At 59.4% G+C, this 51,843-nt stretch carries 43 protein-coding genes, 1 tRNA gene and 1 pseudogene (1 of these 45 cut by a window edge); 31 read left to right on the top strand and 14 right to left on the bottom strand.

Annotation, left to right across the window (positions count from 1 at the left end; translation table 11 throughout):
• Positions 1–1,282: the 5' portion of a carboxyl transferase domain-containing protein gene (locus B7Y43_RS09215; RefSeq protein WP_374131348.1), read on the bottom strand. It extends 329 nt beyond the left edge of the window; 1,282 of the gene's 1,611 nt are visible here — the first part of the coding sequence; its start codon is at positions 1,280–1,282; its stop codon lies off the left edge, out of view.
• Positions 1,279–2,424: an isovaleryl-CoA dehydrogenase gene (locus B7Y43_RS09220; RefSeq protein ID WP_374131389.1), complete on the bottom strand. Its 1,146-nt coding sequence runs from the start codon at positions 2,422–2,424 to the stop codon at positions 1,279–1,281. The genes B7Y43_RS09215 and B7Y43_RS09220 overlap by 4 nt, the downstream gene beginning before the upstream one ends.
• 87 nt (positions 2,425–2,511) lie before the next feature.
• On the opposite strand from B7Y43_RS09220, the gene B7Y43_RS09225 reads away from it, so the two are divergent.
• On the top strand, positions 2,512–3,402 hold the full coding sequence (locus B7Y43_RS09225) for a LysR family transcriptional regulator (RefSeq protein WP_374131349.1): 891 nt from the start codon (positions 2,512–2,514) through the stop codon (positions 3,400–3,402).
• 99 nt (positions 3,403–3,501) lie between these two features.
• Positions 3,502–4,512, top strand: coding sequence for a helix-turn-helix domain-containing protein (locus tag B7Y43_RS09230; RefSeq protein ID WP_374131350.1), 1,011 nt, complete (start codon positions 3,502–3,504; stop codon positions 4,510–4,512).
• Between the two features lie 210 nt (positions 4,513–4,722).
• Here B7Y43_RS09230 and B7Y43_RS09235 read toward each other — a convergent pair whose 3' ends face one another.
• From B7Y43_RS09235 to B7Y43_RS09250, 4 genes are all read right to left on the bottom strand, one after another.
• The gene (locus tag B7Y43_RS09235) at positions 4,723–5,256 is read right to left on the bottom strand and encodes an NADPH-dependent FMN reductase (RefSeq protein ID WP_374131351.1); all 534 of its coding nucleotides are present in this window, start codon (positions 5,254–5,256) and stop codon (positions 4,723–4,725) included.
• Between the two features lie 108 nt (positions 5,257–5,364).
• Entirely contained in the window at positions 5,365–6,843 is a 1,479-nt protein-coding gene (locus B7Y43_RS09240; protein ID WP_374131352.1) for an aldehyde dehydrogenase, read from the bottom strand.
• On the bottom strand, positions 6,840–7,769 hold the full coding sequence (locus B7Y43_RS09245; RefSeq protein ID WP_374131353.1) for an alpha/beta hydrolase: 930 nt from the start codon (positions 7,767–7,769) through the stop codon (positions 6,840–6,842). The genes B7Y43_RS09240 and B7Y43_RS09245 overlap by 4 nt, the downstream gene beginning before the upstream one ends.
• A 127-nt stretch (positions 7,770–7,896) precedes the next feature.
• Positions 7,897–8,328, bottom strand: coding sequence for a DUF3237 domain-containing protein (locus tag B7Y43_RS09250; protein ID WP_374131354.1), 432 nt, complete (start codon positions 8,326–8,328; stop codon positions 7,897–7,899).
• 180 nt (positions 8,329–8,508) lie between these two features.
• Between B7Y43_RS09250 and B7Y43_RS09255 the strand changes: the two genes are divergently transcribed.
• The 26 genes and pseudogenes from B7Y43_RS09255 to B7Y43_RS09380 all read left to right on the top strand — a co-directional run bounded on the left by B7Y43_RS09255 (position 8,509) and on the right by B7Y43_RS09380 (position 38,517).
• Positions 8,509–10,836, top strand: a complete 2,328-nt coding sequence (locus tag B7Y43_RS09255; RefSeq protein ID WP_374131355.1) for a TonB-dependent receptor — start codon at positions 8,509–8,511, stop codon at positions 10,834–10,836.
• 125 nt (positions 10,837–10,961) lie between these two features.
• On the top strand, positions 10,962–12,227 hold the full coding sequence (locus B7Y43_RS09260; protein WP_374131356.1) for a CaiB/BaiF CoA transferase family protein: 1,266 nt from the start codon (positions 10,962–10,964) through the stop codon (positions 12,225–12,227).
• An 11-nt stretch (positions 12,228–12,238) separates the two neighbouring features.
• The gene (locus B7Y43_RS09265) at positions 12,239–12,919 is read left to right on the top strand and encodes an enoyl-CoA hydratase/isomerase family protein (protein WP_374131357.1); all 681 of its coding nucleotides are present in this window, start codon (positions 12,239–12,241) and stop codon (positions 12,917–12,919) included.
• A gap of 20 nt (positions 12,920–12,939) precedes the next feature.
• The gene (locus B7Y43_RS09270; protein ID WP_374131358.1) at positions 12,940–14,130 is read left to right on the top strand and encodes an LLM class flavin-dependent oxidoreductase; all 1,191 of its coding nucleotides are present in this window, start codon (positions 12,940–12,942) and stop codon (positions 14,128–14,130) included.
• Between the two features lie 289 nt (positions 14,131–14,419).
• Entirely contained in the window at positions 14,420–15,109 is a 690-nt protein-coding gene (locus B7Y43_RS09275; protein ID WP_374131359.1) for a GntR family transcriptional regulator, read from the top strand.
• 72 nt (positions 15,110–15,181) lie between these two features.
• A complete protein-coding gene (gene lldD, locus B7Y43_RS09280) occupies positions 15,182–16,351 on the top strand; it encodes an FMN-dependent L-lactate dehydrogenase LldD (RefSeq protein ID WP_374131360.1) in 1,170 nt (389 codons plus the stop codon).
• Positions 16,352–16,358: 7 nt separating this feature from the next.
• Positions 16,359–16,839, top strand: a pseudogene (locus B7Y43_RS09285) (transposase); the annotation flags it as partial.
• A 434-nt stretch (positions 16,840–17,273) separates the two neighbouring features.
• On the top strand, positions 17,274–18,023 hold the full coding sequence (locus B7Y43_RS09290) for a PEP-utilizing enzyme (RefSeq protein ID WP_374131361.1): 750 nt from the start codon (positions 17,274–17,276) through the stop codon (positions 18,021–18,023).
• Between the two features lie 48 nt (positions 18,024–18,071).
• Positions 18,072–19,658 carry a hypothetical protein gene (locus B7Y43_RS09295; protein ID WP_374131362.1) on the top strand — a complete coding sequence of 529 codons (1,587 nt, stop codon included), beginning with the start codon at positions 18,072–18,074 and terminating at the stop codon, positions 19,656–19,658.
• Positions 19,655–20,260 (top strand): hypothetical protein, encoded by a 606-nt coding sequence (locus tag B7Y43_RS09300; RefSeq protein WP_374131363.1) that lies wholly within the window; start codon positions 19,655–19,657, stop codon positions 20,258–20,260. Before B7Y43_RS09295 ends, B7Y43_RS09300 begins: the two co-directional genes overlap by 4 nt.
• Before the next feature lie 10 nt (positions 20,261–20,270).
• Positions 20,271–22,058, top strand: coding sequence for a pyruvate, phosphate dikinase (locus tag B7Y43_RS09305; protein WP_374131364.1), 1,788 nt, complete (start codon positions 20,271–20,273; stop codon positions 22,056–22,058).
• Between the two features lie 63 nt (positions 22,059–22,121).
• A complete protein-coding gene (gene accB / locus B7Y43_RS09310) occupies positions 22,122–22,619 on the top strand; it encodes an acetyl-CoA carboxylase biotin carboxyl carrier protein (protein WP_374131365.1) in 498 nt (165 codons plus the stop codon).
• On the top strand, positions 22,616–23,986 hold the full coding sequence (locus B7Y43_RS09315; RefSeq protein ID WP_374131366.1) for an acetyl/propionyl/methylcrotonyl-CoA carboxylase subunit alpha: 1,371 nt from the start codon (positions 22,616–22,618) through the stop codon (positions 23,984–23,986). The genes accB and B7Y43_RS09315 overlap by 4 nt, the downstream gene beginning before the upstream one ends.
• Positions 23,987–23,989: 3 nt before the next feature.
• Positions 23,990–25,453, top strand: a complete 1,464-nt coding sequence (locus tag B7Y43_RS09320; protein WP_374131367.1) for a pyruvate carboxylase — start codon at positions 23,990–23,992, stop codon at positions 25,451–25,453.
• A 52-nt stretch (positions 25,454–25,505) separates the two neighbouring features.
• Complete coding sequence (gene surE, locus B7Y43_RS09325) at positions 25,506–26,312, top strand: 5'/3'-nucleotidase SurE (protein ID WP_374131368.1); 807 nt, start codon at positions 25,506–25,508, stop codon at positions 26,310–26,312.
• Positions 26,313–26,396: 84 nt separating this feature from the next.
• Complete coding sequence (gene bioB / locus B7Y43_RS09330; RefSeq protein WP_374131369.1) at positions 26,397–27,407, top strand: biotin synthase BioB; 1,011 nt, start codon at positions 26,397–26,399, stop codon at positions 27,405–27,407.
• An 11-nt stretch (positions 27,408–27,418) separates the two neighbouring features.
• Complete coding sequence (locus B7Y43_RS09335) at positions 27,419–28,213, top strand: SDR family NAD(P)-dependent oxidoreductase (RefSeq protein ID WP_374131370.1); 795 nt, start codon at positions 27,419–27,421, stop codon at positions 28,211–28,213.
• A 414-nt stretch (positions 28,214–28,627) separates the two neighbouring features.
• On the top strand, positions 28,628–31,033 hold the full coding sequence (locus tag B7Y43_RS09340; RefSeq protein WP_374131371.1) for a TonB-dependent receptor: 2,406 nt from the start codon (positions 28,628–28,630) through the stop codon (positions 31,031–31,033).
• A 153-nt stretch (positions 31,034–31,186) separates the two neighbouring features.
• Positions 31,187–31,894, top strand: coding sequence for a CoA transferase subunit A (locus tag B7Y43_RS09345; RefSeq protein WP_374131390.1), 708 nt, complete (start codon positions 31,187–31,189; stop codon positions 31,892–31,894).
• Complete coding sequence (locus B7Y43_RS09350; RefSeq protein ID WP_374131372.1) at positions 31,894–32,547, top strand: CoA transferase subunit B; 654 nt, start codon at positions 31,894–31,896, stop codon at positions 32,545–32,547. Before B7Y43_RS09345 ends, B7Y43_RS09350 begins: the two co-directional genes overlap by 1 nt.
• A gap of 25 nt (positions 32,548–32,572) precedes the next feature.
• Positions 32,573–33,361, top strand: coding sequence for an enoyl-CoA hydratase-related protein (locus B7Y43_RS09355; RefSeq protein ID WP_374131373.1), 789 nt, complete (start codon positions 32,573–32,575; stop codon positions 33,359–33,361).
• Positions 33,358–34,236 carry a methyltransferase gene (locus tag B7Y43_RS09360; RefSeq protein WP_374131374.1) on the top strand — a complete coding sequence of 293 codons (879 nt, stop codon included), beginning with the start codon at positions 33,358–33,360 and terminating at the stop codon, positions 34,234–34,236. Before B7Y43_RS09355 ends, B7Y43_RS09360 begins: the two co-directional genes overlap by 4 nt.
• A gap of 248 nt (positions 34,237–34,484) precedes the next feature.
• Entirely contained in the window at positions 34,485–35,429 is a 945-nt protein-coding gene (locus tag B7Y43_RS09365; protein WP_374131375.1) for a 3-keto-5-aminohexanoate cleavage protein, read from the top strand.
• A gap of 93 nt (positions 35,430–35,522) precedes the next feature.
• Positions 35,523–36,641, top strand: coding sequence for an 8-amino-7-oxononanoate synthase (locus B7Y43_RS09370; RefSeq protein ID WP_374131376.1), 1,119 nt, complete (start codon positions 35,523–35,525; stop codon positions 36,639–36,641).
• The gene (gene bioD / locus B7Y43_RS09375) at positions 36,638–37,264 is read left to right on the top strand and encodes an ATP-dependent dethiobiotin synthetase BioD (RefSeq protein ID WP_374131377.1); all 627 of its coding nucleotides are present in this window, start codon (positions 36,638–36,640) and stop codon (positions 37,262–37,264) included. The genes B7Y43_RS09370 and bioD overlap by 4 nt, the downstream gene beginning before the upstream one ends.
• Positions 37,261–38,517, top strand: coding sequence for an aspartate aminotransferase family protein (locus B7Y43_RS09380; protein ID WP_374131378.1), 1,257 nt, complete (start codon positions 37,261–37,263; stop codon positions 38,515–38,517). The genes bioD and B7Y43_RS09380 overlap by 4 nt, the downstream gene beginning before the upstream one ends.
• Positions 38,518–38,853: 336 nt before the next feature.
• On the opposite strand, the gene B7Y43_RS09385 is transcribed toward B7Y43_RS09380, so the two are convergent.
• The 6 genes from B7Y43_RS09385 to B7Y43_RS09410 all read right to left on the bottom strand — a co-directional run bounded on the left by B7Y43_RS09385 (position 38,854) and on the right by B7Y43_RS09410 (position 44,677).
• Positions 38,854–38,929 (bottom strand) — tRNA-Lys (locus B7Y43_RS09385).
• Positions 38,930–39,036: 107 nt separating this feature from the next.
• Entirely contained in the window at positions 39,037–40,155 is a 1,119-nt protein-coding gene (rodA, locus tag B7Y43_RS09390; protein ID WP_374131379.1) for an FtsW/RodA/SpoVE family cell cycle protein, read from the bottom strand.
• Complete coding sequence (gene mrdA, locus B7Y43_RS09395) at positions 40,152–42,233, bottom strand: penicillin-binding protein 2 (protein WP_374131380.1); 2,082 nt, start codon at positions 42,231–42,233, stop codon at positions 40,152–40,154. The genes rodA and mrdA overlap by 4 nt, the downstream gene beginning before the upstream one ends.
• Positions 42,230–42,742: a rod shape-determining protein MreD gene (locus B7Y43_RS09400; RefSeq protein WP_374131381.1), complete on the bottom strand. Its 513-nt coding sequence runs from the start codon at positions 42,740–42,742 to the stop codon at positions 42,230–42,232. The genes mrdA and B7Y43_RS09400 overlap by 4 nt, the downstream gene beginning before the upstream one ends.
• A complete protein-coding gene (mreC, locus tag B7Y43_RS09405; RefSeq protein WP_374131391.1) occupies positions 42,739–43,614 on the bottom strand; it encodes a rod shape-determining protein MreC in 876 nt (291 codons plus the stop codon). The genes B7Y43_RS09400 and mreC overlap by 4 nt, the downstream gene beginning before the upstream one ends.
• Before the next feature lie 22 nt (positions 43,615–43,636).
• Complete coding sequence (locus tag B7Y43_RS09410; RefSeq protein WP_374131382.1) at positions 43,637–44,677, bottom strand: rod shape-determining protein; 1,041 nt, start codon at positions 44,675–44,677, stop codon at positions 43,637–43,639.
• Between the two features lie 175 nt (positions 44,678–44,852).
• Here B7Y43_RS09410 and mutL point away from each other — a divergent pair, with 175 nt between their 5' ends.
• The 3 genes from mutL to B7Y43_RS09425 all read left to right on the top strand — a co-directional run bounded on the left by mutL (position 44,853) and on the right by B7Y43_RS09425 (position 49,607).
• On the top strand, positions 44,853–46,625 hold the full coding sequence (gene mutL, locus B7Y43_RS09415) for a DNA mismatch repair endonuclease MutL (protein WP_374131383.1): 1,773 nt from the start codon (positions 44,853–44,855) through the stop codon (positions 46,623–46,625).
• A gap of 4 nt (positions 46,626–46,629) precedes the next feature.
• Complete coding sequence (locus B7Y43_RS09420) at positions 46,630–48,129, top strand: CehA/McbA family metallohydrolase (protein ID WP_374131384.1); 1,500 nt, start codon at positions 46,630–46,632, stop codon at positions 48,127–48,129.
• A 305-nt stretch (positions 48,130–48,434) separates the two neighbouring features.
• Entirely contained in the window at positions 48,435–49,607 is a 1,173-nt protein-coding gene (locus B7Y43_RS09425) for an FAD-dependent monooxygenase (protein WP_374131385.1), read from the top strand.
• Between the two features lie 1,353 nt (positions 49,608–50,960).
• Here the strand turns inward: B7Y43_RS09425 and rplI are convergent.
• Together rplI and rpsR are read right to left on the bottom strand one after the other, a co-directional pair.
• Entirely contained in the window at positions 50,961–51,563 is a 603-nt protein-coding gene (gene rplI / locus B7Y43_RS09430; RefSeq protein WP_374131386.1) for a 50S ribosomal protein L9, read from the bottom strand.
• Between the two features lie 12 nt (positions 51,564–51,575).
• Positions 51,576–51,800: a 30S ribosomal protein S18 gene (gene rpsR, locus B7Y43_RS09435; RefSeq protein ID WP_010543816.1), complete on the bottom strand. Its 225-nt coding sequence runs from the start codon at positions 51,798–51,800 to the stop codon at positions 51,576–51,578.
• Positions 51,801–51,843: the final 43 nt, after the last annotated feature.

Raw genomic sequence — 51,843 nt, forward strand, 5'->3', positions numbered from 1 at the left:
CGTAATTGCCGGCGCCGAAGCTGCCGCCAATCAACACCGTGATCTTCGGTACGCTCGCGGTCGCGACGGCGGTGACAAGCTTGGCGCCATGCTTGGCGATGCCTTCGGCTTCATATTTGCCGCCGACCATGAAGCCGGAAATATTCTGGAGGAAGAGCAGGGGAATGCGCCGCTGGCAGGCGAGTTCGATGAAGTGCGCGCCCTTCTGAGCGCTTTCGCTGAAGAGTACGCCATTATTGGCGAGGATAGCCACCGGCATGCCCCAGATGCGGGCGAAGCCGCAGACGAGCGTCGTGCCGTAGAGCGCCTTGAACTCGTGAAATTCGCTGCCGTCCACGATCCGTGCGATGACTTCGCGCACGTCATAGGGCGCGCGCACGTCGGTCGGAACGACGCCATACAACTCTTGTGGATCATATTTTGGCGGCAGCGGATCGGCAACGTCGATATCGACCGTCTTCACGCAATTGAAGCTCGCTGCGATGTCCCGAACGATCAGCAGCGCATGTTCGTCATTCTCGGCTACATGATCGACAACGCCCGATTTGCGCCCGTGCGTCTCTGCTCCGCCCAGCTCTTCGGCGGTTATAACCTCGCCGGTCGCGGCCTTCACGAGGGGAGGGCCCGCCAGGAAGATCGTTCCTTGATTGCGCACGATGACGCTTTCGTCGGACATGGCCGGGACATAGGCGCCGCCAGCAGTGCAACTGCCCATGACGCAGGCGATCTGGGGAATGCCTTCAGACGACATCTGTGCCTGATTGTAGAAGATGCGCCCGAAATGCTCGCGATCGGGGAAGACCTCCGCCTGATGCGGCAGGTTCGCGCCGCCGCTGTCGACCAGATAGATGCAGGGCAGGCGGTTCTCTCTGGCGATCTCCTGCGCGCGCAGATGCTTCTTCACCGTCATCGGAAAGTAGGCACCGCCCTTCACCGTGGGATCGTTGGCGACGATCATGCACTCGCGGCCGGAAACCCGTCCGATCCCGCCGATCGCGCCGGCGCCTGGCGCTCCATCGGGCGCATGGCTGTTGCCATACATCCCGTTCGCCGCCAGCGCGCTGATCTCGAGAAACGGTGACCCCGGATCGAGCAGACGATGGACACGATCGCGCGGCAGCAGCTTGCCGCGGGCAACATGCCGTTCACGAGCCGCATCCGAGCCGCCCAGCGCGGCGGTCGCGACCTTTGCCCGCAAGTCGGCGACGAGCGCGCGGTTGTGCGCAGCATTGGCGGCAAAATCAGGCGAGCCGACATTGGCGAGAGTCTTGAGAACAGTCATATGCCCAGCAGTTCCCGTCCGATAAGCATGCGCCTGATCTCGTTGGTGCCGGCGCCGATATCCAGCAGTTTGGCGTCGCGCATGAACCGCTCGACCGGCCAGTCCTTGGTATAGCCCGCACCGCCCAACGCCTGCACCGCTTCGAGTGACACCTTCATCGCGTTTTCGCTGGCGAGCAGGATCGCGCCGGCCGCGTCGAAGCGGGTGGTCTTCCCTGAATCGCATGCGCGCGCCACCGCATAGACATAGGCACGCGCGGAATTGAGCGCGACATACATGTCGGCCACCTTCGCCTGCATCAGCTGGAAGGCGCCGATCGGTTTGCCGAACTGCTTACGTTCGCGAAGATAGGGCAGGACGACATCCAGGCAGGCCTGCATGATGCCCAACTGGATCCCCGCGAGTACGGTGCGCTCATAGTCGAGGCCCGACATGAGGATGCCGACACCACCGTTCAGCGGACCCATCACATTTTCTTCGGGCACTTCGCAGTCGTCGAACACGAGTTCGGCAGTCGGCGACCCGCGCATGCCCATCTTGTCGATCTTCTGGCCGATGGAAAATCTGGGGATGTCCTTTTCTATGATGAAGGTCGTAATGCCCTTCGATCCCTCGCCGGTCTTGGCATAGACAATGAGCGTGTCGGCATAGGGGGCGTTGGTGATCCAGAATTTTGTGCCGTTCAGGACGTAGCGATCCCCCTTCTTTTCCGCCTTCAGCTTCATCGAGACGACGTCGGACCCAGCACCCGCTTCCGACATGGCGAGACTGCCGATATGCTCGCCCGAGATCAGCTTGGGGAGATAGCGGCGCTTCTGCTCGGAATTGCCCCAGCGGCGCAGCTGATTGACGCACAGGTTCGAATGCGCGCCGTAGCTGAGGCCGATCGAGCCGGAGGCGCGCGCGACTTCCTCCTGCGCCACGACATGTTCGAGATAGCCCAGCCCCAGACCGCCATCCTCTTCCTCGACGGTGATCCCATGCAGGCCGAGCGCGCCCATTTCCGGCCAGAGTTCGCGCGGGAACCAGTCCTCGGCATCGATTCGCGCAGCGAGAGGCGCAATCCTGTCTGCGGCAAATCTCTGTGCGGTCTCGCGAATGGCCTCAGCCATTTCCCCGAGCGCAAAATCAAAGTCCGCCACTATCCCCTCCTGTCTTTCGTGCTCAATAGGAGGATTTGGCGCGAGAGAAAAATTGAAAGGTGCGAAAGCATGGCATAGACCGTATCTATGATAGACCGCTATTTGCTCCGCTATTTTCTTGCTGTGATCGACCATGGCAACTTCTCCAAGGCGGCGGCTCAGTGCAATGTGTCGCAGCCAACGCTCTCGGTCGGCATTGCCAAGCTCGAACGCCTGCTCGACAGGTCGCTATTCCACCGTACCAATCGCCGCGTGGAGTTGACCGAAGCAGGCGCGCATCTCGCAGTGCACGCCCGCAGGATCGAAAGCGATTTCAACCTGTTCGAGCGGTCGATGTTGGAAGCGCCCGCGCGGCGCACACTCCGCCTCGGGGTGCTTGCGACTATTCCCGCATCCTGGATTGCAACCTTTGCGCGAGCTGTATCGAAAGACACGCGTGACGAGCGCATAGAGTTGGTCGAGGGGCGCGAACGCGACCTGCTGGAACGCTTGGGTCGTGGTCGGATTGATGCGGCACTCACTATCGTTCGGGAAGAGAATGGCCGATTTGAAAGCGAAGTTTTGCTCCGCGAAGGATATTCCCTCGCCCTTTCAAGCGAACATCCGCTTGCTGCAGTGCCGGTGATCGCAGCAGAATCGCTGGCTGACAATGTGATGATCGTTCGTAGGCAGTGCGAGGTTCTGGGGGAAACCAGTCGACACTTCACCAGTCGCGGCGTGCGGCCGTTTTTTGCTGCCCGGACGACCAGCGATGAGCGCGCGCTGGCATTGGTGGCGGCGGGCATGGGCGTTACCGTGATGCCCGACGGTTTCACAGCACATGGCGTTTTGCGTCCTCGGCTGGCAGGATTTGATCTCAAGCGTGACATTGGTCTCATCCACGCCCGCCATTTTACAGAGCAGCATGAGCCCAAGAGTCCTTGTCTTGAAATCCTGCGTACCACGCTGAAGCTGGCTAATCTCGTGTCTTGCGGCTAACCACCAATTCGCCAAGAGGGGATTGATCAAGACGACGATTTGATGTTAGTTATAATCAAAAAGCGAAATCGGCAATCGGTTCGGGTGGAGTAGGATGTGATGATAGAGCCAAAGGCTATTGTAAGCGACTGGAAAGATTCGTCAATTTGGTCTACGCAACGATTGCCTGCAGAGAGGCAGTTCGATCGTTGGTGCGACTTCGTAAACGAAGCGCACTTGCACTGGTCAATCCGGCGCGAACCTCACGATATATTTCCCGCATTTATTCGAGAAGGTCGGTTCGGCGATTTTCGGATGGCCAGTTTGACTGCTCCACAATCGAGAGTGAAAGGAACCAGAAGCTGCGTAGAGATCGCGCAGGATGTCGAGGCACTTTACAATATTATTTACATTGTCAACGGTTCAGAATGTTTGATTATTGACGGACGGGAGATCGATTTACGACCCGGAAATTTCGTTTTGTGGGACAGCGCTCGGCCCATGACCTTCATTACGGGAGAAAATCTCCATCAAGTGACCCTGGTAGTTACGCATGACAGATTGCATCGGGTTTTTCCGCAAGCTGGCGATTTTGTCGGTAAACCTTTGTCTGCCGCTACAGGTCTCAATCGACTATTTGCGGATCATTTGCTGTCGTTGGATCAGCAATTTGGCGAATTGCCGTGTGACCAGGCGCAGACCGTGCTCGACTCAACAATAAATTTCTTGGCAGCAACTTTGGATTCTGGGAATTGTGCTGCAGATGGATCTTGCACATCAGAATTACTTCGAAAGATACGGCGCTATATTGACCACAATCTTGAGGACTTTGACCTTTCGATCTCAAGGATTGCGGTAAGTCACGGCATTTCAATACGACATCTTCATCGCCTTTTTAAAGGGCTTGATACTTCCGTAGCTACCTATATCGTTAAGCATCGTCTTGACCGTTGCAAACATGAATTGTCTTCTTCGTTTCATAGCCGTGCGTCGATTACCGACATCGCATTCCGATGGGGTTTTGCCGATTCCGGCACGTTCAGCAAGGCGTTCCGGCGTGAGTTTGGCATGACGCCTCGTGACTTTCGAGCGATCGCAAAGGCACAGGGTGCGGCGAGCACACCTGCGTAAACCCCTAGATAGTTCTACGTGCGGGCCTCTTCGGGCGGGAGTAAATTCGGTGGGAGTAAAAATGGCCGATACCCATCGCACCTTGGATGGCTCGTTCACGAAAATAGCGAAGCCCGGAACGCCAAATTTCCTTAACTTCGGCGTGGCGAACGGGAAGGACATCGCGCCATCCGATTTACTGCGCAATTGTAATGTGAAGCCATCGCCCGGTCATTGCTCCAGCAACTGAGCTGCCATCACCTTGAGTTGTGCATCGACCTCGCCATGTATCGCCAGTCCGTTTGCATCGAAGAGCGCCTCCTTCGAATTCAACGCAATGCCGAGGGGCGTCGGCCAGCCCCGCAGCGCGTGAACGACGCTTCTCAAGGCATGCAACGTGCTGTTTGCGCCCTGCCATCCCGCACCTGTAGCAATGCAACCCACCGCCTTGTTCGAGAAATACGGACTGGGATCTCCCGCCATCTCCTCGGTGTAGTCGAGAGCATTTTTGACAAGGCCGGAGATGCCGCCGTGATAACCAGGCGATCCAATTACCACGGCATGCGCGCTGCGGATGGCATCGATCATGCTCGCAGCACCCGCGGGCTGTGCGCCCGACGACGGCGAGTACATGGGAAAGTCTATGTCCAAGCCGGCAAACATCCGGACTTCCGCGCCGTTGACAGATGCCGCCTCAAGAACCGCGCGTACCGCCTTTTCGGTGGACGAATTCGGGCGGAGGGTCCCGCCGATTCCCACCACCATTTTCCGCCTCTCGACCATTAATCTCTCCATTTAAAACGGTATCGGCTCAATCGCGTCGGAATGAGGCTGGTGGGCCGCCGGATGTGGCCGGCGGCCGGTGTTCTCGAGTCAGCTGATCAGGATGGTTTTCATGTTGATGAATTCCTCGATTCCGGCCTTTCCGCCTTCGCGACCGAAGCCACTCTTGCCAATGCCGCCAAACGGGGCGCTGTAGTGGTGACTGGGTGCGGCGTTGATCGAAACCGTGCCCGATCGCAGCTGGTCGGCCATGCGCCGCGCACGGCGCAAGTCGTGGGTATGGACATAGCTGCTGAGGCCGTACTGTGTGCCATTGGCAATATGGACGGCTTCATCTTCACTGGAGAACGGCGTGATGGATAGAACTGGTCCGAACAGCTCCTTCTGGCCGAGATCGCTTTCGGGATCGACGTTCGCAAACACAGTCGGTTCGATGAAAAAGCCGTCTCCCAGATCGCCGTTGCACCGGTTCCCGCCAGCAACAAGCTCCCCGCTGCCTTGCTGCTTCGCCTGATCAATCATTCCAGATATGCGATCGCATGCCGAAGCGCTGATGACCGGTCCGGTAAAGGTGCCTGCTTCCAGCGGGTCGCCGATCCGGATGTCCGCCACGTTTTTCACCACGCCTGCCACGACTTCATCGTAGATGCTGGCGTGGACCAGCATCCTGGTGGGAAGGACGCATCCCTGTCCGGCAAGGACCATCGCCCGGGATGCCGAAAACGGGACCGCCTGGGCAAGGTCGGCATCCTCGAACAGGATGTTCGCGCCTTTCCCGCCGAGTTCGAACAGCACCGGGGTCAGCGGCTGTGCCGCGCCCGCCATGATGCGCTGGGCGGTTTGGAGCCCGCCGGTGAAGCTGATCTTGTCCACGTCCTCGTGACCGATCAGCGCCGCGCCCGCATCGGCCTGGCCGAGAACGATGTTGAGCACTCCGTCGGGCAGACCAGCCTGCTTGGCCAACTCGAAAAACCGCACGGCCGTGAACGGGGTCATCTCGGCGGGCTTGAGCACCACGGTGTTTCCGGCGGCAAGCGCGGGTGCCACCTTCATGGCCAGCGACAGCAGCGGTGCGTTCCATGAAATTATGATCGCGACGACGCCCACCGGTTCGGGAACGGTATAGATGAACGGCTCGGCGGGGTTGGACGACGTCACCAGCCCTTCGAGCCGGTCGGCCCAGCCGGCATAGTAGTTGATCCAGGCGTAGGCGGCCGGAACGAAGCTGGCGCGGCCGTAAGTGTGGGTGATCCCGGCTTCCAGCGTCGCAAGTACCGAAAGTTCGTCGCCATGCTCGACAACGAGCTGTGCCAGCCTTTCCAGGATCTGCCGCCGCCGTGCGCCGGGCATTGCTCGCCACGCGGCACAGGCACGCCGGGCTTCGCCAACCGCCTGATCCACGAAATCGGCGCCAACCATCGCAATGCCCGCCTGGACCCGGCCGGTTGACGGATTGATATGCTCGAACGTACCTCCTTGCGGACTGGTCGACTTGCTGGCACCCGCAACGCTGTATGCTTCGGGCAATTGGCGCTGAGCGGCCTCGTGGCGGGATAGCAGGCCGGTCACTTGGAGGCCTCTACTGCTTCATCGCCAAGCTTCTGGAGGGCCCAGTCGGCAAGATTTCGGATCGCTGCGTCCGCCTCCGGCGCGTTGCCCGCCATGAACTGGAAGATGTGCTGCATCCGGGGGACTGTTTCGAATGTGACATCGACCCCGGCGGCGCGGGCGCGGTCGACAACGCGCTCGCTGTCAGCGAGCAGCGCTTCATCGGCGCTCGCCTGGACGTAGAGCGGGGGTAGAGCCGAAAGGTCTGCGTAGAGGACATTGGCCAAGGGATCGCGGGGGTCTCCATCGGGACCGAGGAAGCCGGCAATCACGCCGTCAAGCAGCCCACGCGATACCAGTGCGTCCTTGGCTGCGTTGCTTTCGATTGTCGCGCCCTTTGCTTCCATATCAACCCACGGTGACATGGCGATCAGCGCGCGGGGCGACGGCAGGCCCTGCTCGGCACCGCGCAGGGGTGCCGCGATGGTCAAGGCCCCGCCGGCCGAATCGCCAGCGATGACGATGCGGTCTGCACCGATGCCCTGGCGTAGCAGCCAGCGGTAGGCGCAAACCACGTCGTCCAAGGGACCGGGATGGGGATTTTCCGGAGCGCGGCGATAATCGACGATCAAAGCGCGGCAACCCATCGCCTTGGCGAGGTGAGCGTACAGCTTTCGGTGGCTGTAGCGGGACCCGGTCGCATAGCCGCCGCCGTGCACCCCGATCAGTACGGTATCTTCGCAGGAACCGCGGGGGATGGCCCATAGGCAGGCAACGCCACCTGCATCGACCTCGAGATAATCGGTCGCGCCGGGTTCTGCGCCGACATCGCCGACATGCTCCAGCAGGCGGCGAAAATCCTCGAGCGAAGCATCAGGATGCTCGGCCAGATGGCGGGTTATCCCTTGGTAGAGGTTGAGCAGGTCCGCGGATTCCTTGCTGGCCATCGAATTCTCTCCCGGATTCTAGCGCCGATCGCGTGGGCCGGTGTACGGCATTACGATTTGCAGCGGCGGCTTTCTGCCTATCTGACAGATTAATGTCCGAACGTTCGTATATCGTCAATGGCCAGTTCTAAAGCACCTCGAAGATTTCGTAGGTGGGTCCGGCGGGGCGGCGGCATCCACGGCCAACAGCGACGATGTTGTTGAGCCATGCGTAGCGTGTCGATCCAGTTTCGAACTGCGGGGATATCCTGAAGTAATAGTCGGCGGGATCGACCGGTTCACCGCGGGCGACGCGTTCCAGCACTTCAGGTGGGCCATGGCGGATGCCCGTATACCTCAGCGCGATCAGCTCTGAGTCGTCGGTTCGCAATACGAGCCTGACGTCGATGTTTAAGCTGCCGTCCGGCTTGTCCAGCACCCAGTCCACTCCGCCAGGTTCGACTATTCCGTTCAGCCGGGTGCCTTCGAAGCTGCCGTCCGGCACCGACACAATACGCCTGTTTCCACCGTTGACCGCACCAAGCAGGTACGTGCTCCCAATGGTGAGGCTGAGGGTCAAGAGATGTTCTGTCCTGATCACGTACTTTCTCCCGAGTAAAAGCCGGAAACGCGCTTGACATATCCGAACGTTCGGACATTATAACGCGACATAGGCAGTGGCAAGCGTTGCCGTGTCTGTTTTTTCACAGCGTGCTCAACGACACATAAACGACAACGTAAAAAATCATGGAGGGGAATAATGGTCAGTCAGCAGCTATCCGCATGTGCGTCCGCACTTGCGATCGCAGTCGCAAGCATTTGCGGGGTGAGCAGCGCCAGCGCCCAGTCGGCAAGCGATGCCGCATCGCCGACGGCCAGCCCGTCAGCCGACCGGGCCGCCGACGCGCGGACCACTGGTGGCATCGAGGACATCGTGGTCACGGGTCAGCGACGCTCGGAGAAATTCATCAATGCGCCAGTCGCCGTATCGGTCTTTACCGAGGCTGAAATCAGCCGCGCGGGGATCAACCGTCCGGCTGATTTCCTGAAACTGACACCAAACGTCAGTTTTATCGAAGGCGGCAACAGTGCCGGCGACAGCTTCATCAACATTCGCGGCCAGACCGCAGTCCGCAACTCCGACGCCAACGTCGCCGTCATCATCGACGGGGTCCAGCTCAGCGTGCAGCAGGAGTTCAACGCGGACCTGGTCGATATCTCGCAGATTGAAGTTCTGAAGGGGCCGCAAAGCGCGCTTTATGGGCGCAACGCCGCCGCCGGCGCCATCGTGATCGCGACCAGGCCGCCAAGCGATCAGCTGAACGGTTCGGTTGTTGCCGAATATGGCAGCTGGAATTCGGCGCGCATTGTCGGTGCGCTGGGCGGTCCGCTGACCGATACCTTGAGCTTTCGCGTTGCAGCGGCGCTCAGGGATACCGACGGGCCGTACCAGAGCATCACCTCGGGCGAGAACGTGCAGCGCCGCACGGTTAAGACCGGGCAGTTGCGGCTCGACTGGCGGCCGGTCGATAACCTGAGCTTCGATTTCCGCGTCAGCGGTACGCATTCGGAAGGCGGTGCGCTGAACTACAACACCCAGCTTGTCGGCCTGCCAATCGGTGGTGTCCCGGTACCGGTGCTCGACACGAACCAGACCGATCTGCCTTACGTTTCGAATGTGATCAGCCGTAACGTCCAGAAACGCGCAAGTGCCTCGCTCAAGGTCGATTACGAAACGTCGATTGGAACGTTCACGTCGGTCACAGCCTATTCGAAACTCAACGACGTTTATGGTGGAGATGGCATCCCCTACATCCCGGATACCGGAGCGCCGGGTGCGTTCACGCAGAAATATGGGTTGAAGAACAGCGCTTTCACGCAGGAAGCGAGGTTCTCGTCGAAGTCCGATAGCCGCATCCGCTGGATGGTAGGCGCCTATTACCTGCGGGCAAACAGCAGCAATCGCAACATCAATGGGCAGGATCTTGCAGGCGCAATCCTGCCTGGTTTTGCCATCAATGGGGCGGGGACCTCCAATCCCACGATGACGGCGAGTAACTCAGAGCAGCGCACGGAGAATTTTGCGCCGTTCGCAAACATCCAGTTCGACCTGCTTCCCCAGCTGACCGTCGATATTGCGGGCCGTTACGATACCGAACGGCGGCGCAGGCGGGAAGTCGAACCCGATGTTCCGAGCCCGGTAACCGGTGTTAGCCTGAACCAGTGCGTCGCAGTGTTGAGCATTCCGGCAAGCCAGTGCGTGGCATCAACCAAGTTCAGCAAATTCCAGCCTAAGGCGTCGCTGACGTACAAGGTTCCGTCGCTGGGATCGGTCTATGTTACCTACGGCGAGGGTTTCAAGAGCGGCGGGGTCAATCCGATCGGGACGAGGCAGGTCCTGATCAACGGCGCCGCTTCGATCGGGCTGCCGGCAAGCTCGGTGTTCGTGCGCGACGTGTTCGGGCCGGAAACGTCGAAGAGTATCGAGGCGGGATTCAAGTCCCAGTTCTTCAATCGCAGTCTGTCCATAAACGGTTCGATCTTCCAGACTGATATCAAAAATTCCCAACAGTTTGAATTCTTCCCGAGCGGAGGAATCCAGGCGATCTCGACGATCGACAAGATCCGGATCAAGGGAATTGAAGGCGATTTCAGGGCGCAGCTGACTGACAGCCTGCAGGTTTACGGCGGAGCCGGATATCTGGATGCGAAGGTCGAGAAATTTGCGGCGAACCCCGCGTTCGAAGGCAACAGGGCTCCGCTTTCGACCAAGTACAACATCAATCTTGGTGCACAGGGAACCTTCCGGCTATCGGACCGGTGGCAGCTTCTGCCGCGCATCGATTACACCCGGTATGGACCGATCTGGTACGACGTCCAAAACACGCCGGGTACGCGCAGGAACCCGATCGACTTGGTTGATGCGCGGATCGGCCTCGAATCCGACAATATCCAGATCGCGCTGTGGGCGCGCAATCTGACCAACACTCACTACAACACAGAAGCGGTTCCTTTGCTGGGATTTTTCCAGGTGATCTACAAAGGCTTGCCCCGTAGTTTCGGTGCCGAACTTCGGTACAGCTTCTAGAAAAACAAATGAAGGCCGGTCCGGAGAACCGAAAACCGAACTGGTTCATCCGCACCGGCAATGTTTCTGGCTGACCGTAACCGGCAGCCAACTCCCGAGCTTCAGCGAACAAGGTAAACCTCCTTTTGCAACAGAATGAAGAAATCGGCGACCGGCGAAAGGGGCCATTGGCAGGGGTCCGCATTATCGACCTGTCGTCGGTCCTCATGGGGCCGTTTGCGACGATGTTCCTCGCCGACAAGGGGGCGGACGTTATCAAGGTCGAGGCACCGGGCGGCGATATCACGCGCAACGTCGGACGCTCCCCCGGGCATGGCATGGCTCCGGTCTTCCAGCACATCAACCGCAACAAGCGCAGCATTGTCCTCGACCTGAAGTCCAAACGGGGCAAGGCGATCCTCCTCGACCTGGTCAAGGATGCCGACGTCGTCGTATACAACATGCGCCGCGCTGCGATGGACAGGCTGGGACTGGGCTATGAGGCGCTGCAGGCCATCAATCCAAAGCTCGTCTATTGCGGCTTTGCGGGGTTCGGCCACGATGGGCCGTACAGCGACCGTCCGGCGTACGACGATGTCATCCAGGGGCTGGTGGGAATTCCCGATCTGATGCAACGCGGCAGCGGTGCGGAGCCGCGGTATGCGCCTTTGGCGATCGCCGACCGGATCGTCAGTCTTTACGGATTGAACGCGATCATGATGGCTCTGTTCGAACAGCGCAATATCGGGCGCGGCGCCGCTATCGAGATTCCGATGTTCGAATCCATGGCCCATTTCGTTCTGGTTGAGCACATGTTCTACCGCAGTTTCGACCCGCCGCTCGGGCAGTCGGTAAGCCCGCGCCCGGTGGACCTGAACCGGCGGCCGTACCAAACGGCGGACGGATACATCTGCGTGCTGCCCTATACAGACCTGCACTGGCAGCGGCTGTTCATTGCCATCTGCCGCGAGGAATTGATCGCAGACCAGCTTTATTGCTCGTTCGAGCGGCGGATCGAAAATGTGCAGTCGCTTTACCGGATCCTTTCAGATGCCTTGCTAGAACGATCGACCGGAGACTGGCTCGCGGTCTTCGACAAGGTCGATGTACCGGCCGGCCGCATGAACTCGATCGATGACTTGATCGACGATCCTCACCTCAATTCCGTCAATTTTTTCAAGCCTGTGATTGACGACCTGGGATCGTGCTTCATCCATATCGACGTTCCGATCGGCGACGGCAGCGCCGCTGAAGCAAAGCTGCGACCCGCCCCGCGCAAAGGGCAGCACAGCGCGCAAGTGCTGGGCGAGTTGGGCTTGAGCGAGGCCGATCAGGCAACGCTGTTTGCCGAGAACATTTCGCAGGATGACCCGGATCGAACCAGGTCGAGCATTGAACCGAAGCTCGGATAGGCAGGCTCCACATGGACAGGACAGACCCGGGATTTACAGTCGAAGACGCCGGCGGCATCGTGACGATCACATTGGTTCGTCCGGACCGAAGCAATGCCTTGGATGAACCACTGCTTGGTGCGCTCAAGCGACTGCTGGAAGGCCTGATCGGCCAGTCGCAGCCGCGCGTCGTGGTATTGACTGGTTCCGGAAGGGCGTTTTGTGCCGGGGCCGACATCAGTGCCATAAAGGGCATGACGGACAAGGGCGAGATCGCACGCATTTTTGCTCCTCAGGGCGAGGTGATCGGCTCGCTTGTCGGCGAGGTTGCCGAATTGCTGTTTTCTCCGCGCCTCATCAGTATTGCCGCAGTAAATGGGTCGGCGATCGGTGGAGGGTGGCTGCTGGCGCTGGCATGCGACTTCTGCCTCGCGGCTGCCAGTGCCCGATTCTGGTTTCCCGAGGTTGGGCTTGGTCGCGCGGTGAGCCCCACGGCGGCCCGGGTTGTCGCAATGAAAGCGGGTGGCATGGCGGCGCGCAACATCCTGCTGCGGGCATCGCGGTTCACCGCTGGCGATCTGGACGGTCTGGGCCTTTTGACCGCTATCGTGACCGACGATGCGCTTCAGGAGGAAACCCGCCGTATCGCGGGGGGCCTCGCCGCCAGTGACCCCGTTACCTTGTCCACTATCAAGTCTCGCATCGTGCAATAATCTATTTTCGGAGAGAAATCATGAAGACTATCTTGCTGTACCTCCCGGGCGTCGGCACCGCAGAACAAGTCATGCGTGGCATGGCGGGGCAGAACACACAGAACTATCAAAACATGCTGTGGGCGTTGAGCCGGGAAATCGGCCTTGCGGATGACCTGGGGTTTTGGGGTGCCGCTTTCACCGAGCACCACTTCCATATCGAGGGTATGGAAGTGTCCAACAACCCGATCATGCTGGACCTTTATTTCGGCATGCAAACCAAAAATATCCGCATGGGGCAGCTGGCCAACGTGATCCCGTTGAACAACCCCATCCGGGTTGCCGAAGACATGGCGATGCTTGATCACATGCTTCGTGGGCGGACCTTCTTCGGCATGGCCCGCGGCTACCAGCGGCGCTGGGCGGACGTCATTGGCCAGCATTACGGAGTGCGCGGGACAGAGTCCGACCAGTCGGACAACGATACGAGAAACCGGGAGCTGTTTTACGAGAACTATGAGGTAATCAAGAAGGCGTGGACCAGTTCCACCTTTTCCCATCAGGGCAAACACTGGAAAATTCCGACGCCTGATCTCAAGTTTCCGCACGAGGCGGTAGGCCTCTATGGCCGGGGCCAGACCGAAGACGGCTACATTACCGAAGTGGGCATTGCCCCGCAGCCTTACCAGAAGCCTTTCCCGCCGATCTTCCAACCGTTCTCGTTCAGCCCCGAAACGTTCACCTTTGCGGCGCGAGAGAATCTCATTCCCATCGCGCTGTCGACCGACGACGAAATCCTGGAAGACCTGTTCACGGTCTACCGGGACGAGACCGCCAAGATGGGCCGGGATTACAAGATGGGCCAGAATGTCGGCGTCATGCGTCACATGCTGGTGTCCGACGACGGGGCGGAAGCGCGCCGCTACGGCGCGATGGGCTCGGGCTTCATCTGGCCGGCGTGGTTCGCGCCGGCCGGCTTCAACAACGGATTCCGCAAGAAGGGCGACACCAATCCCGCGCCGCTCACTTGCGACTATAACTACATGCTAGAATCCGGGTTCGAACTGGTCGGCACACCGGACGAGATCAATCGCAGGATCGAGGCATTGACCAAAAAGAACATCAGCCCGGAGTATCTGGTTGCCCTTCAGTATTCGGGTCCGGTTCCCAACTATGTCCAGATGAAAAGCCTCGAACTGTGGGCGACGCAGGTCGCTCCGAACTGGCTTTGAGCGAACCCGGGGCATCGGCGCATCTTCACCTTCGGCGGGTTCACAATGGCTGGAATCCGCCGGAGCGTTGCATCGCGGGCATGCGCATGAGGAAATGGGTCGAACTGCGGTAGCCGGCAAGGATGTTTCCCCGTAGCTTGAGCGGTGCCTGCGGGATAAACCACCCTTGGTGGAACCGTTGGTCTTCGCACGCGGCGTTTGTGGCGCGACGACCGATGGCTTAGAGCGTTGCTTGGGGAAATCTGGGAACTTTGAAATGCAGCTAGCGAGGACACAATCAACTGCAAGTGTGATTGCTGCCGCCCTTCGGGAACGTATTGTCGCGCGCGCATACGATGACGTCATCCCGACCGAGCAAGAGCTGATGGCCGAGTTTCAGGTTTCACGGTATTCGATGCGGGCAGCCTTGCAGATGCTAGTCGATGAAGGCCTGATCGAGCGTCATTCCGGGCGCGGAACGTTCGTGACGGGGCGCGAACCGAGCGACGGGCGCTGGTCGGCCCGGTCGATCGAGGAACTGATCGGCGAACATCTCAAGCGGCATCCGGAGGTCCTGTCGGTTGGTGTGATCCGGGCCGGCGATTACCCCTCCGCCATGGTAGCCTGTGAGGCCTCGACCGACACCCCGTTGTTGATGACCGAGCGTCTGTACCGTCTGGATCACAAGCCGCAGGTGTACATGCGCGGGTTCATGGCAGCCAGCCTCGCCCATCATATAGTGGTGGCCGATATTGGCAGCGGATCGCTGGTGCGGACCGTAGAGAAGGCTTCTGGCCGGCAGGTGGTTAAGCTCCGACAGGTCATGGGCGCGACGATCGGCGAGGGGCGCGTGAAGGAAATGCTCCAACTGGACGGCAAGGTCGCCGTCCTGACAATGCAGCGCTTCTACCTCGATGCGATTGGACAGTTGGTAATCTATTCCGAAAACTATTGCGCCGGGGAAAGATCTCCGTTCGTGACGGAACTTGTCCGCCAATAAATGTCCGACGCTCGATCTTCGATGTTTCGGATCGCGGTCGGGGCTGACAATCCAGTATGAGGGCCCATTGACATGAACCCGGTGTCGGTTACCGATTATCGCCAACTTGCCAAAAAGCGGCTGCCGCATTTCCTGTTCGAGTATATCGATGGCGGATCGTATGCGGAAACCACGCTCGGGCGCAACATGGCGGATCTTGAAAGGGTGGCGCTGCGCCAGCGCGTGCTGACGGACGTGTCCAGTCTCGATCTCTCGGTCGAACTGTTCGGACAATCGTTGAGCATGCCGGTCGCGCTGGCCCCCATCGGCCTGGCCGGGATGAACGCACGCAGAGGCGAAGTGCAGGCCGCGCGAGCGGCTGCGGTGGCCGGTGTTCCCTTTTGCCTCTCAACGGTTTCTGCCTGCTCGCTGGATGAAGTTGCCAGGAGCACGGCCAAACCGTTCTGGTTCCAGCTGTACATGATTCGCGATCGCGCCTTCATGCGGGATCTCCTTGGCAGCGCCAGGCGCCTTGGCTGTTCGGCGTTGGTGCTGACCGCCGACATGCCGGTGCCGGGATCGCGGTACCGTGATTACCGGTCGGGTCTGGCAGGTGCACCAGGATTGCGCGGCAACCTGCGCCGGGTGGCGCAATCGGTTTGTCGGCCCGGCTGGGCATGGGATGTCGGGATCAATGGCCGACCCCATCAGCTTGGCAACGTCGCGCCGATCCTCGGCAACAACAGCGGAATGGATGATTTCTTCGCCTGGATGCGTGACAATTTCGACCCTGGAGTCACGTGGAAGGATATCGACTTTGTCCGAGGAGAGTGGGGCGGACCGTTGATTGTCAAGGGTATTCTTGATCCCGAAGACGCCCGGTCTGCTGTCGCGGAAGGGGTTGATGGCATAGTCGTGTCGAACCACGGCGGGCGACAGCTCGACGGCGTGCTGTCGTCGGTAAAGGCGTTGCCGCCCATTGTGGACGCCGTTGGAGATAAAGCCACCGTGCTTGTCGATGGCGGCGTGCGGTCGGGGCTGGACGTCGTGCGGATGTTGGCGCTCGGTGCGCAAGGCGTGCTGCTTGGCCGGGCATGGGCTTATGCGCTTGGTGCCCGCGGTGAGGCCGGGGTGACTCATATGCTCAAGATCATCGCCGCAGAAATTGCCGTAGCGATGGCGTTGACGGGTTGCAGGAACATCGAGGCCATCGATCGGGACATTTTGGCAGAATTGGGTCAGGACATTAACTCACGCCTGTGATATGCGGTCGTCGCCCGCGCTGGATCGGGGCGGACTGCTGAATAAACTGAAGAAGGGCCTGGCCGAACGCGCGCTCAATGCCGAGATGGATTGTCATCTGGGCGGTGATGATCAGGCCGGATGCAGCCACAATTGCTACGGTTGCAAGATGGTGATGGCCGACACCGCCAAGTTTGACATCGATGTGCGCATGACCGGCAGGCGAGCTTCGCTCCGTAGCTGATTGCCAAGCACCAGCGGCGGTTCCAAGGGTTCGATGACATGATCATCTCGATGACCGCGTGCGCGAGATCGCCGGACATCTGCGCGACCTGTATGGCATTGATGTCTTACCCACTCTGATATTGACAGTGACTGACGCTGTTCTGAATGACGTTGCCGCCTCGCTGCAGTGCCCGCTCAATCCAGCCTATCCGCTGTTGATTTTTGGCGTCATTCGCGTTAAGATTCGCGACGAGGGCATGGTGAGCAGTAATGCCATCCGCATGCGCCGATGACGGTCGCACTCACCTGCAGCCAGCCGCTATGTCCATGATCTACCACGCAATGCATGCTGAAATCAAATTTGATTTCGTGACGGATTAAACTTTGATGGATCATGAAGATCCGCGCTGAACGCCGCATTTTGCAAGGCTTGGCAGTCGGCGTTCCGACACCCTGTTGTGATCGGGCGTGACCGATACGTCCGTCTCCACCCATTGTCATGTCACTAGCAGCCAAGACTCTGCTGAGTTTGGATACTATTCCTGAGTCCATGGCACGAAAGAGCAATAACTAGGTAATCATGGTACTCGTAGGGAAATTCATAGTATTAAAAATACTATGGCTTCCCATTATTGGTATGATATTTGCATTCTTCTGCCTTGCGATTGCCAGGGGTAGATAGGCGTCGGCCTTGCTCTAAGGTTTGAATGGAATAGGTATGGCAAATCTATATACGGATGTAGATAAATATGAAGATGCGGCTAGTCCACCAAGCGTGGTCGCGATTTTACATGGTGCGATCAAGGACCTTGTAAGGCGGCGGCTGGATCAAACAGGCGTAAGCTGGCAAGAATTCGTATTCGACAAAAGCTACGCTCTCGTTTCTGCCGCCGATCTGAATGAGATCGAGCGCAAGGTTGTCGATGGCGGTTATCGATATACGGGCTCTGCCTTAATTTCGGCGGTTGAGCGCCCCGGCGCATATGCTCCCATGAACGAAGCTGACGGCGCCTCTCCCGACTTCACATTTGAGCATGACGAAGCAATGGTCGAGCCGGTCGACTCCACCGGGCGGCAGCGGCGTGGTCAGGGCGACAATGTCGTAGAGTTTCCTGCCAACACCATCGGGACCGCTCGTTATTATCGCTCCATTCAGGATGTAATGATCGGGCTCACCGAAGGCGTGCCGGAGGGAACAATCGCCATCATCGACGATAGCGGTGGAACGCTCACCGCACCTATACTCGAGCACTTCCACGGCGTTATCTGTGCTGGCGGAACGGTCAGGTCTCATCTGGGAATCCTGACCCGGGAATATGGCATTCCCTGCCTCATGAACGCTCGCGTCAGCGGCATCCGAGGCGGCGATCGCGTCGAACTGGAAGTCTCCGGCCGAGCAAAGACCGCGGAAGCATATCAGCGTGGCGAGGATATGTCCGTGCGGGTGTGGAAGCTTCCCGCAAATTGATACGGGCCGGCTTCTCGCGCCTCAAATTATAAAATCTGGAGAGAATAAGTGGAGAGCAATAACCTCACTTATACGAAATTGCTGGAGACGAATAATCTCATTAGATCCGCAGGCGAGGAGACCTATTTTCTTGGCGTGACCAGAACGGTGCAAGAATCCAAATTCTTCCCGGTGTCGGCCTATATCATGCTGGGATATCTGAACGCCTTCTATCGATATCCGTCGCTCCTGCGCAAAATAGGCGCGATCATGGCGCCCGAGGATCTCGCCGATCGAGTGCGCAATTCGACGTCCAAGATCCAGTCGATGGGCACCAACTGGTGCATGATCAACTTCTATTTGCTTGGCCGCGAGATGCTCATCGACATGGGGTTGATACGGCCACAGGACGCTGCCGAGGACGTCGCCTTTGTGCTGGAATTCTGGCGCCGCTATCAGCTGGCGTGGCGCAGAGAGACCGGCCATCTGACGAACAAGGAGGGGGGACACCGATCCCAGATCCTGCCCGAGAGGCGCGTGCAAGTTTATCACGCGGACATGTATCTTTGTGAAGAGGGCGATCCGCTTCACACCGCTGCCGACAGGTTCATGGCCGCCATTTCGCAATATGCGGTGCTGGTGGCGTGCGAGAGCCGCGTCTGCATGACCAACCATGGCCCTTATAATCTGGGCAATGGGCGAGAGCTGCTGGTCAGGGATTTCTTCGACCTGGCCGAAGGCGATCTGCCCTGGTTGGATGGCGTCGCGAAGAATGTTCCCCATGCCCGGCTGACGATCACGACCGCCGTCAAAGACACACATTTTTATATGGTCGACGACTGGGGCAGCTTCGAATCCCGGCCGGAGTATAAGGCGGAAAATATTTGCGGCGTGGGTCTCTACACGTCTGACGAGTTGAGCGAAACGCAGATTCCCGTCGGCATGGGCAGCCGATCCGAGCTGATCGAAACCTTCGAAAGCTATGCCGAGATATTCAAGGAGGCGACGAAGAATCTTTGGGAGAGGTTTGCGGGTTATTCGCGGGATCAACTGCTCGATGCCGGCGCGCTCACCTATTACTCTATCATCAAGGATTTTGCGCACGTCGCCGGCTGCTACGACAATAGCGACTGGATGGAGATCGACGAGCGGGCGGACCGCTTTCGCGTCCTGCTCAACGACGAATATGGCAACATGTTGCTTGGTGCATTGTTCGTGCCGCTGACCCTCGCGAGCCAGCAGTGCAGCGAATATACGATGATGTGCCACACCGACCTGCCGAAGCGCAGCTATTCGCCGATACCTTATTCGACACTGGCCGATGGCGAATTTGTACCGTCGGTCGGCGATGTGCTGGGCGCGGGAATAACCTACCTCCCGGAAAAGGTGGATCGGTATCGCACGACCCAGGGCGTGTTGGGATTGGACGAACTCAACCGCCGAACGCGTGCTTTCACGCCGGCCCTGTACTCCGAGCGTTTTCGGTATCTCGATGACGCCTGGGTCAAATATAATTACGAAAGCCCTTTGGCGGACGAATTGTATCGTATCGAACAGGCGAGCTCTCGTCAGCTTCGAGACCGCGGCGCCGGGCTCCGCCGCGACGACATCGACAATATCCGCGACGAAAATACCGGAACGGAGATGGTGCCATGAAAAGAGCACAGCATCTCGTCCTGCATGGCCTGGCCATAAAAAAATACGCCAATGCCGCTGTTATTGCCGACATTATCGATGTTCCGGAACGCGATGTCTCATCCTTCCTAGAGAGTGCCGTTAAAGACAACATCGTCGCGATGGTACAGGACAAATATGCGATTTCCGCAGTCGGAAAGCTGCTGCTGCTGAATGAATATTCGAGATTTTATTCAGACCTTCGGTCGAATGATCAATTCGTTAGCGCATATGAAAAGTTCGAGACCATAAATGTCGAACTGAAGGCGCTTATCACGGCATGGCAGGTTCGTGACGTCGGCGGGAAGACGATCACGAATGATCACGCGGACAGGGACTATGACGACAAGATAATAGACCGTCTCGGTAATCTGCACGAACGCGCCGATCGCATTCTGGCGGCGCTCGCCGGGCTCCTGCCGCGCATGCGGGTCTATCGCGAAAAGCTGCAGATCGCGCTTGAACGCGCCGAGGACGGCGCCATCGAGTGGGTCAGCGACGCCAAGATCGAGAGCTATCACACGTTGTGGTTCGAGCTGCACGAGGATCTGCTGTGCATGCTTGGCCACGCGCGCCAGGAATGAGGTCGATGACATGTCTCCAACGATGCGCTGGATAAAATTACTCGATGGATCCGAGAAGCCCAGCCGCCAACTGATCGGCGGCAAGGCTCATTCGATTGCCCATATTCAATCGCTTGGTCTCAGGGTTCCGCCAGCCTTTGTGGTGACGACCGAAGCGCATGCGGCCTATCTCACGACCGGCGCCTTTCCCCACGGACTTTTGCAAGAACTGGCGGATGGGATCGCGTGGCTTGAACGCCTGACCCGCCGGTCCTTCGGTACGGGGCCGCAGCCACTGCTGGTGTCGGTGCGGTCGGGGGCGGCGATATCGATGCCCGGCATGATGGATACGGTCTTGAACGTCGGGATTACCGACCAGACCGAGCTGGCATTGGCCACGGAAAGCGGCGACACCGCTTTCGCCCGGGACACCCATCGCCGCTTTGCGCAACTTTACGGCAATGTGGTGCTCAAGGCTGACGTCGATGGCTTCGACAACGGCCAGGGCGCGGACCATTGGCGTGAAGAAATTCGCAAGGCCACGGGCAGCGAGCTGCCGAACGACGCGAACGGGCAACTGCTCGGCGCCGTTGGTGCCGTGTTTGAATCATGGAACTCGCGTCGCGCGAAGCGATATCGCCAGCATCAGGGAATATCGGACCTGCTGGGCACCGCCGTAACCGTCCAGGCGATGGTCTTCGGCAATCTCGACGCCCGGTCAGGAACAGGCGTGCTCTTCAGCCGAAATCCCTCCACCGGCGACGCCGAGCCCTTTGGCGAATATCTGCGCCGCGCGCAGGGCGAAGACGTCGTTTCCGGGGCGTTTACGCCCGAACCGCTCTCTGCGATGTCTGACGCAGCGCCGGCGGCATATGCCGAGCTTCTGGCCGCTGCACGCACGCTGGAACATGCGGAAAAGGAAGTTCAGGATATCGAATTCACCGTTGAGCGCGGCGAGCTTTTCCTGCTTCAGACGCGGAACGCCAAGCTGGCACCACAGGCGGCGGTGCGCACCGCGATCAGTATGGCGCGCGAAGGGCTGATCGATATCAAGACGGCGATCTGCCGGATTCCGCCAGATCGCATCCGCCAGTTGATGGCCCCGCGGATTGCGCCCGAGGCGCGCGCCGCTGCGGTGCAACTGGCCGGCGGCGAAGGTGCATGTCCGGGCGTGGGGATTGGCATCGTCGTCACCGATGCCGATGAGGCCGAACGGCTTTCCGATCAAGGTGTGGCTGTCGTCCTCGCGCGGCGCACGACCAGTCCCCACGACCTTCACGGCATGATCTCTTCTACGGCGGTCGTGACCGAAGAAGGGGGAAGCACGTCACACGCGGCCGTGGTCAGCCGCGCACTCGGCAAGCCGTGCATCGTGGGATGCGGTGTGGATAGCTTGCATGCGCTGGCCGGCCAGACCGTCACGGTGGACGGTCAATCGGGGCAAATTTTCCTTGGATCGCTGGCGGTGCTCATTCCTGATGAGCAGTCCGATGGCGACTTGGCGCAACTGACGGCCTGGGCCGAACCTCTGTCGCCGATCCGCGTCATTCGCGCGAAGGACGCGCCGAGCGAGGATATCCTCGACCTCGTCGAGCTACCGGGCTCTGAGGATGCCGCCAACCTGTCGTCCATTCTGGCCCAACACCGTTCCAGCAAAGGCGCGGTGGGAGGCGCTATCGCCAGCGATGAAGGTGTTCGGGTCGCAATTGAAGCAGGCCTCGAATTCATTGTCGCTGATCCGATCCTGCCGTCGCTGCTCGCCGCGGTGCAGAACGCTTCCGTAGAAAAGAGCGTGTCTGATCATGAGGTTGCGCGCTGATCGAACATGGTGCCGAAATATTTTGATCATCAAAATTGTGAATTCAACTGAGGAATAGGCGAAATGAATACGGTAAGTCCTGAAGACGTACAGTCATTGATCCAGTTATTTGACGGAAGCGACTGGGGCGAACTTCATCTGCAGTCCACCGATTTCGAGTTGCACCTCAGCAAAGACGGCGCGGCGCGTAGAGGGTTTGGAGGCGGCGCAGCGCAGCCCACTCCGGCGGAGGCAAAGCCCGCCGCGATTGTGCCGACCGTTTCGGCACCGCCTGTCGCTGCGACCGCTTCTGCCCCGGCCGATATCCCTGAAGGGATGGCTGTCGTGCGCGCTCCCAATCTCGGGACTTTCTACAAGTCGCCGAAGCCAGGCACGCCGCCGTATGTCGAAATCGGACAGCATGTCGAGGCGGACACGGAAATCTGCCTCATCGAAGTCATGAAGCTGTTCACGCCGGTCACCGCAGGCGTTGCCGGCATCGTCCGGCAGGCCCTGGTCAACGACGCCGAACTCGTTGAATTCGAACAGCCTTTGTTTGTGATCGAGGCGTCGAGCAAATGACCCTTCGGCGCCTTCTGATCGCCAACCGAGGGGAAATCGCCCTCCGCATCGTGCGCGCCGCCAAGGCCAAGGGCGTGGAAACGGTGCTCGCGGCGTCCGCTGCAGATCGCGACAGTCAGGCAGCGATTGAGGCAGACCGCACCGTCGTCATCGGTGCCGCCCCGGCGCGCGCGTCTTATCTGAATGGCGATCTTCTCGTCCACACGGCGCTCGTGACGCAATGCGATGCGGTGCATCCGGGCTACGGCTTTCTGTCGGAACGGGCATCCTTCGCCGAGCAGTGCGAAAAGGCGGGACTGACCTTCGTCGGCCCCAGGGCGGAAACGATCCGATTGGTAGGAGACAAGCTTGCCGCGCGGGCGCTGGCCAAGGCGGCGGGTGTTTCGATGGTCTCCGGAAGCGAAAAGGTCGATACGGTTGCCGACGCGCTGCAGATCGCCGAGGGGATAGGTTATCCCGTCATCACCAAGGCATCCGCCGGCGGCGGCGGCAGAGGGATGGTGGTCGCCAACTCTGCGGCCGAGCTCGAGGCGGCTTTCGACAATGCGTCGCATGAGGCCAAGGAAGCATTTGGCGACGGCACGCTCTATCTCGAACGCTATGTTCAGCGAGCGCGGCATGTCGAGGTTCAGGTCGTCGGTGACGGCAACGGCAACATCCTGCATTTCGGCGAACGGGATTGTTCGTTACAGCGACGCTATCAAAAGATGGTGGAGGAAGCCCCTGCGGCCATCCTGTCCGATGCTGTACGGTCGAGGCTGCACCAGGCCGCCATCGACCTGTTGTCGCCCATCAAATACCGCAACGCGGGCACGGTCGAGTTTCTCTACGATGAGGCCGACGAGCGTTTCTATTTCATGGAGGTCAATGCTCGTATCCAGGTCGAGCATCCCGTCTCCGAGGAAATCTGCGGCATTGATCTCATCCAGCTGCAACTGGATGTGGCATCCGGCGCACCTCTGCAACTGACCCAGGCCGATATCAAGCCGCGCGGTCACGCGATCGAGGTGCGGATTATCGCGGAAAATCCGCTGAACGGCTTCATGCCGTCGCCTGGGCGTATCACGCAATGGCTTGAGCCCCAGGGCGAAGGGGTGCGGGTCGACACCGCGATGAAGACCGGTGTGCTTGTCCCCCCTTTCTACGACAGCATGATCGGCAAGCTCATCGTTCGCGGCGCGGATCGCGGCGACGCATTGGCGCGATTGCGCGCTGCGCTCGACGCCTTTGTCATCGAAGGCATTTCGACAAATCTGGAGTTGTTGCGCGCCATCGTCGGGCATCCCAATTTCGTCGACAATGTGATCGACACGCGCTGGTCCGAGCGCGTGCTCCTACCATCTTATCTGTCAAGCAAAGGAAAGTGAACAATGGCGCATATTGACATCCTCGATACGACCATTCGGGATGGCCAGCAGGCTCTGTGGGGTATGCGGATGCAGGCAGGCATGGCTCTCCCCGTTGCGCCTCTCATCGATCGGACGGGCTATTCCGTCATCGATCTGACGGCATCCTCGCTGTTCGAAGTGCTGATCCGCAGCTGCCGCGAAAATCCTTGGGAAGGAATGGACCTGCTTGTTCAGGCGATGCCGCGCACGCCCAAGCGCGCCGGCATGCGTTCCAACGCCGCCGTAAGCTTCGGCGTCACGCCGGATGCGCTGATGGACGCGTGGATGCGGCAGCTCGGCGTTCATGGCTGCCGCAGTTTCTGGGTCTACGACGTGCTGTTCAATATCGACAAGATGCTTCGGCTGGCAAAGGTCGCCAAGGAATCCGGTTCGACATGCGCCGGCGCGCTCATGTTCACGCTCTCGCCTGTCCATACGGATGCTTATTATGCAGACAAGGTCGAAAAGCTGGCAGCGTCGCCGGATATCGATTCGATCCTCATCTACGACACCGCCGGTGTGCTAGAGAAGGAACGGCTGAGCACCCTGGTTCCTGCGCTCATCGCCGTCGCGCGCGGCAAGCCGATCGAGATGCACGCCAACAACATCCTCGGCCAATCGGGGAAGGCCTATCTCGATGCGGTCGATCTGGGCGTTACCGTTCTGCACACATCCAATCGGCCATTGGCGAATGGGCCTGCAGTGCCTTCGACGCAGATGTTCGCGCACAATTTGACGATGCTCGGCCACACGCATGATCTCGATCTGTCGCTGCTGGCTCCGGTGGCCGAGCATTTCGAGAAGGTTGGGAGAGCCGCCGGCTATCCCGTCAATCAGAACAACGAATATGACGTTCTTGCCATTCAGCACCAGGTGCCGGGCGGGATGGTCGGAACATTCAAGGCCAATCTCGCGCAGCACGGCATGTCGGACCGTCTCGATGACGTGCTGAGGGAGACTGCGGAGGTGCGCCGAGAGCTTGGCTATCCCGGGATGGCGACCCCGTTCAGCCAGATCGTCGGCATCCAAGCCGTACTGAACATTGTTTCGGGGAAGCGCTATGAGGTCGTGACCGACGAAGTCATTGCCTATGCCGCCGGATTCTACGGGGAAATGGTCGCGCCGATCGAGCCGAACGTCCTCGACAAGATCATGGCGTCGGCGCGAGCGAAGCAGGTTCTCGCTAATCCGCCGGAACATCCGACGATCGAGGAACTGCGCAAGCGCCACGGGACCGACGATGACGACGAACTCATTCTCCGTGCTCTCGTGCCCGAAGCCGATCTCAATCGCATGAGGGAGGCGGGGCCGGTCCGGCGTTCGTTCCCGCTAATGGCCTCGTCGGAACTGGATCAGGTGCAGCAGTTGATGCGGCTGACCAAGGCACCGTCGGTACAGATGCGCTTCGGCCAAATGCAGGTTGAGTTGCATCGGCAGGGCGTGTGAAATCCCGTTTTAGCAGCTTCTAACAAACAATTCGCACGTGAGGGGAACAGCGGTGTCCGATTATTCTGATAAGGTTGAGAAACATCGGATTCTCCTCGTGAATGACGATGGCATTCACTCGGAGGGCCTGGAGTTACTTGCTGAAATCGCCAGAGAATTTACCGATGACGTCTGGATTGTCGCGCCCGATGAGGAGAAGTCGGGCGCGTCCCACGCGATCTCGCTTTCGGTTCCGCTCAGAGTTCGACAGTTGGGCGAGAAGAAATTCGCTGTGAAAGGCACGCCTGCGGATTGCGTGTTGCTGGCGGTATGGGAATTGATGGTGGATGCGCCGCCGACGGTTGTCATCTCCGGGATCAATCATGGAGAAAATCTGGGAGATGATATGGCGTATTCCGGCACCACCGGTGCGGCGATGGAGAGCGCCATTCTCGGCATCCGCTCGATCGCGCTCAGCCAAGTGCGGACGCTTGGCCAGGTGCCTTGTCTCGATGCCGCCAAGCGCTACGGGGCCGGGATTGTGCGTAAGTTGCTCGAGTGTCCGTGGGAAAAGGGCATCGTCGTCAACGTCAACTTCCCGGATTTGCCGCCCGACGATGTCAATGGCATTCGCTTGACGAGACTGGGTAGCAGACTTCCCGGAACGTTCCGCCCAATGGCAGGCAAGGACGGCCGCAACATACCCTATTACTGGGTCAAAGTTTCCTACGATCCCGGCGAGATCGTTCCCGGAACGGACCTGGCCGCAATCAAGGCCGGGTCTATATCGATTACGGCTCTGCAGATCGACATGACTGCGCCGAATTTTACGGCAGCCTTGGGCAAGCTGTTCCCCAGCGACGAACCTGCCACACCCTGAACGTTACCAATTCAAAAACTGCGCACGCCTAAACGTCGAAATCGCAGTGCATTTTCCCTTCGAAACCTAACGGAAAGAGACAACATGAGTATCGCGGTTGCCAAGCCTGCCTTCGTGCAACAGCTCCAAGCGACGGGGGTTTCGGAGATTCGTCACGACTGGGAGCGTTCCGAAGTCGAGGGATTGTTCAACCTCGCATTTGCCGACCTCATCTTTCATGCATCGAGCATTCATCGAAAATATCACGACCCAAACAAGGTACAGCTCAGTCAGTTGCTGTCGATCAAGACTGGCGGTTGTCCCGAGGACTGCAGCTATTGTCCACAGGCAGCCCGCTATGACACGGATGTGACTGCGAGCAGACTGATGGCGGTCTCCGCCGTCGTTGAAGCGGCAAAGGCTGCTAAGGCAGCGGGTGCCAGCCGATACTGCTTGGGCGCCGCTTGGCGCAGCCCAAAGGATCGGGACCTGGAGCAGGTATGCGACATGGTTCGAGGCATCAAGCAAGAGGGTATGGAAGCTTGCGTCACGCTGGGAATGCTAACACCGAGCCAAACTGCCAAGCTGAAGCAGGCGGGCCTGGACTATTATAACCACAATATTGATACGTCGCCGGAACATTACGGTGATATTATTACAACAAGGACAATTGAAGATCGCTTGAACACAATTGAAAATGTGCGCTCGGCGGGAATCAATGTTTGCTCCGGCGGCATCGTCGGCCTGGGCGAAAGCCAGACGGATCGAGCGGGAATGCTGCAGACGCTGGCGAATCTGCCTGACCATCCCGAGTCCGTGCCGATCAATCAACTTGTGCGTGTAGAGGGCACGCCCCTGTCCGATACGGACAGCATCGACGCTTTCGACTTCGTCAGGACCATCGCGGTGGCGCGCATCCTGATGCCTCGATCGGCCGTGCGGCTTTCGGCTGGACGCGCAGAGATGGCCGACGAAGCCCAAGCTTTGTGCTTTCTCGCCGGAGCGAATTCAATCTTTTTCGGCGACAAACTCCTGACGACCGAAAATCCGCAACACGAAAATGACATGCGGCTTTTCGCTCGGTTGGGGATCACCCCTTTAAACCATCAACAGTGAGAGGATCGCAAATGGCCAGGTTGTTTGGAAAGATTGCCATCGTCACAGGGGCATCGGGTGGCATCGGCTCGGCGGCTGTCAGGCTCTTCGTGGAGCAGGGAGCCAAGGTACTCGCTGTCGATAAGCACGAGGACGCGCTTGCCGCTGCACTCGAAGGCCTCGACGCCAATGCGGTTAGTTATTTTGCAGCTGACGTTACGAAGGAGGCGGAAGTAGATGCGTATACGCAAGCAGCAATCACCCGCTACGGCGGGATCGACGTCGTTCTATTGAATGCCGGTGTATTAGGCGATCTGCTGCCGTTGACGGAATATCCCGTCGAAATGTTTGATCAAGTCACAACCGTCAATATGCGCGGCCCATGGCTTGGAATGCGCGCAGCTTTCCCGCATTTGAAGCGGCGGGGCGGAGGGAGCATAGTACTGACATCTTCCGTCCAGGGATTGTCGGCAATTCAGCACACCAGTGGGTATACTGCAAGTAAACATGCCGTTGTGGGCATGATGCGAGGAGCAGCCCTTGAAGGCGCTCAATTTAATATAAGAGTAAATACGGTCCATCCGGGGTTAACCGATACGAGGATGATGGGCAGCCTCCACGATCAGCTGGCGGAAGGCGAGCAAGCCCCACAGGACGTAATGGACGCCTGGGCCACTTCCGTCCCGATGCGCCGCTACGCGCGCCCCTCCGAAATAGCCAACCTCATGCTTTTTCTGGCCAGCGATGAATCGAGCTACTGCACAGGAAGCACATATGTCGTCGACGGCGGATTGCTGACCTCGTGGACGCCAACGACGACAGAGTAGCATCGAAGCATTTAATGGGGTCGGGACTGACGAATTCGCGGATAGTGTTCGGAAGCGTCGGTCCGCTTCTGCTGTCTGAATTTCAGGCCCCCTCGGTCCGTTGCATGATGCGCCCGGATTCGAACGGCCGCTAACAACTCCCGTCATCACAAGTCCTGTTGCGTTCTGGTTGGTGCCGTTAACCCCTCTTCGACAAGTGCCCCCCGCCAATCGGCCGATCGAAATCGCATTAAAAATACCCGCCGAACTCCGCCGCGAGTGTCATTGGCGACGACAATGAGCATGGGCGCTCACAAATTAATGATGTGGCACCCTGCACCAATTTCAAGGTCACCCAGAAGCAAGACTCCGTGGACCTGCAGGAACATTATCCCTCGAATAAGGACAATAACGTAAAATTAACAGGAGAGGCAGATGCGCACAAGTCGACAAATGGTCATGTTCCTATTGGCTACAACAGCTTTTCCCGCGGCGTCGTTCGCCCAGGAAGAGGCAGGGCAACCCGCTGAGCAGCAAACAGGCAAAACACCCTTGTTTTCCAGCGATATTATCGTCACCGCTAATCGGCGCTCGGAATCGATTCAGTCTGTAGCGGCATCGGTGATGGCCCTCAATGGCGAGCAGCTCGAGAATCTCGGGGTTCAGTCCGCGGGCGACCTGGCTGAATTGATCCCCAACGTCGACTTCAAGAAACAATGGGGCTCCAAGGGCAATGCCAGCCTCTTCTACGTCCGTGGAATTGGCCAGGCCGACTTCAATGAGGGGAGCGAGTCCCCTACAACGGTCTACGTCGACGATTTTTATATATTATCCAGTTCGGCCGTCGATTTTCAGACCGATGACATCGCGACCGCGGAGGTCCTTCGCGGTCCCCAAGGCACCCTGTTCGGTCGCAATTCGACCGCAGGTGCCGTCGTGATGCACACCAACCAGCCGACTTATAAGTTGGAGGGTAAGGCCAAGATTTCGGTCGGAAATTACGATAGTACGGCTATGTCAGGTGTTCTCAATATCCCGATCGTGCCGGACCGCCTTGCGATCCGCTTTTCGGTAATTCGTGAGAAGAACGGCCCGACTACGAAGAACTTGTTCGACGGTCCTGGCGAAGGTGCCAACGACACACATGAGGGAGATTTCTTCGCCGCCCGCGCCATCGTTCGTTGGGATCCGCTCGACAATCTGAGCGTCATCTACAAATACCAATATGGCCTTTCCAAGGGGCGCAACGGCGGTGACAGCTCTGAGCCCATGCTCCAGATCGCGGGCCAAACGATCATCAAGCCGGACGGAACGGACGGCTTTGGGTACAACCCTTCGCAGGCGGGTCAGGACAGTACCCATGTGTTCTCCGATGGCATCAACGACTTCCGCAACAAGGTGCAAAACCACCTTTTGACCGTAAATTATGAGGCGAGCGATCGGATCACATTGACATCCGTCACCGGCTATCTGAAGCAGCATAAGTTCACCCTCGAGGAATGCGATGGCACGCCTCGAACTATCTGCGCCGCTTACCAGACAAACGATCAGAAATACTGGACACAGGAACTCAGGGCGGCGGTTGACCTGGATCAGGCGCGGCTGACATTCGGCGGCTTCTACCTGCATCAGAAATACGCAAATCAATGGACATTGCCGATTATAAGCGGCACCGGCACGTTCCAAGGGCATGCCACCATTCAGCCCGGAGATACGGCTGGCGGTCTGGTGCAGTACACGCCGAACGACTCCAAGGTCAAATCTTACTCGGTTTTTGGCAATCTCTCTTATGACATCACCGACAAATTGACCTTGTCCGCCGGGCTTCGCTGGAATCACGAGCAGCGGGATTTCCACGAGACCGAAGGACTATATGCACATAATCATCCCGACACGGGACAATTTACGATTGGTGGCAACACATTCGGCATTCTTGTGCTGGATCAGGCAGGAATGCGGAACCTTATTGCCAATTACATCCTTGGCCCGGCGGATCCGGTTGGAGATCCGGTGGTTGATTTCACCGACACGTTCAAGACGAGTTTCGTCAATTACCAGATTGTGGCCGATTATAAGCTCACCCCGGACTCCTTGATCTATGCGTCGTTCAAGCATGGCGTCAAATCAGGAGGATTCAACAACGGTCTTGTTAACTATTCCGCCTTCGATCTCGGCGCTATTCCATTCAAGAATGAGGTAAATAATGCTTACGAAGTAGGATTGAAATGGCAGTCCTCGGATCATAGGATCCGCATCAATCCCGGCTTCTTCTACTACGACTACAAGAATTTCCAGGCCACGGCCTTCACGGTCATAAACGGCACGCTTGGCGTCCAAGTCATCAACAAGGACGCGATCGTATACGGCGCGGAAATCGATACTTGGGCAAATCTGGCAGCAGGTCTCGATCTGACATTCGGCGTGGGCTACGTCCATACGAAGGTGAAGGACGTCACCAATGTAGGCGCCGGGGTTGCGGTTACGGCCGATCGCGAACTTGGCTCCGCGCCGCATTTTCAGGGCAGCGGATCTCTGCGCTACGAAAAGGAAATATTCGATGGCCAGGGAAGTTTGAGCAACCAGGCAACTCTCAGCTACACGGGTTCACGCTTTGTGGACGTGCTGAACGACCCTGCGACCAAATTACCCGCCTATTTCAATCTCGGCTACAACATCACCTATGAATCTGTCGATGGGTGGCACGTATCGCTGTATGTCAAGAACCTGACCAACAATACTAAGCCGCTTCAGAAGTTCAACTTCGCCAGCCTGTTCAATACCGGCCAAGTCAACTATGCTCCGCCGAGGTTCTTTGGTGCGGAATTTGGGATAAAGTTCTGAAGTATTTTGGGTATGCAATAGTCAGAGGCGGGCGGCATTGGTATTGCCACATGCGCGATATTGATGCTGCCTGTCTCAAGCGCCACATATGGGCAAGGGCCAGCCCAATGTATGAGGCGGCCGGTGGCTATCGCCGAAGTTAAGGTCAGCCGGATGAAGAGAATATTTACTGATGCGAGCAAAGCGCTGGATGGCCTGTTGTTTGACGGCATGCACATCTCTGCGGGAGGTTTTGGCCTGTGCGGAATTCCGGAGCGCCTCATCGACGCCATTGTCGAAAGCGGCGTGACCGGGCTGACGGTTGCCTCCAACAATGCGGGGATAGACGGTGAGGGCCTGGGCAAGCTGCTCCGCACGCGTCAGATCAAAAAGATGATTTCTTCCTATGTCGGCGAGAACAAGGAGTTCGAGCGGCAATATCTGGCCGGCGAGCTTGAGGTCGAATTCTGCCCGCAAGGCACGCTGGCCGAAAGGATGCGTGCAGGTGGTGCTGGCATTCCGGGTTTTTACACAAGAACCGGCGTCGGCACACAGGTGGCAGACGGCAAGGAGGTCAAGAATTTTGGCGGGCAGGATTATATTCTCGAACGTGGGATATTTGCCGACCTGGCAATCGTGAAGGCCTGGAAGGCCGACGAAAGCGGCAACCTCGTCTTCCGCAAGACCGCGCGCAACTTCAATCAGCCAGCCGCAACGTGTGGAAAGGTCTGCGTGGTTGAGGTTGAGGAGATCGTCCCCGTCGGCAGCCTCGATCCCGACAGCATCCATTTGCCCGGTGTCTATGTTCAGCGGATGATCATCGGCGCACTTTATGACAAGAAGATCGAATTCCGAACCGTGCGCGAAAGGGAGGCGGCATAATGGCCTGGACCCGCGATGAAATGGCTGCCCGTGCGGCGAAGGAACTGCAGGACGGATATTATGTGAATCTCGGCATCGGCATCCCGACGCTGGTGGCGAACAACATTCCAGACGGGATTGAAGTAACGCTCCAGTCTGAGAATGGGATGCTTGGCATCGGGCCGTATCCCTATGCGGGGGAGGAAGACCCGGACCTGATCAATGCCGGGAAACAGACGATCAGCGAACTTCCTCAATCGGCCTATTTCGACAGCGCGGCGAGCTTTGCGATGATCCGCGGCGGGCATATCGATCTGACCGTGCTCGGCGCGATGGAAGTCGCAGAGAACGGAGACATCGCCAACTGGATGATCCCCGGCAAGATGATCAAGGGCATGGGCGGCGCAATGGACCTGGTCGCGGGCGTCAAGAAGATTATCGTTGTCATGGAGCACATCAGCAAAGACGGCAGCCCCAAGTTCATTCCTGCCTGCACGCTACCGATCACCGGCAGAAATGCCGTCGACATGATCATCACTGACCTGTGCGTGTTTCAGCGGAAAGACCATGACAGTCCGTTCAAGCTGATCGAGTTCGCGCCCGGCGTGACGTCGGACGAGGTGGCGAGCAAGACTACGGCTGCCTACACACCATGCGCAAAAAGGGCGGCCTGATGTTCGCGTCAGGAGAAAAGGTGTGATGGTTCAACAACTCAATTGCGCAGTCCTTGTTGATCGCCCATCCGCCCACACTTTACTTGTGACGATAGACAGGCCAGACGTTCATAACGCGGTCAATCGGGAGGTCGCCGAGGGTCTCGCACGCGCTGTTCAGATGAGCGAAGCGGATCCGGACATCTGGGTAGTCATCCTGACGGGAGCAGGCGGACGCGCGTTCTGTGCCGGCGCCGATCTGAACGAAGTGGCGGCCGGCAATCTCGATCGACTGTTCCTGCCGAACGGAGGTTTTGCTGGATTCGTCCATGCGGTCCGGACACGAGTCTGGATCGCAGCAGTGGATGGTTTCGCACTTGCAGGCGGCTTTGAAATTGCGCTCGCGTGTGATTTAATCGTCGCAGCCGAAAACTCGACCTTTGGATTGCCGGAAGTCAAGCGTGGCCTCATCGCTAGCGCTGGCGGAGTTTACCGGCTATCGAGGCTGCTACCGCGCAACGTCGCCAATGAGCTTATAGCAACAGGCGCACGACTGGACTGTGCTCGAGCTCATTCACTAGGCCTCGTCAACCATGTGGCGTGTAGTGGTGAAGCGGTCGATCAGGCAATTCGCCTGTCGTTGGCGATATGCGAGAACGCACCACTCGCCGTGCAGGAAAGCCTGAAGATCGCCAGATCGTCGCTGGACCATACCGATTATGAACTCGCCCAACTGAGCAATGAACGCCAGACATGGATCATGAAAACCCACGACTTCGCGGAAGGTCCGCGGGCATTCCTGGAGAAGCGCAAGCCCAACTGGACGGGCACATGAAAATGGAGCACCCACCGGTGCGGACATTGCTCGATGTCCCGCCTGAGCCGCTGAGCGATGTAGTCGATGCAGTTGACCGAAACGGTGCAGCGGCGCGCAATGCCGCGCGCAAGCAGCGCGTTCGCCATGCGTTTGACCAAGCTGACGCGTATGACGAAAATGCGTTTCTCCAAAAACAGGTTGCCCGGTATCTGGGCGCGCAAATTACCCGCCTTGGACTGAACGACGATGCGAGGATTCTCGAAGTGGGCTGCGGGACAGGTTTCCTGGCCGAGGCGGTGCTCAATCAGCTCCGCAGGCCGGACTGGCTCATGACCGACATCGCGCCGGCCATGGTCAATCGCTGCCGGCTGCGATTTCGCCATGAGCGAAACTTTCGGTTCGCGCTGCTTGACGGCGAGAATCCTAAGTTGCCGAAACGGGAAGCTCCGTTCGATCTGGTCTGCTCGAACCTCGCCGCGCAGTGGTTTGCGGATCTTCCCACGGCGCTGGAACGGCTCTTTGCATTTGTGAAGCCAGGTGGAGCATTGGTCGTCTCCACACTTGCGGATGGCAGTTTGGCCGAATGGGTCGAGGCCCATTCCGAGTTGGGCTATGTTGCCGGCACCCCATATTATCCGGGGCTGAGTACGCTGGGCGCCATTGAGCTGCAGGGCTCCCAACGACAGTTGGACGAGCGGCGGTTTCTCGATCGTCATGCCAATGGGTTAACATTCCTCCGTTCGCTCCGCGCCATCGGTGCCGGCACTCCGCGCGACGGTCACAGGCCACTTTGCCCATCGGAAATGCGCAAGGTTATCCGGCAGTTTGAAGCGAAAGGGGCTAACGTCACTTATCATGTCGCCATCTGCACGTTCACGCGCTGCGAACCTTAGATGCTCAACCATAGAAGCCGCGCCAATGGATGACAGCCTCCACCAAGATGCATGTCACGAACCGCCAAGACGCATTTCGTTATATCGCATAGTTGGTTGGCGGGTAAACTCGATATGCATCAAGCGGTGCAATTACCCGTGACGGCAACAAACTAGGCCGGCTAGCCCTCCGCCAACCTGCCGCCGGAATACCGTCAGAGGGTCGAAGCCCATTTCGGCCTTGGCGTTCCGGAAACGAAAGGAAATATATGAACACCGAAAGCAAGTCCGGTCGCAAAGTCATCATAACATGTGCGATCACCGGAAGCATTCATACTCCCTCGATGTCGCCCTATCTGCCGATCACGCCGGATGACATCGCCGAGGAAGCGGTAGCTGCTGCAAACGCCGGTGCTGCGGTGATCCATTTGCATGCACGCAATCCTGAAGACGGCAGGCCTACACAGGACCCCGCATTGTATGGGCAATTTCTGCCGCGCATCAAACAGGCGTCATCGGCGGTATTGAACCTGACAAGCGGCGGCGCCGTGACACTCAGTTTGGAGGAGCGATTGAAGCCGGCCGCCATGTTCGCGCCGGAGATCGCCTCGCTTAACATGGGCTCGATGAATTTCGGACTGTTCCCGATGCTGAATCGATTTAAGGACTTCAAATATGAGTGGGAACGGCCATACCTGGAAGGCAGCCGTGACGTAGTTTTCCGTAACACATTTAAAGACATAGCCTATATTCTAGAAAAGTGCGGTGATAACGGCACTCGATTTGAGTGTGAGTGCTACGATACGTCCCATCTCTATAACTTGGCGCATTTCCTTGACCAGAACCTTATTGAGCCACCACTTTTCATACAGTCCGTATTTGGCCTGTTAGGCGGCATAGGATCCCATCCGGAAGATATCATCCACATGAAGCGCACGGCTGATCGCCTGTTCGGGGATCAATATGTGTGGTCTGTCTTGGGTGCCGGTCGAATGCAAATGCCTGTCGCATGTCAATCACTCAACATGGGCGGTCACGTCCGCGTCGGATTAGAAGACAGTCTTTGGTGCGGACCTGGTAAACTCGCTCAATCAAATGCCGAGCAGGTCACTAAGATCAGAGGTATTATCGAAGATCTGGGCTTGGCGGTAGCTACATCCAGCGAGGCTCGGCAAATGCTGCGCCTAAAAGGTGCGGATAAAGTCAATTTTTGAAATTGAAATCTATAATAAGTATATGCAATATTATTGCATTGGTCAAAATATATATGTTGAAATTATTATAATATGAAATCATGCATCTCAATAATGCATATCGAGCATCAATCTGTGCTCGATAATATTTTGGCTAGGGGTCGCTATAGACGGTTGATCCCACAAGATGGTGTTGACTTTTCGTCGAACGACTATTTGGGCCTGGCAGGCTCGGCGCGGATCAAGCGCGCGATTGTGGACGCTATTGAACGGTGTGTGCCCGTCGGTTCGGGTGGCTCGAGGCTTCTACGCGGCAATCATGCCGAGCATGAGGCACTTGAGGCCGAGGCGGCGGCCTTCTTCGGGACCGAAGCCGCGCTGTTCTTCTCGAGCGGGTTTGCCGCCAATGGCGCCCTTTTCGCCAGTCTACCGCAGCGCGGCGATCTTGTCGTTTATGACGAATTGATTCACGCCAGTGTCCATGACGGGATCCGGCTTGGCCGGGCGCAGTCCGTTGCGGCTGCACACAATGACGCCAACGCCTTCGATGATGCAATCAGGGACTGGCGCCGGAATGGCGGAATAGGGCGTATCTGGATTGCTGCCGAGTCCCTCTACAGCATGGACGGCGACCGTGCGCCAATCGATGGGCTGGCAGAGATCGCGGACCGGCATGACGGCTTCCTCGTCATTGACGAAGCGCATGCGACGGGAGTCTTTGGCCCCGATGGCCGGGGCTTGGGCGCGCATCTCGATGGCCGGGACAATGTCATCAGCCTACACACATGCGGCAAGGCGCTCGGCTGCGAAGGGGCATTGCTCACCGGGCCAGCATTCATGCGGGAATTTCTCATCAATCGTGGAAGGGGCTTCATCTTTTCCACCGCACCTTCGCCGCTGATGGCAAGCGCAGTGCGCGAGGCGCTGCGGATCCTGGCGGATGAGCCCGAGCGGCGCGACAGGCTGGCAGCGTTGGCCGAGGATGCGCGCGCGCAACTGGTTCCGCTTGGGGGCGGCGCGCATCCTTCGCAGATCATTCCGGTCATTCTCGGCGACGATGTGCGTGCGATGCAGGCGGCCGCGGCTGTGCAACGTGCGGGCTATGACGTGCGCGGAATTCGCCCGCCGACTGTTCCCGCCGGGACAGCGCGGTTGCGCGTTTCCATCACGCTCAATGCCACCCATGCCGATGTTGCAGGCCTTAGCGAGGCCATCGCGCAGGCGCTGCGTTGAACCGCACTTTTGTTATCTCCGGCACGGATACGGACGTGGGGAAAACCGTGTTTGCAGCCGGGCTCGTGAGCGCTCTTGACGGTTATTACTGGAAGCCGGTCCAGGCGGGCCTGGAAGGCAGGACAGATGCCGAAACCGTAGCGGCTCTCTCCGGCCTCTCTACCGATCGCATCCTGCCTGAAGCCTATCGGTTGACCACGTCCTGCTCCCCGCATCGGGCGGCCGCGCTTGATGGCATTACCATCGATCATGCAAGGCTTATCTTGCCGCGTGTCGATGGCCCGCTGGTGATCGAAGGCGCGGGCGGCGTTGCCGTGCCGCTGCGCCCGGACTGGCTCCATCTCGACCAGTTCGCAGCCTGGCAGCTGCCAGTCATTATCGTCGCGCGCACTGCCCTCGGCACGATCAATCACAGCCTGCTGACCATCGAGGCACTGAAGGCACGCACCGTGCCGATCCACGGCATCGCCTATGTCGGCAAACCACACCAGGATAGCGAAGCGATCATTTCGACAATAGGCGGCATCAAGAGACTGGGACGGTTGCCACATCTGCCCGTGCTGGATGCACAATCGCTGCGCTCAGCCTTTCTGGCGAATTTCGACCTGGCCGACTTCGCATGACGAAGAGCCCGGTCTGGCATCCCTTTACCCAGCACGGCCTCAACGCGCCGATCCCGCTCGTCACGCGCAGCGAGGGCGCCGCGTTGTTTACCAAGGATGGCAGGCGGATCATCGACGGCATTTCCTCCTGGTGGGTGACGACGCACGGCCACAGCCATCCCCGGATCATGGCCGCGATTGCCGATCAGGCTGGCAAGCTCGACCAGATCATCTTCGCCGGCTGGACACACGAACCTGCCGAGGCGCTGGCACGCGGGCTGGTCGCTATGATGCCGCGCCCGCTCGACTATGTCTTTTATTCGGATAGCGGTTCAACGAGCGTCGAGGTCGCGCTCAAGATGGCGCTCGGATACTGGACCAATCGCGGCGAACCACGCCACCGCATTGTCGTGATGGAGCATAGCTATCATGGCGACACGATCGGCGCGATGTCGGTCGGCGCGCGAGGTGTTTTCAACCGTACCTATGCCGAGTTGCTGTTTGACGTGGGTCAGGTCCCATTTCCGTCTCCCGGCATGGAACAGGCAACCCTTGACGCACTCGAAGCCATGTGTCGCAATGAGGCGCCGGCAGCCTTTATCGTTGAGCCGCTCATCCTCGGTGCCGGTGGAATGCTGATTTACCCCGCCTGGGTGCTCACAGAAATGCGCGTCATCTGCGAGCGCCATGATGTGCTGTTCATTGCCGACGAAGTGATGACCGGTTGGGGCCGAACAGGCACGCTCCTGGCGTGCGAGCAAGCAGGCATCGTCCCCGACATTTTGTGCCTGTCGAAGGGCTTGACCGGAGGCGCAATTCCGCTGGCGGTGACAATGGCAACGCCTGCGATCTATGACGCACACTATTCGCTGGACCGGTCGCAGCTCTTCTATCATTCATCAAGTTATACCGCGAACCCGATTGCCTGTGCTGCCGCCAACGCCAATCTGGATATCTGGAGGGAGGAGCCGGTGCTGAAGCAGATTGTGACACTGGCCACACGGCAACGTGCCGCACTGGCCAAAATCTGCAGCCTGCCGGGCGTTGCCGATGCGCGACAATTGGGGACGATCACGGCACTTGACCTGGAGGCAAAGGAGCAAGGCTATCTTTCCACAATTGGTCCGCAGCTACTTACCTTTTTTGCCGAACAAAATCTGCTGCTCCGGCCGCTGGGCAATACCATCTATGTCATGCCGCCTTACTGTATTGATCAGACGGATTTAGCGACGATCTATTGTGCGATAAATGCATGGCTGGAAAGAGGCGAATGACATCGATCAAGGTGTCATGGGTGCGTTTAATGCCGCCGAGATTTTTGAACAATGAATCGGGCAGCGGTATGAAATAGTGCTGCTACACGATCGCTCACGCGATGCAAGTCGGGCGGCTTTTGCTTGTTGAATAGGCTTTGCCAGTTGAGAGTAAAGCCCCCGGCAACCATCTCAACTGACAATTATGCCGAGGTCTGGAAGCCGACTGTCTTCACGGAGACGGACGCGAAAAATATCGTTTTTGGCGCACCGGCCTAAAAACCGGCCTAAAATAAAATTTAGGACGGTGTCGACGTGCCGAAACCGGCAATTATATAATTATATCAAGGAAGGAAGTGGTGGACGCACTTGGGCTCGAACCAAGGACCCGCTGATTAAGAGTCAGCTGCTCTACCAACTGAGCTATGCGTCCATGCCGATCTGCGAAAAAAGTCCGCGCCTTGGTGGGTGCGTTCGCGATTGGAGGTGGGCGGTTAGCACTCGATTGCGGTGATTGCAAACCCCTTTGCGTGGCTTTTTTTACCAGCGCACCACCTGGCGGTTTTGGCGGTCGATGGACATTAGGATGCCGATGCAGATTAAGACGGTCATTTGTGCGGAGCCGCCCCAACTGACCAAGGGTAACGGGATGCCGACGACGGGTGCGAGGCCCATAACCATGAGAAGATTGATCGCGACGTAGAAAAAGATCGTGCTGGCAAGGCCGGCCGCGGCGAGCCGGGCGAACCGGGTCTGCGCGCGCATGGCAACGGTGATGCCCCAATTGATCAGCAGGAAGAAGGTCAAAATCAGCACCAGGCCGCCCAACAGGCCCCATTCCTCTGCCATCGTCGCGAAGATGAAGTCAGTATGACCCTCTGGCAGATAATCGAGATGGCTCTGGGTGCCGTTGAGGAAGCCCTTGCCGAAGATCCCGCCTGAGCCGATTGCGATTTTCGACTGGCTGATGTGATAGCCCGTGCCGAGCGGATCGCTCTCCGGGTTGAGGAAAACGAGGATCCGGTTGCGCTGATAATCATGCAGCAGGAAATTGACGGCGAGCGGGACAGCCGCTGCCATCGCCAAGGCGCCGCCAATGAACAAGCGCAACGGCACGCCCGCGAGGAACATCACGGTGACGCCACCGCCGACAATCATCAGCGCCGTGCCAAGATCGGGCTGTTTCATGACCAGCAATGCCGGGAAGAGGATCAACGCCGCTGCTGGCCAGATTGCGCCGAAACGCCGCGTTTCATTGGGGGGCAGGAGATCATAGAATTTGGCGACCGCCAGCACGATCCAGGGCTTCATCAGCTCGGACGGCTGGAGCCTGAACCCCATGCCAAGATCCAGCCAGCGCTGGCCGCCGCCACGCACCGCGCCGATCAGTTCGACGAGCACCAACATGAACACGAGAATGCCATAACCAGGCAGGGCGATCGTCCCCCAGATATTCTCGCGGACGCGCGACAGCATCACGGCGCCGGCAAGGAAGGCGAAAAGGCGGATGCCTTGCGGCAGCGCCCAGGGGCGCCAGGAACCGCCAGCTGCGGAAAAGAGGATGACCAGGCCGAAACAGCCAATGCCCAGCACCAGCAAAATGACGCGCCACGGCAGCTGGGCGAGCGGAGCGGGCACGAATTCATATTTCGAACTCATGGTTCGGGCGACTCCGTCGATCCTTCGGCGGCAATGCCCCCACCGCTGGTGTTGCCAACAATGGCAGCATTGGCCGTGCTGGCGGCAGCGGCAGCTGTAACCGCAGGGGCTTCTGTCGCCGCCGTTGCATTGGCTTCGGTCGCTGCTGCCACTGCTGATGGCGCGCCACCAGCGGCCAACCGATACTCCTCAGCTGACGCTGCCATCCGCGTGCGGATATCGCCACCCCAGCTGGGTTCGACCTCAGCCAGCGCCGCCACGGCACGATCACGATCGAACAAATAGGTCATGATATCGCGCCCGATCATCGGCGTATCGAGGTTGCGGACGGTATGGCCGTTATGTTCAAGCACGATGGCGGCGGCATAGCGCGGCTTATCCGCTGGCGCGAAACAGACGAACAGCGCGTGATCGCGCAGTTTGAAGGGGAGCTGGCCGTTTTTGAGCACGCCCGATGCGCGTTCGGCCATGGTGATCCGGCGGACCTGCGCGGTGCCGGTCTTGGCGGCGATTGCAACGCCCGGGACCAGCAAACGCGCCGCGCCGCCAGTGCCGCCTTCATTGACCACGCCGTACATCGCATCGCGCACCCGAGCGAGATGCGCAGGATCAATCCCGAGTGTCGGGGCAGGAGGCACCTGATCGGCCAGGATGCTGGGCTGCAATTGCCGGCCAGACGCGATCCGCGATGCCATGACTGCCAGCTGGAGCGGATTGGCGAGCACATAGCCCTGGCCGATTGACGCGTTGAGCGAATCCGCGACCGTCCATTCTTCCTTATATTTGGCGAGCTTCCAGGCCGGATCGGGCATGGTGCCAAAGCGCTGCGAAGCAAAAGGCAGATCGAATTTCTGCCCCAGGCCAAGAAGGCGGGCCACCGGGGCGATCCGGCCATAGCCAAGCCGCCGCGCCATTTCGAAGAAATAGATATCGCAGCTCTGCATGACCGCGTTTTTCATGTTGAGCGCGCCATGCCCACCGCGTTTGTGGCAGTGGAACACACCATTGCCAACGCGCATCGCGCCAGAGCAGCTCACCCGGTCTTCAGGATCAACGCCCGCTGCCATCAGCGCCAGGGCATTCATTGGTTTTACCGTGGAGCCAGGCGGATAGAGCCCCTGCAGCGTCTTGTTCATCAACGGCACGTGATCATCGTCTGACAGCATTTGCCATTCGAGATGACTAATGCCGTCGGAGAAGCTATTCGGATCATAGGCCGGCATCGAAACCATCGCGAGCATTTCGCCCGTCAGGCAATCGATCACCACGGCCGATCCCGAATTGGTGCCCAAGCGGCGGGCCGCATATTCCTGCAAGCCAATGTCGATTGTCAGCCGACCGGTTTTGCCGGGCTGATCGGTGCGCGACGCCAGTTCGCGGACCAGTTTGCCGCGCGCCGTGACTTCGATCCGCTTTGCCCCTGGCACGCCGCGCAATTCGCTTTCCAGCGCCTTTTCAAGGCCGTCCTTGCCGAGTTTGAAACCCGGTGTGACGAGCAAGGGATCGCGCGTTTTGCGATACTGTTCTGCGGAGGCCGAACCGACATAGCCGGTCAGGTGGGCAACCGCTGCCCCGCCGGGATAGTTGCGCGCAAAACCGCGCGTGGGGGCGACGCCCGGCAATTCCGGTAGCCGCACGCTGACCGCCGCAAAGCGCTCCCAATCCAGATTTTGCGCAACCTGCACCGGCTGAAACCCGGCTGCACCCTTTATATCAAGCTTGATCCGCTCGATATCCTCAGGCGTCAGCACCAGGATTTCCTTTAGCAGGGCAAAGACGCGTTCTTTGTCCTGCAGGCGATCGGGGATGATATCGACGCGGAAATCGGTGCGGTTATTGGCAATCGGCACGCCGTGGCGATCGACGATCCAGCCGCGACGGGGTGGCATCAGCGTCATGTTGACGCGGTTGCTCTCCGCCATCATCTGGTAATGTTCGTTTTCGGCGATCGAAAGCCAGCCCATCCGCGCCGCCAGAACCAGCCCGACGCCACCCTGCATCGCCCCCAGCGCCACCGCACGACGGGTGAAGCTATAGGACTGGTTCGCTTCAGTAACTATCCGGGTCGGACGGTTCATGCAGGTTTCCGTTTGCGGTCCAGCCAGGCGATAATCCTGGAAATCACCGGATACAGCATGATCGAGACGATCACCTGGAGCAACAGCACAGTATCGACATGCGCCCCGATCGGGGACGCTACCAGCCGACCGGCGATCAAGCTGGCGGCGATGGCCCCTGCCGCGAGCAGCCAGTCCTGCCAGAAATCGCGCCAGACCAGGCGTTGATCAAGCAGATCAATAACCAGAAAACCGATCATCCACAATAACATCGCGCTGCCCAGCGGCTGGCCGCTGATCAGATCGTCGAACAATCCGAGCAATAATGGCGACCAGATCGGTAAGGCATCGGGGCGGGCCAAGCGCCAGCCCAGCAGGATCATCAGGCCGAAGGGCGGTAAAATCGGGAAGGTGAAAATCATCGGCAACAGCGTCAGCGCCGACCCGGCCATCACGGTGAGCGCGGGAACTGTCGATGCAGACTGTTTCGGTGCGTTGGCATCATAGGGGCCAAGGATCGGATCGCTCACGGCTTGGCGACCTGTCCTTCAGCGGGCGGCATCGGCAGGAAGGCGCGCTGGACCAGCGCAAAATCAAGCGTGTCAGGCTGCGTGAAGGTGCGGGCCAAGGCGATGTCGTTGCCCTTTCGGACGACACGGGCAACGGGGATATTGGGGGCATAGATGCCACCGGTGCCCGATGTGATGAAGATGTCGCCGGGATCAAACCGTGCATTGATCAGATTGACTGAGCGGATTTCAATCCAGCCATCGCCACGACCGGCGGCAATGGCGGGTAAGCCATCCCGCATCCGGCGAACGGGCACGATGCTTTCCGGATCGGTCAGCAACAGCACGCGCGCGGTATTGGGGCCGGCTTCCAAAATGCGCCCCACCAGTCCTTCTGGCCCGCGGACCGGCTGGCCGACGGCCACGCCCTGCCGAAAACCGGCATTGAGCACGGCAAAGCGCCGCGTGCTCGACGCGCTTGAGCTGACCAGCCGCGCCGTTGTTACCGGGGCGCTGGTCCGCTCGCGCAGCGCGAGCAATTTTTTGAGCCGCCGATTATCATAGGACAGCGCGCGCGCGCGCATCAGCACAGCGCGTGAATCCTCGATCTGCTTGCGCAGCGCTTCGTTGCGCTGTTTGACCGCGAAATAATCATTGATCCCGCCGGGCACGGAAATGATGCCGCGCCCAATCGCCCCAAAGCCCGAAGAAACGGGCGTAGTCAGTTCGGCAACAGCAAGCCGAAACGCTGCGAAAGTCGCCGGATCAAAGGTCGACAGCGCCAGCAAGGCGGCCGCAACCAGCGAACCGGCAACCGCCACCACATAGCCCATGAACAGGCCATATTGCGCGCGCCGTGAAAATCCGGGGCGCCGGGGACGAGACGACGCCAGAGCCATCTACGCTATCGCCCGCTTATGCCGTTAACAACACGCCGCGGAAGACGGGGTCTTCCAGGGCGCGGCCAGTGCCCATGGCCACACAGGTGAGTGGATCGTCGGCAATCGTCACGGGAAGGCCGGTTTCGTCGCGCAGTACTTCGTCAATGCCCTTCAGCAGCGCACCGCCGCCGGTAAGCACAATGCCCTGATCGACGATGTCAGCGGCCAGTTCTGGCGCGGTGTTTTCCAGCGCGACCCGGACGCCTTCGACGATCGTGCCGACGGGTTCGCTGAGCGCTTCGGCGATCTGGCCCTGGTTGATCGTGATTTCCTTGGGCACGCCGTTGACGAGATCGCGGCCCTTGATGTGGATCGTCTGGCCAATGCCGTCTGCTGGCGCCTTGGCAACGCCGACTTCCTGCTTGATCCGCTCGGCAGTTGCTTCGCCGATCAACAGATTATGGTTGCGGCGGACATAGGAGACGATGGCTTCGTCCATCTTGTCACCCCCAACGCGCACTGACGTGGTATAGGCAAGGCCGCGCAGCGACAGCACGGCGACTTCGGTGGTGCCGCCGCCGATATCGACGACCATCGACCCGATTGGCTCCGTGACGGGCATGCCGGCACCGATTGCAGCGGCCATTGGTTCTTCGATCAGCCAGACCTGGCTGGCACCGGCGTTTGACCCGGCATCGCGAATGGCGCGGCGCTCGACCGAGGTGGAGCCCGACGGCACGCAGATCACGATTTGCGGCCAGCGCATGAAGCGCCTCTGGCCGTGGACCTTGTGAATGAAATGCTTGATCATCTGTTCGGCGACATCGATGTCAGCGATCACGCCGTCGCGCAGCGGGCGGATGGCCTGGATGCTGTCGGGCGTTTTGCCCATCATCAGCTTTGCGTCGTCGCCGACCGCCTTGACGCGCTTCACGCCGTTGATCGTTTCGACCGCCACCACTGAGGGTTCGTTGAGGACAATGCCGCGGCCCCGGAGATAAACGACCGTGTTGGCCGTGCCGAGATCAATCGCCATATCGTGCGACATCAAATTGAAAAACCGCGAGAAAATCATCTACATTCCCGTCAATGGCTGCGCCCGTTCCGGCAACAGCAGTTCGCACTTACGATTCGCTTCCGGCGTCAACCGAATATGCCTATTCGAAACCGACAAAGCTTGGAAAATCCACGCTCTGGTTGGTTGTTGATGCGGGTCGCGGAATGCCGCCGATTGGGCTAGACAGCCCCCCATGTCAATACGCCGCTTGCCTGAACATCTCGTCAATCGCATTGCTGCTGGTGAAGTGGTGGAACGCCCCGCCAGTGCGTTGAAGGAACTCGTTGAAAACGCTTTGGATGCTGGCGCATCCCGAATTGCGATCAAGCTGGCCGGCGGGGGTATCGATCTGGTCGAGGTGATCGACGACGGGATCGGCATGACGCCGGACGACATGGCCTTGGCGCTGGAGCGGCACGCAACCTCCAAATTGCCGGATGAGATGATCGATGCGGTGACGACGCTGGGGTTTCGCGGCGAAGCGCTGCCCTCAATCGCCAGCGTCGCGCGGATGACGCTGGAAAGCCGGGTCCGTGGGAGTGAAGGCTGGCAGCGGATTATCGATAATGGCGTCCTGGTCAGCGAAGGGCCGGCTGGCCTGCCGCCGGGCACCAGAGTGCGGGTTGAGGGGCTGTTTGAACGCGTCCCCGCGCGTCGCAAGTTTTTGCGGAGTGCGCGCGCTGAATATGCCGCGTGCATGGACGTTGTCCGGCGCCTTGCCATGGCACGGCCCGACATTGGTTTTGCGCTCGATCATGACGGGCGCAGTGCGCTCAATGTTGCGCCAGCGGCGGGGCGGCCGCAGCGCGTTGCGGCGCTGACTGACCGGGCGCTGATTGAAAACAGCGTGGCAGTTGATCTGGAACGCGAAGGGATCGTGCTGGGCGGGGTGGCGGGCTTGCCGACCTTCAATCGCGGCATTGCCGATCACCAATATCTGTTCGTCAATGGCCGCCCCGTGAAGGACCGGTTGCTCGTTGGCGCGGTGCGCGGGGCCTATGCCGATGTGCTGGCGCGTGACCGGCATGCGGTGGTGGCGCTGTTCCTGGACGTGCCGAGCGATATGGTCGATGTAAATGTCCATCCCGCCAAGACCGAGGTGCGCTTTCGCGATCCCGCCCTGGTGCGCGGGCTGATCGTTAGTGGCTTGAAGCAGGCGCTGGGCGAGGCGGGGCATCGCAGCATGCAGCGGCCCGATGAAGCGGCGCTGGCGGCGTGGACGCGCGAGCCGGTGGTGGCGTCGCCGCAAGCCGAGATTTGGGGGCAGGGGGGCAACCGCTCATCGGCCGTTTATGATCGCCGCCCCGGCTTCATCACCCCACCGCCGCAGGGGCGCGCTGAGCCTGCCTATGCGCCCCCGCCTGAGACGAGCGCGTTTCCGCTGGGCGTGGCGCGCGGGCAGGTGGCGAAGACCTATATCGTCGCTGAAGCTGAGGATGGGCTGGTGATTGTCGATCAGCATGCCGCGCATGAACGGCTGGTGCTTGAACGCATGCGGCGGGGCCTAGCCAATAATGGGCCGGGCGGCGGGATTGCGGCACAGGCTTTGCTGTTGCCCGAAGTGGTGGAGTTGGAGGAAACTGCGTGCGACCGGCTTGATGCGCGGATTGGCGAGCTGGCCGATTTCGGGCTCGATCTGGAACGCCTCGGTCCGCGCGCCATGCTCGTGCGCAGCGTGCCGGCGATGCTGGGGCAGGGCGATGTGGTGGGCCTCGTCACTGACCTGGCCGACGAACTCGCGGCGTATGATGAGGCGCTGTCGCTCAAGGAGCGGCTGGACCATGTCGCGGCGACGATGGCGTGCCATGGATCGGTGCGGGCCGGGCGGGTGCTGTCGGTCGCCGAAATGAACGCGCTGCTCCGCGAAATGGAGGTCACGCCGAATTCGGGCCAGTGCAACCATGGCCGCCCGACCTGGGTGAAGCTGGCGCATGGCGACATCGAAAAGCTGTTTGGGCGGAAGTGATTTGATGCGGCTGACCTGGCGCATTCTGGCGCTGCTGGTGACGGGATGGGCTGTGCAGGCAGGTGCGCAGGTGCCGGTGCGTCAGCCGGATCAACAGCTCACCGGCACAATCACCCGCGCGGATTATCAGCGGTATCGCGCGGTGCCCTTTACCGTGCCGCGCGGGACGGAGCGGCTGGTGGTGGCGTTTGATTATGACCAGCGCGCGCAGAAGACGGTGATCGATCTGGGCGTTGAGGACCAGCACGGCTTGCGCGGATCAAGCGGCGGGAACAAGGCGGACTTCACGATTGCGGAGAGCGACGCGACGCCATCCTATCTGCCCGGTCGGATTGAGCCGGGGCGGTGGCGACTGGTGCTGGCGGTGCCCAATATCCGGCCCGGCATTACCGCCCGCTGGACGGCGCGGATCTGGTATCTGCGGGCAGCCGAGGCCGAGCTGGCCGCATCGCCGCTCGCGGATCGAGGCCCCGGCTGGTATCGCGGTGACCTGCACCTGCACAGCGCGCATAGCGACGGCACGTGCCCCAGCCAGAGCGGGAAGCGCGTGCCCTGTCCGGTGTTCAAGACGCTGGAGACTGCCGCCGAACGTGGCCTGGATTTCGTGGCGATCACCGATCACAACACGACCAGCGCGCAGGCGGCGATCCGCGAGGCGCAGCCCTATTTCGATCGGTTGTTGCTGATCCCCGGGCGTGAGATCACGACCTTTTTCGGGCATTTCAACATCTTCGGCGTGAGCGCACCGATTGATTACCGGATTACGCCAAACGGCCCGGTGAGCTTCAACGCGATTGCCGATCGCGTCCATGCTTTGGGCGGAATCGTGTCGATCAATCATCCGGCCTTGCCATCCGGAGAGCCATGCATGGGCTGCGGCTGGGCGATGCCGGGTGCTGATCTGGCGCGGGTCGATGCGATTGAAGTGGTGAATGGCGGCGCGGCGTTGCTGCCCGGCGGGGTCGAGGGGCCGCTATCAGGCATGGCCTTTTGGCTGAAGACGCTGCGTGCACAGCGGCCGGTGACTGCAATCGGCGGCAGCGACAATCATGACGGCGCGCAAACCGCCCCAATCGCCGGGAGCGTGGGGCGACCGACGACGGTGGTATGGGCCGACGGGCTGACCCAACGCGCCGTGCTGGCTGGGCTGCGGGCTGGCCGGGTGTTTATCGACATTGGCGGCATGACGGAATCGATGCTCGATCTGCGCGCGTCGAATGGGCGGACAACCGCAGCGATGGGATCAATATTACCTGCAGCAGCGGGCGACCCGTTGACCGCCCATATGACGGTGCATGCCATGCCCGGCGCGCGGCTTGATCTAATGGCGGGCGATGCGGTGATCACCAGTGTCGCGATTGATGACGCGCGGGATGTTGATTTGCCGATCGATCGGCATGAGCGGCCGTTGCTGGTGCGCGCTGTCGTTCGTGCACCCGATGGCAAAGTCATCCTGATGAGCAATGCCGTCACCATTTCAGGTCCGGACAAAATGGATCGATGATGATTGGGCGATTACTGGGCTAGATCAGCGTGCTTGAAGTTTGAGTCGTCACCCCGTTTGTCCTGAGTAGGGGCTGAGCTTGTCGAGGAGCAGCAGGTCGGATCGTCCCCCAGACGATCCTGAAAGATGCGGGGCATGTTTCACCTGCTGCTTATCGAAGGACCTGCCCCAAGCGCCGTCCTTCGATACGCCATTTCGACAAGCTCAATGGCTACTCAGGACCAACGGATTATATTTTCAGCGCGATGCTCTGTTGATGCCAGGCAGGTGTTGAGAAACGGGTCGCGCGGCCATAAGCTGCGGGAATGACAACGCCTTCACCGACGGCACTTGTGATTGGGGCGGGCATTGCCGGGCTGGCGTCCGCCATTGCGCTGGAGCGCGCTGGCTTCAGCGTGCGGGTGGTTGACCGGGCCCCGGTGCTGGCACCGATGGGCGCGGCGCTGAGCATCTGGGCCAATGCCGTTGATGCGCTTGATCAACTGGGTGTCGGCCCGGCCTTGCGCGATCAGGGCACCCGGATTGACCAGATGGCGGTATTCAGGCGCGATGGCCGGCCGGTGATTGGGCCGCGTCAGGTCAATGACAGCCCCTATCCCGGCGCGCGGTCCTACATGGTGACGCGGGCGGCGCTGCAATCAATATTGCTGGCCGCGATCGATCCAGCCTGCCTTACATTGGGTGTCGCCATGACCGAGGTTACCCAGGATGCAGGCGGTGTCTCGGTGCAGCTCGATACTGGCACCAGCATCAGCGGCGACATCGCGATCATCGCGGATGGGATATGGTCTAGTCAGGCGGGGGCGATGCTTGGCGGCAAGCCCCGGCATGCCGGCTATGGCGGGGTGCTCGCATTGTCCGATCCCGTCGCGGGTGAGTCGGGCGCGCATGCTGCCCATGAATATTGGGGATTGGGCGCGCGCTTTGGCGTGTTCGATATCGGCGGCGGGCGGCGATATTGGTTTTACATGCGCAATGAGGCGGATTCAGCCGAGGCCCGTTTGCTGACCCATGCGCAAATTGCCGATACGGCGCGGGATTGGATGCCCGAGATTGGCGCTGCCATCGCCGCAACACCGGCTGATCGCCTGATCCCGTTTTCGATCCACGCCAAGCCGCCGCCCATCCGCTTGGGCAAGGGCCGCATCCTGTGCGTTGGCGATGCAGCGCATGCGATGGAGCCAAATCTGGGGCAGGGCGCGTGCCAGGCGATTGAGGATGCGGTCGCACTGGGCGTCATCGCGCGCACCCGGCCCGTGTCAGCGATTGTCGATGGCGTCGAACGGCTGCGGCTGAAGCGGATCGCGCATTATGTGAAGCAATCGGCCGAGGGAGCCCGCGCATCGCATAGCCGATCGGCGCTGACGCGCGGCGTGCTGAAAGTCGCCCTCGGCATGGCTCCGGCGGCGCTGACCAACCGGGTGATTTCAGGCATGCATGTGTTGCCGGATTACCCCGCGTTGGCGCGCGACGGCTGACGGTTCGCTGGTTTTTTTGCGGCTCGACTCATTTTTTCATGGCGCTGCGTAACCAAGCCGCCGGCCCCCGCGAATAGCCATTGTGACCCGCAAGGTTCTCCGGTCTCCCCCCCTTCCGGGACCCTGATCGCAGGTCACGCAGTGTTAGCGTAAAGTCCGGTTCAGGTGAAAAAGGTGCGCCCATGAAGCACGTAGTTCCCATCATCCTCGCGCTTATCCCCCTCGCGGCGGTGCTTGGTGCCTATGTCGCTGTTCCCTGATCCGTGGAAAATCGGCCGATAAGTTTAGGCCGATAGCGAGTGGCGCAAAAATGAAGGGCCGTCCGGATCATTCCGGGCGGCTCTTTTTTTGCGCTTCCGTCGTCGCGCAAAAGCCATGTTCTGGGTGCCATCACAGAGGCGAGAAGAAAACCGGTGGTGTCTCAGTTTGAGTTTTGACGGATCGGCTGTCGCATACGGGCGGCAATGCCTATAAGCTTATCGGAAAGCATGGAGGCGATATGCATTTGAAGCGACTTGCGCCGGGTGAATCGGCTCCAGAGGGTTGGGACTGCATAACAGTAGAGTGCCACCCGGGTGGCAGCTGCCATGTCAGTGGCGCAATTGCTCATGCCGGTGGTGCCGTGTTTCGGCGAACAGCATATGGCAGCAGGGAAGGCGCGGAGCGTGCAGGGGTAAATTGGGCGGCAGCACTTGGCTGCGAGATTGTCTATCTGGAGACTTTCGATGCCTAAACTCCCAACGGATAGAAGAGTCCAGCCCAAGCCATTGGCCTTGCGGTGATGAAAGGCAAGATCGCTACTGGCGAGATTGAGGATTCGCGTGAGACTGTTCCCCGTCAGCGCCTTTGGCACATATTTGAGGTCGTGATTTGAGGAGGATGTGCTGGCTCTGATTGACGCCGATGCGCCAGCTTCTAAGGTTCGCGGACCGTACAAGAAGCGGAGCGCGCAGGGAGTGGAGAATGAACGTACAGCACACAAGCAATGTCAGCCCCGGACACTCCATTGAGCTAGGCGAGTCCACATGGGACCCGCAGGGTGCTCGCTCTATTCGGGATCGGTGGGTTACTCAGGCGGGGGGTTTTAGCCCACGAAGCTCAAGCGAGGTTCCAATAGCGTCGCTTGTCCCGATGCTAACTTTCGCTGCTCGGCACGATGAACTAACCGCCTCCGAGTGCGCCGCAATCATTTCCGAGTTGGCGCAATCCGTTCGACGGCAACACCCTTAAATTCAAGCTGCGTCTCGAACAGAAAACCCGGTGCGGTGCGATAACAATTGGCTAACCGGTTAAGATGAAAAAAGGCCGCCCGGATGACTCCGGACGGCCCATATTTTCGTCGGCTTATCGCGATCAACCTTCGGTCGGTTCCTCGGCTGCTTCTTCGGCCACCACTTCGGCGGTCGCGCCGGGCTCAGCGTTGGGATCATAATCCTCGGTGAAGCCGGCTTCGTCCTTTTCGAACATCGCCTCCATCACGTTGACGCCCTTGGCCTGCATTTCGGCTTCTTCCGGCGAACGCGCGATGTTGACCTTGATCATCACCGAGACTTCGGCGTGGAGCGAGACCTTCACGTCATAGATGCCGATCGCCTTGATCGGCTTGTTCAGCACGATCGCGTTCTTCGGGACCTTGTGACCCTCGGCATCGAGCGCCTCGACCAGATCGCGTACCGCGACCGAGCCGTAGAGCTGGCCGGTGTTGGACGACTGGCGGATCATCGTGACGGTGACGCCGTCAACGGACTTTGCTTCTTCCTGCGCAACCGCACGACGCGCGGCGTTTTCGGCCACGATCCGCTCACGGTTGGTTTCGAACACCTTGCGGTTGGCAGCGTTCGAACGCAGCGCCTTTTTGTTGGGGAGCAGGAAATTCCGGGCGAACCCGTCCTTTACCTTGACGACGTCGCCGATGGCACCGAGCTTCTCGACGCGTTCGAGCAGGATGACTTCCATGTCAGTCCCTCCTTACTTAACGATATAGGGCAGCAAGCCCAGATGACGGGCGCGCTTGATTGCCTGGGCGAGTTCGCGCTGCTTCTTCGCGCTCACCGAGGTGATGCGCGACGGGACGATCTTGCCGCGTTCGGACACAAAGCCCTGCAGCAGGCGGACGTCTTTATAGTCAATCCGGGGGGCGTCCTTCGCGGAGAAGGGGCAGCTCTTGCGGCGGCGGAAAAATGGGCGTGCCATTGTCTATATGCTCCTTATTCGCCGTCAAAGTCACGACGGGGGC

The organism is Sphingomonas sp. 28-62-20 (assembly GCF_002281505.1).

Coding starts and splice junctions, on each gene's coding strand:
- B7Y43_RS09225 (WP_374131349.1), top strand. CDS start 2,512: ATGATAGACCGCTATTTGCTCCGCTATTTTCTTGCTGTGATCGACCAT.
- B7Y43_RS09230 (WP_374131350.1), top strand. CDS start 3,502: ATGATAGAGCCAAAGGCTATTGTAAGCGACTGGAAAGATTCGTCAATT.
- B7Y43_RS09235 (WP_374131351.1), bottom strand. CDS start 5,256: ATGGTGGTGGGAATCGGCGGGACCCTCCGCCCGAATTCGTCCACCGAA.
- B7Y43_RS09245 (WP_374131353.1), bottom strand. CDS start 7,769: ATGGCCAGCAAGGAATCCGCGGACCTGCTCAACCTCTACCAAGGGATA.
- B7Y43_RS09255 (WP_374131355.1), top strand. CDS start 8,509: ATGGTCAGTCAGCAGCTATCCGCATGTGCGTCCGCACTTGCGATCGCA.
- B7Y43_RS09265 (WP_374131357.1), top strand. CDS start 12,239: ATGGACAGGACAGACCCGGGATTTACAGTCGAAGACGCCGGCGGCATC.
- B7Y43_RS09270 (WP_374131358.1), top strand. CDS start 12,940: ATGAAGACTATCTTGCTGTACCTCCCGGGCGTCGGCACCGCAGAACAA.
- lldD (WP_374131360.1), top strand. CDS start 15,182: ATGAACCCGGTGTCGGTTACCGATTATCGCCAACTTGCCAAAAAGCGG.
- B7Y43_RS09290 (WP_374131361.1), top strand. CDS start 17,274: ATGGCAAATCTATATACGGATGTAGATAAATATGAAGATGCGGCTAGT.
- B7Y43_RS09300 (WP_374131363.1), top strand. CDS start 19,655: ATGAAAAGAGCACAGCATCTCGTCCTGCATGGCCTGGCCATAAAAAAA.
- B7Y43_RS09305 (WP_374131364.1), top strand. CDS start 20,271: ATGTCTCCAACGATGCGCTGGATAAAATTACTCGATGGATCCGAGAAG.
- accB (WP_374131365.1), top strand. CDS start 22,122: ATGAATACGGTAAGTCCTGAAGACGTACAGTCATTGATCCAGTTATTT.
- B7Y43_RS09315 (WP_374131366.1), top strand. CDS start 22,616: ATGACCCTTCGGCGCCTTCTGATCGCCAACCGAGGGGAAATCGCCCTC.
- B7Y43_RS09320 (WP_374131367.1), top strand. CDS start 23,990: ATGGCGCATATTGACATCCTCGATACGACCATTCGGGATGGCCAGCAG.
- bioB (WP_374131369.1), top strand. CDS start 26,397: ATGAGTATCGCGGTTGCCAAGCCTGCCTTCGTGCAACAGCTCCAAGCG.
- B7Y43_RS09335 (WP_374131370.1), top strand. CDS start 27,419: ATGGCCAGGTTGTTTGGAAAGATTGCCATCGTCACAGGGGCATCGGGT.
- B7Y43_RS09340 (WP_374131371.1), top strand. CDS start 28,628: ATGCGCACAAGTCGACAAATGGTCATGTTCCTATTGGCTACAACAGCT.
- B7Y43_RS09345 (WP_374131390.1), top strand. CDS start 31,187: ATGAAGAGAATATTTACTGATGCGAGCAAAGCGCTGGATGGCCTGTTG.
- B7Y43_RS09350 (WP_374131372.1), top strand. CDS start 31,894: ATGGCCTGGACCCGCGATGAAATGGCTGCCCGTGCGGCGAAGGAACTG.
- B7Y43_RS09355 (WP_374131373.1), top strand. CDS start 32,573: ATGGTTCAACAACTCAATTGCGCAGTCCTTGTTGATCGCCCATCCGCC.
- B7Y43_RS09360 (WP_374131374.1), top strand. CDS start 33,358: ATGAAAATGGAGCACCCACCGGTGCGGACATTGCTCGATGTCCCGCCT.
- B7Y43_RS09365 (WP_374131375.1), top strand. CDS start 34,485: ATGAACACCGAAAGCAAGTCCGGTCGCAAAGTCATCATAACATGTGCG.
- B7Y43_RS09370 (WP_374131376.1), top strand. CDS start 35,523: ATGCATATCGAGCATCAATCTGTGCTCGATAATATTTTGGCTAGGGGT.
- B7Y43_RS09380 (WP_374131378.1), top strand. CDS start 37,261: ATGACGAAGAGCCCGGTCTGGCATCCCTTTACCCAGCACGGCCTCAAC.
- rodA (WP_374131379.1), bottom strand. CDS start 40,155: ATGAGTTCGAAATATGAATTCGTGCCCGCTCCGCTCGCCCAGCTGCCG.
- mrdA (WP_374131380.1), bottom strand. CDS start 42,233: ATGAACCGTCCGACCCGGATAGTTACTGAAGCGAACCAGTCCTATAGC.
- B7Y43_RS09410 (WP_374131382.1), bottom strand. CDS start 44,677: ATGATTTTCTCGCGGTTTTTCAATTTGATGTCGCACGATATGGCGATT.
- mutL (WP_374131383.1), top strand. CDS start 44,853: ATGTCAATACGCCGCTTGCCTGAACATCTCGTCAATCGCATTGCTGCT.
- B7Y43_RS09420 (WP_374131384.1), top strand. CDS start 46,630: ATGCGGCTGACCTGGCGCATTCTGGCGCTGCTGGTGACGGGATGGGCT.
- B7Y43_RS09425 (WP_374131385.1), top strand. CDS start 48,435: ATGACAACGCCTTCACCGACGGCACTTGTGATTGGGGCGGGCATTGCC.
- rplI (WP_374131386.1), bottom strand. CDS start 51,563: ATGGAAGTCATCCTGCTCGAACGCGTCGAGAAGCTCGGTGCCATCGGC.
- rpsR (WP_010543816.1), bottom strand. CDS start 51,800: ATGGCACGCCCATTTTTCCGCCGCCGCAAGAGCTGCCCCTTCTCCGCG.